The 55,821-nt window shown below is 63.4% G+C and carries 57 protein-coding genes; 28 read left to right on the top strand and 29 right to left on the bottom strand.

Going from position 1 to position 55,821, the window contains the following annotated elements; genetic code table 11:
• Positions 1–126: 126 nt before the first annotated feature.
• The 5 genes from rpmH to yihA all read left to right on the top strand — a co-directional run bounded on the left by rpmH (position 127) and on the right by yihA (position 3,953).
• Positions 127–261, top strand: a complete 135-nt coding sequence (gene rpmH / locus AC0L17_RS01580) for a 50S ribosomal protein L34 (protein WP_008833937.1) — start codon at positions 127–129, stop codon at positions 259–261.
• A 16-nt stretch (positions 262–277) separates the two neighbouring features.
• Positions 278–631: a ribonuclease P protein component gene (rnpA, locus tag AC0L17_RS01575; RefSeq protein ID WP_128175793.1), complete on the top strand. Its 354-nt coding sequence runs from the start codon at positions 278–280 to the stop codon at positions 629–631.
• Between the two features lie 13 nt (positions 632–644).
• Entirely contained in the window at positions 645–2,468 is a 1,824-nt protein-coding gene (yidC, locus tag AC0L17_RS01570; RefSeq protein ID WP_473514493.1) for a membrane protein insertase YidC, read from the top strand.
• Positions 2,469–2,658: 190 nt separating this feature from the next.
• Positions 2,659–3,297 carry a CatB-related O-acetyltransferase gene (locus tag AC0L17_RS01565; protein ID WP_473514492.1) on the top strand — a complete coding sequence of 213 codons (639 nt, stop codon included), beginning with the start codon at positions 2,659–2,661 and terminating at the stop codon, positions 3,295–3,297.
• Positions 3,294–3,953 carry a ribosome biogenesis GTP-binding protein YihA/YsxC gene (gene yihA, locus AC0L17_RS01560; RefSeq protein ID WP_473514491.1) on the top strand — a complete coding sequence of 220 codons (660 nt, stop codon included), beginning with the start codon at positions 3,294–3,296 and terminating at the stop codon, positions 3,951–3,953. Before AC0L17_RS01565 ends, yihA begins: the two co-directional genes overlap by 4 nt.
• A 123-nt stretch (positions 3,954–4,076) precedes the next feature.
• On the opposite strand, the gene AC0L17_RS01555 is transcribed toward yihA, so the two are convergent.
• The gene (locus AC0L17_RS01555) at positions 4,077–4,796 is read right to left on the bottom strand and encodes a TetR/AcrR family transcriptional regulator (RefSeq protein ID WP_091596422.1); all 720 of its coding nucleotides are present in this window, start codon (positions 4,794–4,796) and stop codon (positions 4,077–4,079) included.
• A 140-nt stretch (positions 4,797–4,936) separates the two neighbouring features.
• Between AC0L17_RS01555 and AC0L17_RS01550 the strand changes: the two genes are divergently transcribed.
• Together AC0L17_RS01550 and AC0L17_RS01545 are read left to right on the top strand one after the other, a co-directional pair.
• Entirely contained in the window at positions 4,937–6,118 is a 1,182-nt protein-coding gene (locus AC0L17_RS01550; protein WP_473514490.1) for an HlyD family secretion protein, read from the top strand.
• 82 nt (positions 6,119–6,200) lie between these two features.
• Complete coding sequence (locus AC0L17_RS01545) at positions 6,201–7,733, top strand: DHA2 family efflux MFS transporter permease subunit (RefSeq protein WP_473514606.1); 1,533 nt, start codon at positions 6,201–6,203, stop codon at positions 7,731–7,733.
• A gap of 142 nt (positions 7,734–7,875) precedes the next feature.
• On the opposite strand, the gene msrB is transcribed toward AC0L17_RS01545, so the two are convergent.
• The 4 genes from msrB to AC0L17_RS01525 all read right to left on the bottom strand — a co-directional run bounded on the left by msrB (position 7,876) and on the right by AC0L17_RS01525 (position 10,620).
• Positions 7,876–8,376, bottom strand: coding sequence for a peptide-methionine (R)-S-oxide reductase MsrB (msrB, locus tag AC0L17_RS01540; RefSeq protein WP_473514489.1), 501 nt, complete (start codon positions 8,374–8,376; stop codon positions 7,876–7,878).
• 217 nt (positions 8,377–8,593) lie between these two features.
• On the bottom strand, positions 8,594–9,151 hold the full coding sequence (locus tag AC0L17_RS01535) for a fasciclin domain-containing protein (RefSeq protein WP_091596413.1): 558 nt from the start codon (positions 9,149–9,151) through the stop codon (positions 8,594–8,596).
• A 234-nt stretch (positions 9,152–9,385) separates the two neighbouring features.
• On the bottom strand, positions 9,386–10,084 hold the full coding sequence (locus AC0L17_RS01530; protein ID WP_473514488.1) for an anti-sigma factor: 699 nt from the start codon (positions 10,082–10,084) through the stop codon (positions 9,386–9,388).
• On the bottom strand, positions 10,081–10,620 hold the full coding sequence (locus AC0L17_RS01525; RefSeq protein ID WP_128175774.1) for a sigma-70 family RNA polymerase sigma factor: 540 nt from the start codon (positions 10,618–10,620) through the stop codon (positions 10,081–10,083). Before AC0L17_RS01525 ends, AC0L17_RS01530 begins: the two co-directional genes overlap by 4 nt.
• Positions 10,621–10,836: 216 nt before the next feature.
• Between AC0L17_RS01525 and AC0L17_RS01520 the strand changes: the two genes are divergently transcribed.
• Together AC0L17_RS01520 and argB are read left to right on the top strand one after the other, a co-directional pair.
• Entirely contained in the window at positions 10,837–12,360 is a 1,524-nt protein-coding gene (locus tag AC0L17_RS01520; protein WP_023801579.1) for an amidase, read from the top strand.
• A 75-nt stretch (positions 12,361–12,435) separates the two neighbouring features.
• A complete protein-coding gene (gene argB, locus AC0L17_RS01515) occupies positions 12,436–13,329 on the top strand; it encodes an acetylglutamate kinase (protein ID WP_473514487.1) in 894 nt (297 codons plus the stop codon).
• 57 nt (positions 13,330–13,386) lie between these two features.
• On the opposite strand, the gene AC0L17_RS01510 is transcribed toward argB, so the two are convergent.
• The gene (locus AC0L17_RS01510) at positions 13,387–13,863 is read right to left on the bottom strand and encodes an Lrp/AsnC family transcriptional regulator (RefSeq protein ID WP_023801577.1); all 477 of its coding nucleotides are present in this window, start codon (positions 13,861–13,863) and stop codon (positions 13,387–13,389) included.
• Positions 13,864–13,998: 135 nt separating this feature from the next.
• Between AC0L17_RS01510 and phhA the strand changes: the two genes are divergently transcribed.
• Positions 13,999–14,835, top strand: a complete 837-nt coding sequence (phhA, locus tag AC0L17_RS01505; RefSeq protein ID WP_128175770.1) for a phenylalanine 4-monooxygenase — start codon at positions 13,999–14,001, stop codon at positions 14,833–14,835.
• Between the two features lie 117 nt (positions 14,836–14,952).
• Here phhA and AC0L17_RS01500 read toward each other — a convergent pair whose 3' ends face one another.
• Positions 14,953–15,714, bottom strand: coding sequence for a GGDEF domain-containing protein (locus AC0L17_RS01500; RefSeq protein WP_023801575.1), 762 nt, complete (start codon positions 15,712–15,714; stop codon positions 14,953–14,955).
• Positions 15,715–15,876: 162 nt separating this feature from the next.
• On the opposite strand from AC0L17_RS01500, the gene AC0L17_RS01495 reads away from it, so the two are divergent.
• Entirely contained in the window at positions 15,877–16,584 is a 708-nt protein-coding gene (locus tag AC0L17_RS01495; RefSeq protein WP_023801574.1) for a pyrimidine 5'-nucleotidase, read from the top strand.
• 36 nt (positions 16,585–16,620) lie between these two features.
• Here AC0L17_RS01495 and AC0L17_RS01490 read toward each other — a convergent pair whose 3' ends face one another.
• A complete protein-coding gene (locus tag AC0L17_RS01490; protein WP_023801573.1) occupies positions 16,621–17,460 on the bottom strand; it encodes an LOG family protein in 840 nt (279 codons plus the stop codon).
• A 143-nt stretch (positions 17,461–17,603) separates the two neighbouring features.
• Here AC0L17_RS01490 and dapD point away from each other — a divergent pair, with 143 nt between their 5' ends.
• The 6 genes from dapD (at position 17,604) to AC0L17_RS01460 (ending at position 22,948) form a co-directional block, all read left to right on the top strand.
• Positions 17,604–18,458, top strand: a complete 855-nt coding sequence (gene dapD / locus AC0L17_RS01485) for a 2,3,4,5-tetrahydropyridine-2,6-dicarboxylate N-succinyltransferase (protein ID WP_128175767.1) — start codon at positions 17,604–17,606, stop codon at positions 18,456–18,458.
• Between the two features lie 27 nt (positions 18,459–18,485).
• A complete protein-coding gene (locus tag AC0L17_RS01480; protein ID WP_027152133.1) occupies positions 18,486–18,857 on the top strand; it encodes a DUF805 domain-containing protein in 372 nt (123 codons plus the stop codon).
• A gap of 21 nt (positions 18,858–18,878) precedes the next feature.
• Positions 18,879–19,601 carry a hypothetical protein gene (locus AC0L17_RS01475; RefSeq protein WP_287284277.1) on the top strand — a complete coding sequence of 241 codons (723 nt, stop codon included), beginning with the start codon at positions 18,879–18,881 and terminating at the stop codon, positions 19,599–19,601.
• Positions 19,602–19,848: 247 nt separating this feature from the next.
• Complete coding sequence (locus tag AC0L17_RS01470; protein ID WP_473514486.1) at positions 19,849–20,856, top strand: diguanylate cyclase domain-containing protein; 1,008 nt, start codon at positions 19,849–19,851, stop codon at positions 20,854–20,856.
• A 284-nt stretch (positions 20,857–21,140) separates the two neighbouring features.
• Positions 21,141–22,340 (top strand): succinyl-diaminopimelate desuccinylase, encoded by a 1,200-nt coding sequence (dapE, locus tag AC0L17_RS01465; protein ID WP_473514485.1) that lies wholly within the window; start codon positions 21,141–21,143, stop codon positions 22,338–22,340.
• 2 nt (positions 22,341–22,342) lie between these two features.
• Positions 22,343–22,948: a hypothetical protein gene (locus AC0L17_RS01460; protein WP_023801567.1), complete on the top strand. Its 606-nt coding sequence runs from the start codon at positions 22,343–22,345 to the stop codon at positions 22,946–22,948.
• A 276-nt stretch (positions 22,949–23,224) separates the two neighbouring features.
• On the opposite strand, the gene truA is transcribed toward AC0L17_RS01460, so the two are convergent.
• The 5 genes from truA to def all read right to left on the bottom strand — a co-directional run bounded on the left by truA (position 23,225) and on the right by def (position 26,403).
• Entirely contained in the window at positions 23,225–23,986 is a 762-nt protein-coding gene (truA, locus tag AC0L17_RS01455; protein WP_473514484.1) for a tRNA pseudouridine(38-40) synthase TruA, read from the bottom strand.
• A gap of 17 nt (positions 23,987–24,003) precedes the next feature.
• Positions 24,004–24,513 (bottom strand): GNAT family N-acetyltransferase, encoded by a 510-nt coding sequence (locus AC0L17_RS01450; RefSeq protein ID WP_128184972.1) that lies wholly within the window; start codon positions 24,511–24,513, stop codon positions 24,004–24,006.
• Positions 24,510–25,445: a methionyl-tRNA formyltransferase gene (fmt, locus tag AC0L17_RS01445; protein WP_473514483.1), complete on the bottom strand. Its 936-nt coding sequence runs from the start codon at positions 25,443–25,445 to the stop codon at positions 24,510–24,512. The genes AC0L17_RS01450 and fmt overlap by 4 nt, the downstream gene beginning before the upstream one ends.
• Positions 25,446–25,457: 12 nt before the next feature.
• Positions 25,458–25,763: a plasmid stabilization protein gene (locus tag AC0L17_RS01440; protein ID WP_473514482.1), complete on the bottom strand. Its 306-nt coding sequence runs from the start codon at positions 25,761–25,763 to the stop codon at positions 25,458–25,460.
• A 94-nt stretch (positions 25,764–25,857) separates the two neighbouring features.
• Positions 25,858–26,403, bottom strand: a complete 546-nt coding sequence (gene def, locus AC0L17_RS01435) for a peptide deformylase (protein ID WP_128170220.1) — start codon at positions 26,401–26,403, stop codon at positions 25,858–25,860.
• Positions 26,404–26,508: 105 nt separating this feature from the next.
• Here def and AC0L17_RS01430 point away from each other — a divergent pair, with 105 nt between their 5' ends.
• Positions 26,509–27,765 carry a DNA recombination protein RmuC gene (locus tag AC0L17_RS01430; protein WP_473514481.1) on the top strand — a complete coding sequence of 419 codons (1,257 nt, stop codon included), beginning with the start codon at positions 26,509–26,511 and terminating at the stop codon, positions 27,763–27,765.
• Positions 27,766–27,769: 4 nt separating this feature from the next.
• On the opposite strand, the gene AC0L17_RS01425 is transcribed toward AC0L17_RS01430, so the two are convergent.
• Positions 27,770–28,174 (bottom strand): GFA family protein, encoded by a 405-nt coding sequence (locus AC0L17_RS01425; RefSeq protein WP_023801560.1) that lies wholly within the window; start codon positions 28,172–28,174, stop codon positions 27,770–27,772.
• A 99-nt stretch (positions 28,175–28,273) separates the two neighbouring features.
• Positions 28,274–29,104 carry a transglutaminase-like domain-containing protein gene (locus AC0L17_RS01420; protein ID WP_473514480.1) on the bottom strand — a complete coding sequence of 277 codons (831 nt, stop codon included), beginning with the start codon at positions 29,102–29,104 and terminating at the stop codon, positions 28,274–28,276.
• A gap of 211 nt (positions 29,105–29,315) precedes the next feature.
• Here AC0L17_RS01420 and AC0L17_RS01415 point away from each other — a divergent pair, with 211 nt between their 5' ends.
• Positions 29,316–29,441 (top strand): hypothetical protein, encoded by a 126-nt coding sequence (locus AC0L17_RS01415; protein WP_023801558.1) that lies wholly within the window; start codon positions 29,316–29,318, stop codon positions 29,439–29,441.
• A 179-nt stretch (positions 29,442–29,620) separates the two neighbouring features.
• Positions 29,621–29,935 carry a quaternary ammonium compound efflux SMR transporter SugE gene (gene sugE / locus AC0L17_RS01410; protein ID WP_091596354.1) on the top strand — a complete coding sequence of 105 codons (315 nt, stop codon included), beginning with the start codon at positions 29,621–29,623 and terminating at the stop codon, positions 29,933–29,935.
• Between the two features lie 185 nt (positions 29,936–30,120).
• On the opposite strand, the gene AC0L17_RS01405 is transcribed toward sugE, so the two are convergent.
• Positions 30,121–30,549, bottom strand: a complete 429-nt coding sequence (locus AC0L17_RS01405; protein WP_023801556.1) for a DUF6481 family protein — start codon at positions 30,547–30,549, stop codon at positions 30,121–30,123.
• Positions 30,550–30,793: 244 nt separating this feature from the next.
• Here AC0L17_RS01405 and AC0L17_RS01400 point away from each other — a divergent pair, with 244 nt between their 5' ends.
• From AC0L17_RS01400 to AC0L17_RS01390, 3 genes are all read left to right on the top strand, one after another.
• The gene (locus AC0L17_RS01400; RefSeq protein ID WP_473514605.1) at positions 30,794–31,855 is read left to right on the top strand and encodes an LLM class flavin-dependent oxidoreductase; all 1,062 of its coding nucleotides are present in this window, start codon (positions 30,794–30,796) and stop codon (positions 31,853–31,855) included.
• A 213-nt stretch (positions 31,856–32,068) separates the two neighbouring features.
• The gene (locus tag AC0L17_RS01395; RefSeq protein WP_473514479.1) at positions 32,069–33,232 is read left to right on the top strand and encodes an AI-2E family transporter; all 1,164 of its coding nucleotides are present in this window, start codon (positions 32,069–32,071) and stop codon (positions 33,230–33,232) included.
• Positions 33,233–33,393: 161 nt separating this feature from the next.
• Positions 33,394–34,395 carry an LLM class flavin-dependent oxidoreductase gene (locus AC0L17_RS01390; RefSeq protein WP_473514478.1) on the top strand — a complete coding sequence of 334 codons (1,002 nt, stop codon included), beginning with the start codon at positions 33,394–33,396 and terminating at the stop codon, positions 34,393–34,395.
• A 26-nt stretch (positions 34,396–34,421) separates the two neighbouring features.
• On the opposite strand, the gene AC0L17_RS01385 is transcribed toward AC0L17_RS01390, so the two are convergent.
• Entirely contained in the window at positions 34,422–35,453 is a 1,032-nt protein-coding gene (locus tag AC0L17_RS01385; RefSeq protein WP_473514477.1) for a LacI family DNA-binding transcriptional regulator, read from the bottom strand.
• 219 nt (positions 35,454–35,672) lie between these two features.
• On the opposite strand from AC0L17_RS01385, the gene AC0L17_RS01380 reads away from it, so the two are divergent.
• Genes AC0L17_RS01380 through AC0L17_RS01370 form a run of 3 tightly spaced genes read left to right on the top strand, consistent with a single transcriptional unit; the run spans position 35,673 to position 39,540 of the window.
• Positions 35,673–37,262, top strand: a complete 1,590-nt coding sequence (locus tag AC0L17_RS01380; RefSeq protein WP_473514604.1) for a sugar ABC transporter ATP-binding protein — start codon at positions 35,673–35,675, stop codon at positions 37,260–37,262.
• Entirely contained in the window at positions 37,259–38,575 is a 1,317-nt protein-coding gene (locus AC0L17_RS01375) for an ABC transporter permease (RefSeq protein WP_473514476.1), read from the top strand. Before AC0L17_RS01380 ends, AC0L17_RS01375 begins: the two co-directional genes overlap by 4 nt.
• The gene (locus tag AC0L17_RS01370; protein WP_091596342.1) at positions 38,572–39,540 is read left to right on the top strand and encodes a substrate-binding domain-containing protein; all 969 of its coding nucleotides are present in this window, start codon (positions 38,572–38,574) and stop codon (positions 39,538–39,540) included. Before AC0L17_RS01375 ends, AC0L17_RS01370 begins: the two co-directional genes overlap by 4 nt.
• Positions 39,541–39,678: 138 nt before the next feature.
• On the opposite strand, the gene AC0L17_RS01365 is transcribed toward AC0L17_RS01370, so the two are convergent.
• Genes AC0L17_RS01365 through AC0L17_RS01340 form a run of 6 tightly spaced genes read right to left on the bottom strand, consistent with a single transcriptional unit; the run spans position 39,679 to position 46,917 of the window.
• On the bottom strand, positions 39,679–40,140 hold the full coding sequence (locus AC0L17_RS01365; protein ID WP_473514603.1) for a MarR family winged helix-turn-helix transcriptional regulator: 462 nt from the start codon (positions 40,138–40,140) through the stop codon (positions 39,679–39,681).
• The gene (locus AC0L17_RS01360) at positions 40,137–40,721 is read right to left on the bottom strand and encodes an amino acid synthesis family protein (protein ID WP_287238346.1); all 585 of its coding nucleotides are present in this window, start codon (positions 40,719–40,721) and stop codon (positions 40,137–40,139) included. Before AC0L17_RS01360 ends, AC0L17_RS01365 begins: the two co-directional genes overlap by 4 nt.
• Positions 40,714–41,595, bottom strand: a complete 882-nt coding sequence (locus AC0L17_RS01355) for a UPF0280 family protein (RefSeq protein ID WP_473514602.1) — start codon at positions 41,593–41,595, stop codon at positions 40,714–40,716. The genes AC0L17_RS01360 and AC0L17_RS01355 overlap by 8 nt, the downstream gene beginning before the upstream one ends.
• Positions 41,596–41,597: 2 nt before the next feature.
• Positions 41,598–43,139, bottom strand: a complete 1,542-nt coding sequence (locus AC0L17_RS01350) for a 6-hydroxynicotinate reductase (RefSeq protein ID WP_473514475.1) — start codon at positions 43,137–43,139, stop codon at positions 41,598–41,600.
• Positions 43,136–45,994 (bottom strand): molybdopterin-dependent oxidoreductase, encoded by a 2,859-nt coding sequence (locus AC0L17_RS01345; RefSeq protein WP_473514474.1) that lies wholly within the window; start codon positions 45,992–45,994, stop codon positions 43,136–43,138. Before AC0L17_RS01345 ends, AC0L17_RS01350 begins: the two co-directional genes overlap by 4 nt.
• 59 nt (positions 45,995–46,053) lie before the next feature.
• Positions 46,054–46,917: an FAD binding domain-containing protein gene (locus AC0L17_RS01340; protein ID WP_473514473.1), complete on the bottom strand. Its 864-nt coding sequence runs from the start codon at positions 46,915–46,917 to the stop codon at positions 46,054–46,056.
• A gap of 307 nt (positions 46,918–47,224) precedes the next feature.
• Between AC0L17_RS01340 and pncA the strand changes: the two genes are divergently transcribed.
• On the top strand, positions 47,225–47,824 hold the full coding sequence (gene pncA, locus AC0L17_RS01335) for a bifunctional nicotinamidase/pyrazinamidase (protein ID WP_091596328.1): 600 nt from the start codon (positions 47,225–47,227) through the stop codon (positions 47,822–47,824).
• 41 nt (positions 47,825–47,865) lie between these two features.
• Positions 47,866–49,296, top strand: a complete 1,431-nt coding sequence (locus AC0L17_RS01330; RefSeq protein WP_473514472.1) for a sodium:proton antiporter — start codon at positions 47,866–47,868, stop codon at positions 49,294–49,296.
• On the opposite strand, the gene AC0L17_RS01325 is transcribed toward AC0L17_RS01330, so the two are convergent.
• The 6 genes from AC0L17_RS01325 to AC0L17_RS01300 form a co-directional block, all read right to left on the bottom strand.
• Entirely contained in the window at positions 49,297–50,016 is a 720-nt protein-coding gene (locus AC0L17_RS01325; RefSeq protein WP_473514471.1) for an ABC transporter ATP-binding protein, read from the bottom strand.
• Positions 50,013–50,738 carry an ABC transporter ATP-binding protein gene (locus AC0L17_RS01320; RefSeq protein ID WP_473514470.1) on the bottom strand — a complete coding sequence of 242 codons (726 nt, stop codon included), beginning with the start codon at positions 50,736–50,738 and terminating at the stop codon, positions 50,013–50,015. Before AC0L17_RS01320 ends, AC0L17_RS01325 begins: the two co-directional genes overlap by 4 nt.
• Positions 50,735–51,697, bottom strand: coding sequence for a branched-chain amino acid ABC transporter permease (locus AC0L17_RS01315; RefSeq protein ID WP_473514469.1), 963 nt, complete (start codon positions 51,695–51,697; stop codon positions 50,735–50,737). Before AC0L17_RS01315 ends, AC0L17_RS01320 begins: the two co-directional genes overlap by 4 nt.
• A complete protein-coding gene (locus AC0L17_RS01310; RefSeq protein ID WP_091596321.1) occupies positions 51,694–52,575 on the bottom strand; it encodes a branched-chain amino acid ABC transporter permease in 882 nt (293 codons plus the stop codon). Before AC0L17_RS01310 ends, AC0L17_RS01315 begins: the two co-directional genes overlap by 4 nt.
• Before the next feature lie 218 nt (positions 52,576–52,793).
• Positions 52,794–54,098 (bottom strand): ABC transporter substrate-binding protein, encoded by a 1,305-nt coding sequence (locus AC0L17_RS01305; protein ID WP_473514468.1) that lies wholly within the window; start codon positions 54,096–54,098, stop codon positions 52,794–52,796.
• 166 nt (positions 54,099–54,264) lie between these two features.
• The coding region (locus AC0L17_RS01300) for a hypothetical protein (RefSeq protein ID WP_473514467.1) at positions 54,265–55,821 on the bottom strand (1,557 nt) is incomplete at its 5' end.

The raw sequence follows: 55,821 nt of genomic DNA, 5'->3' as shown, positions 1-55,821 counted from the left end.
ATAAGCCCGCTCACGCTCGGGCCATTCGTCCCGGCGCGGTTTCGATCGCGCCAAAGCCGGCCGGGCAAAGCTCCTGTTACAGAGTGACAGAATCAAGAAGGGCCGCACCCCGCGGTATTAAAACAAATGAAGCGTACCTACCAACCGTCCAAACTCGTCCGCAAACGCCGGCATGGTTTTCGTGCCCGCATGGCCACCAAGGGTGGTCGTGGCGTCGTCGCAGCCCGCCGCAACCGCGGCCGCAAGCGGCTCAGCGCCTGAACGGAAGACGAGATCGTTGCCCGCAACCGGCAAGCCAGTGGGAGCACATCCCAAGCGGCTTCTGAAGCGCGCGGAATTCCTGGCCGTCCGGCGTGGCGAAAAGCGCCGCGGGCGGCTTTTTCTCGTCGAGGTTCTCGACCGCAGCGACGCAGCGGCGCCTCGCGTCGGCTACACGGTCACCAAGAAGGTCGGCAACGCAGTCGTCCGCAACCGCATCCGGCGGCGGCTGAGAGAAGCCGTGCGTACGCATGCCGCGGATGACATGAAGCCAGGCAATGACTATGTCATCGTCGGGCGCGAAGATGTGCTTGCCATTCCGTTCGGTCAGTTGAAGGCCGAACTCTCACGCCGACTGCGCGGAACACGATAGGCCAAGGCTTTCGATGGAAAACAACCGGAACTTCTTCATCACCATCGCGCTGTCGGTGCTGATCCTGTCGCTTTGGCAGTATTTTTACGTGCTGCCGCACAGCGAGGCGCAACGCGAGGCGGCCCGTATCGAAGAGCAGCGGATTGCGGAGCAGAAGAAGGCGGCCGAAGCCGCCAGTCCGGGCGGCAGCGAAACGCCGGTGCCGCAGCAAGGCGCCATTCCTAATGCACCCAATGCACCGGGAACCGACGGCACGACGCTGGCCAGCCGCGAGCAGGCGCTGGCGTCGACGAAGCGCGTCAGGATCGACACGCCGAGCCTGGAGGGCTCGATCAATCTCGCCGGCGCCCGTCTCGACGACCTCAAGCTCAAGCACTACAGGCTGACGGTCGACAAGAACTCGCCCGAGATCGAACTGCTCAACCCGGCGGCGCTGCCTACGGGCTACTATGCCGAGATCGGCTTTATCGGCAGCGACAAGACCGGCACGGTGCCGGGCCCGGAAACCGTGTGGACCGTCGACGGCAATGCGAGGCTGACCCCGGCGACCCCGGTCACGCTGACTTTCACCAACGACAAGGGCCTGACCTTCAAGCGCACCTTCTCTGTCGACGGCGACTACATGTTCACCGTGTCGGACACGGTGCAGAATTCGGGGTCGGCCGCCGTTACCCTGTCGAATTACGGCCGTGTCACCCGCTTCGACAAGCCTGCCGTTGCCAGCATCTATGTGCTGCATGAGGGGCTGATCGGCGTCACCGGCACGGAAGGCCTGCAGGAACACACATATTCGTCGATCGAGGAGGACAAGCAGTTCACGCCGAGCAAGTCGACCGATGGCTGGCTGGGCATAACCGACAAATACTGGGCGGTGACGCTGGTGCCGACCGAGAAGCAGCAGTTCCAGCCGCGTTACGCCTATTTCGAGGACGGCCGACCGCGCTACCAGGCCGACTTCCTGACCGACCCGATCACCGTCGATGCCGGCCAGTCGGCGACGGTCGAGAGCGAAATCTTCGCCGGCGCCAAGGAAGTGGCCAAGGTCAACGCCTATGCCGAAGACCGCAACATCAGGCTGTTCGACCGCTTGATCGACTGGGGATGGTTCATCTGGATCACCAAGCCGATGTTCTATCTGATCGACACGATGTACAAATTCTTCGGCAATTTCGGCCTGGCCATCCTGGCCACCACCGTCGTCGTCAAGGCCGCCTTCTATCCGCTCGCCAACAAGTCCTACGCGTCGATGGCGAACATGAAGAAGGTGCAGCCCAAGATGCTCGAGATCCGCGAGAAATACGCGGACGACAAGATGAAGCAGCAACAGGCGATGATGGAGCTCTACAAGACCGAGAAGATCAATCCGCTCGCCGGCTGCTGGCCGGTGGCGCTGCAGATCCCGGTCTTCTTTGCGCTCTACAAGGTGCTCTACATCACCATCGAGATGCGGCACGCACCGTTCTTCGGCTGGATTCAGGATCTGGCGGCGCCCGATCCGACCTCGATCTTCAACCTGTTCGGCCTCATCCCGATCGCGCTGCCGGATATGTTGATGATCGGCGTCTGGCCACTGATCATGGGCCTGACCATGTTCCTGCAGATGCGCATGAACCCGACGCCGCCGGACCCGACGCAGGCCATGATCTTCACCTGGATGCCGGTGGTCTTCACGTTCATGATGGCGGGTTTTCCGGCCGGCCTCGTCATCTACTGGGCCTGGAACAATCTGCTTTCGATCATCCAGCAAGGCGTGATCATGAAGCGGCAGGGCGCCAAGATCGAATTGTGGGACAATCTGGTCGCACTGTTCCGGAAGAAACCGTCGCCGGCGGAATAGACGGCGCTGCCTGCCGAATCCAGGAAAGCCCGGCGCGGCGGTAGACGCCGCCGCGCCCTATAAGCTCCGCTGTCGTTTCAGGAGCGCGTTCCCGTCGATGAACAGGTAAGGATGATCCGCTGCGCACGCGGTCGGTGCTGCCGGGCGGATCGCGCTATTTGACCTGCTGTTTCGTCGATGGAGCCAGACCATGATCGGACCCAACCCCAACATCAAGCACCCGATCCCGATGCATAGCCGCGTCGGCTTCCTGAAGGGGCTGGTCACGGCGCCGAACATCGAGATCGGCGACTTCACCTATTATGACGATCCGGACGGGCCGGACAAATTCGCCCAGCGATGCGTGCTTCATCACTATCCATTCATCGGCGACCGGCTGATCATCGGCAAGTTCTGCGCCATCGCCGAGGGCGCGCGCTTCATCATGAACGGCGCCAATCATGCCATGTCCGGCTTTTCGACCTATCCGTTCAACATCTTCGGTCATGGCTGGGAAGAGGGTTTCGATCCGGCGACCTGGTCGAAGGAATTGCGCGGCGACACAGTGATCGGCAATGATGTATGGATCGGCATGGAAGCGGCGATCCTGCCCGGCGTGGCGATCGGCCATGGCGCCATCGTTGCGGCAAAGTCGGTGGTGACGCATGACGTGGCGCCCTATGCGATCGTCGCCGGCAATGCGGCCAAGGTGGTTAAGATGCGTTTCGACGACAGGACCATCCGGCGGCTTTTGGCGGCGGCGTGGTGGGATTGGCCGGTGGAAAAGATCAGCCGCAACCTCAATGCCATTCGTGGCGCCGATATTTCTGTTCTGGAGGCAGCGGTTTGAACGCGTTGAACAAGTCCGTGATCGGCATCGAGCTGTTCACGCGGCCGTGGATATTCATCCGCGGCGTGCCGGCGATGAAGTTCCTGCCGCCGGAAGGACCGCCGGAGATCGCCTTTGCCGGCCGCTCGAATGTCGGCAAATCGTCGCTGATCAACGCGCTGGTCAATCAGAAGGGACTGGCGCGCACGTCCAATACGCCAGGGCGGACGCAGGAACTCAACTATTTCGTTCCGGGCGGGTTTTCCGGCGAAGGCGCCGACCTGCCGCCGATGGCGCTGGTCGACATGCCGGGCTACGGCTACGCCACTGCGCCCAAGGAAAAGGTCGACGACTGGACGAAACTCGTCTTCGACTATCTCAAGGGCCGCGTCACCCTGAAGCGCGTCTACGTGCTGATCGACGCCCGCCACGGCATCAAGGCCAAGGACGACGAAGTGCTGTCGCTGCTCGACAAGGCGGCGGTGTCCTATCAGATCGTGCTGACCAAGACCGACAAGATCAAGGCGGCCGGCGTGCCACGATTGATCGAAGAGACACTGCAGAAGATCAAGAAGCGGCCGGCCGCGTTTCCGTTCGTCCTCGCCACGTCGTCGGAAAAGAACGAGGGACTCGAGGACTTGCGCGCGGCGATCGTGCTGGCGGCCGATGGCGGCTAACGCATGTCGCGCAAAAGCATGCCCTCAGGCTTGACCCGTGGGTGTGCAGCGGTTTTGAAATGGCGACATGCAAAAACAACATCCTAAAGCGCGTCGCGTGAGCCCGGTCAAACGCGACGCGCTTTAGGACTTTGCCTCCAGCGCTATCGTCTGGGTGCTTTCTTCCGTGGCAAGCCTTTCGGTGCCGTAAGCCTTCAGGAACATGCCGACGCCCGACCTGACGATGTGGTCGATTTCATCCTGGCTCGGGGCTTTGGTGCGGTAGGCGAATATGCACTGACGGAAAAGACCCGCCAGGCACAGTTCGGTGAACTGATAGGCGGCAAGATCGACATCGTCGATCTCGAGCAGGCCGCGCTCGATGGCGGCATTGAGAAAAGCAACAACCTTGTCGTGGCCGCGTTTTGGGCCGCGTTCGTAAAAACGCGCGCCAAGTTCGGGCATCCTGTCGGACGCGCCGATCACGGTGCGCTGCGCCTGGACGACCTTGGCCGAGGTGATCTTGAGGGACAGCACCTTGCCGAACTTCACCAGCGTCTCGCGAAGATCGTCGGCGCGGTCGAGCAGATCGTACATGTTCTTGAAGATCGTGCCGCGCTCTTCCTCGATCAGCGCCTCGAACAGCTCTTCCTTGTTGGCGAAGTAGACATAGATCGTGCCCTTGGAAACGCCGGCCTCGCGGGTGATGTCGTTCATCGACGCCGCTTCGAAGCCCTTGTCGATGAAGACACGACGCGCGCCCTCGATGATCTGGTTGCGCTTGACCGGGTCCTGTCCCGCCGCCGGGCGGCCGCGACGCAGGCCATCCAGCAGATCGCACTGGTCCTTGTCGGGCTCGGTCATAACGTCACACCTCGAAAAAATTCGAACCGATCGGTTCGATCATCCTTGATATGGGCCTCTCACCGCGCTAAGTCAACGTCAGCATCGAACCGAACGGTTCAGTCTGATGCCCGGTTTCTAGCGATGCCAAGAGAGATGCCATGTCCTCGAACGCGACCCCAACCGCCGAAGTCCGCCCCTTCCCCAACGCCAAGGTTGCGCCGGCAATCGAAGCGCCGAACCCACCGACTGAACCCGCAACAAGCCCTCCGGCCGAGGCGCCGGCCAAAAAGAAACGCTCGGCACGCTCCTTTCTGTTGCCGATCCTTGCGCTTGGCTTGCTGGGCGCAGGCGCCTGGTTTGGCTATGACTACTGGACCGACGGGCGTTTCATGATCTCCACCGACGACGCCTATGTCCAGGCCGACATGGCGTTCATTTCGCCGAAAATTTCCGGCTATGTCGATCAGGTCAAGGTGACCGAGAACCAGCAGGTCAAGGCCGGCGACCCGCTGCTGGTCGTCGACAATGGCGACTACAAAATAGCGGTCGCCCAGGCCGAGGCGCAGATCGCCACCTTGAGCAAGACGCTCGATCGTATCGACGCCCAGACCGAGGCGGCGCGCGCCTCGCTCGAGCAGGCGCAGGCGCAGAAGACCGCCGACCAGGCCGCCGCCGCCAATGCGGCGCGTGTCCAAGCGCGCGCCGCCCAATTGCTCAAGACACATGTCGGCACCCAGGCCCAACTGGACGATGCCCAGACCGCGGTCGAGCAGGCCAATGCCGCCCTTGTCGGTGCCGACGCCCAGATCGCGGCGGCTGAGGCCAATATCGGTGTGCTCCAAGCGCAGCGCGCGGAGACGGCAAGCACGCTGGCGTCGCTGCAACTTGCCAGGGACAAGGCCGCACGCGACCTGTCCTTCACCGTGCTGCGCGCGCCCTATGACGGTGTCGTCGGCAACCGCTCGGTCGAGCAGGGCGACCTGATCAGCCCCGGACAGAAGCTCGCCGTCATCGTGCCGATGGACAAGCTCTATATCGTCGCCAATTTCAAGGAGACCCAGCTTGCCCGGCTGGTGCCTGGTGAAAAGGTCAGGATTTCGGTCGACGCGATCGACGGCCAGGATTTCGAAGGCACTGTCTCGTCGCTGGCGCCGGCATCCGGCGCGGTGTTCTCGCTGCTGCCGCCGGAAAACGCCACCGGCAACTTCACCAAGGTCGTGCAGCGCGTCCCGGTTCGCATCGACGTGCCGGCGGATGTGCTGAAGACAGGCAAGCTGCGCGCCGGCCTCAGCGTCGTCGTCGCCGTCGACAGCCGCACCGCACCTTCGGCGTCGAACTGAGCGGCCGCTTGGGAGCAATGCCGTGGCAACCGCAACCTCGACAGCAGGATCGCCGCCGGCGAGGCCGGCTACGCCTGATACCATTCCCACACGCCGCATCATCGCCTTCCTGGCGATGGTGTTCGGCATGTTCATGGCGATCCTCGACATCCAGATCGTTTCGGCCTCGCTGGCCGAGATTCAGGCCGGCTTGAGCGCCAGCTCCGACGAAATTCCGTGGGTGCAGACCGCCTATCTCATCGCCGAAGTCATCATGATCCCGCTGTCCGGTTTTCTCAGCCGGATGCTGTCGACGCGTGTGCTGTTCACCGTCTCCGCGGCCGGCTTCACCGCCGCGAGCGCGCTGGCGGCGACCGCCACCAACATCGACCAGATGATCGTCTACCGCGCCGTCCAGGGTTTTATCGGCGGCGGCATGATCCCAAGCGTGTTCGCTGCCGCCTTCACCATCTTCCCGCCGTCGCGCCGTGCCATGGTGTCGCCGATGATCGGCCTGGTGGCGACGCTGGCGCCGACCATCGGCCCGACTGTCGGCGGCTATATCAGCCATGCCATGTCCTGGCACTGGCTGTTCTTGATCAATGTGGTGCCCGGCATCATAGTGACCGCAGCAGCATGGTCGCTGATCGACTTCGACAAGCCCAATCTCAGCCTGTTCCGCAAGTTCGACTGGTGGGGCCTCGCCGGCATGGCGGCTTTCCTCGGCTCGCTGGAATTTGTGCTCGAGGAAGGTCCCAACAACGACTGGCTTCAGGACCAGGCCGTGTTCATCTGCGCCATCCTGATGACGGCCGGCGCGGTGCTGTTCTTCTGGCGCGCTTTCACCGCCGAGGAGCCGATCGTCGACCTGAAGGCCTTCGCCAATGTCAACTTCGCTTTCGGCTCGCTGTTCTCCTTCGTCATCGGCATCGGCCTCTACGGCCTGACCTATCTCTATCCGGTGTATCTGGGGCGCATCCGCGGCTACGACTCCCTGATGATCGGCGAGGCGCTGTTCGTCAGCGGCCTGGCGATGTTCGTCACAGCGCCGATTTCCGGCATCCTGTCGCGCAAGATGGATCCGCGGCTGATGATGATGATCGGCTTCTTCGGCTTCGCTGCCGGCACCTGGCGGATGACCTATCTGACCGCAGACTGGGATTTCTGGGAGCTTTTGGTGCCGCAGATCCTGCGCGGCGCCTCGATGATGCTGTGCATGGTGCCGATCAACAACATCGCGCTTGGAACGCTGCCGCCTGACCGGCTTAAGAATGCATCCGGTCTGTTCAACCTCACCCGCAATCTCGGTGGTGCCGTAGGCCTTGCCGTCATCAACACCGTGCTGATCGATCGCAGCGCCTTCCACTACGCAAGGCTGGCCGAGCATGTGCAATGGGGCAGCGCCGAGGCGCAGACCAGGCTGCAGAACATGACGCTCGACTTCCAGCAGAATGCCGGCCTCGACGCCTCCAAGGCGGCGATCTCCAAACTGTCCGGCATGGTCCAGCAGCAGGCTTCGCTGCTGTCCTTCATGGACGTGTTCTATTTGTTGACGGCGCTATTCGCGACGCTGGCGATCTTCACCATGGTCATCCGCAAGCCGGCCGAGCCGGCGGGCGGAGGCGGCGGACACTGATTGAGCAACTTTGCGCGCCCAAAGGACGCGGCGCTCTCATGCATGTCGCGCAAAAGTGCGCAGCGGTTTTGCGATAACGACATGCATAAGACAACAACCTAAAGCGCGTCGCGTGAGGCCGGTCAAACGCGAGCGCTTTAGGTCAGGCCGTGGCCGGCTTGAAGGTCAAGGCGACGCCGTTGATGCAATGACGCAGGCCGGTCGGCGGCGGGCCGTCGTCGAAGACATGGCCGAGATGACCGCCGCAACGGCGGCAGTGGACCTCGGTCCGGGTCATGCCCAGCGACCTGTCCACGGTCATGCCGACGGCGTTGGGAATCTCCTGCCAGAAGCTCGGCCAGCCGGTGCCGGAATCGAACTTGGTTTCGGAGGAATAGAGCGGCAGGTCGCAGCCGGCGCAGGCGAAGATGCCCTTGCGATGTTCGTTGAGCAGCGGGCTGGTGCCGGGATATTCGGTGCCTTCCTTGCGCAGCACATTGAAAGCCGCATCGGACAGGATGGCGCGCCACTCGGCCTCGGTCTTGGTGACCTCGAAGGTTTCGGCCGCGTGTGCATCCTGCGGCCGGCCGATGCGCAGCGCTGCCGCCGTGCCTGCCAACAATGCCACAGCGGCACCGCTCCAAAGAAAGTCGCGCCGGATCATCACCATTCCTCCTCTTTCCGTTTGCCAAATTCGACCGTCACATGGAAATCAAAAGCCGGTGACGGCCAGCTCCCGACAACGGGCACTCCGCACCTGCCCCACGCTTACAGCGGACGGTGCGGAGTGTACGCTTGTAGATTGCGCGGGTCACGCAAGCGGAAACCCGCGCACTCGGCATGGAGCCTCAGCCATACGTTCGCTGGCGACGGGCGCTTCGTTACATCTTCGGCAGGAGAACCTTGTCGATGACGTGGATGACGCCGTTCGACTGCTCGACATCGGCGACGGTCACATTGGCGACATTGCCGTTCTCGTCGGTCGCGGTGACCTTGCCGTTTTCGGCCTTGAGCGTCACCTCGCAGCCGCCAACCGTCTTGACCTTGTGCGCGCCACCATCGTCCATGGCCATCTTGGCAACGTCGGCGGCCATCGCCTTGGCACCGATGACGTGGCAGGTCAGGATCTTGACCAGCTTGTCCTTGTTTTCGGGCTTGAGCAATGTATCGACGGTGCCGGCCGGAAGGGCGGCAAAGGCCTCGTTGGTCGGCGCGAACACGGTGAAGGGACCGGCACTCTGCAGCGTGTCGACGAGACCGCCGGCCTTGACGGCCGCGACCAGCGTCGTGTGATCCTTCGAATTGACGGCGTTCTCGACGATGTTCCGGGTGGCATACATGGCGGCGCCGCCGACCATCGGATTTTCGGCATAGGCGGCGGTGGCGAGCGCGGAGACGGCGACCGTTCCGGCAAGCAAAAGGGTCGCGAACTTACGCATTATTTCTATCTCCTCAGTTTATTTCTTCCCCTCTTTGGGGCGCAAGGAGATACGGGGGATAAATGCCCGAGTTTCGCCCGCTCAGGAGAAAATTTTATTTTTTATAACGGCGAGCATGATTTTCATGGCAGGGCTCTTATAGCCTGCATGCTTCCCCGCTAAAGTCACCACAGGCGATAGATTTAAAATCTTCTCGAAAACCGGCAGACAGGGGTGATTTGCAGACAGGGGCGATCAGATGCTCTTCAGATCGCCCGCAGCGACCACAGGGCCGGTCGGCTGGCCGGTCGGCGAACCGCCGGTCGGTTCAAGGCTGACCGCAAGCACGGCGCCTTGCGCAAGTTTTTCCTGCACGGCCGGGGAGATGGTCATACGCGCGGTCTGGCCGGCCGGGATGACGCCCATAGAGACCGGCGCATTCTTGCCCTCGATCATCCAAAGCTCGAAATCCTTGCCGGCGGCGCGCTCGCCGGAGACATGCGACAGGCCGACCTCGCGACGCGCGGCATCATAGACGGCGAGGTATCTGACGTCGCTGCCATCGGCAGCCAGCGAGGCGATGAGCCGCGGCGGCTCAGCCGGCGGGTTGAGGTACGGCACGGCGATATAGATCGCCAACGCCGCGACGGAAGCGGCTGCAAGACCGCGCCAGAAGGCAAGGCTTGACCAGAGGCCGGCGCGAGGCTCTGCGACGAACAGCCGGCGATCCAATGCCTCCTTGACTCTGATCGGCGGCTCTGTCTCCGGATAGGCGTCGGCCATCGGCGAAAGACGCGCCTCCCAGGCATCGACAAGGTGCGCGAAAGCGGCGTCCGCGTCGATGCGGCGTGACGCAATTTCGCGTTCGTCCGCGGCCAGGACGCCAAGAACGTATTCGGCGGCAAACAGGTCGTCGCCCCCAGATTCCGGTCCGTCATCCTCTGCCAGCGTCATCTTTCAAGACACTCTCTGAGCTTCAACAGGCTGCGCCGCAGCCAGGTTCGCATCGTGTTCAGCGGCACGTCATGGCGCGCCGCCAGTTCGGCATAGCTTTCGCCGTCCAGATAAGCGCCCCGGACGGCCGCCGCCCGGTCCTTTTCCAATTCGTCGAGACAACGATAGATGCGCCCGGATTCACCGCCCGCAACAGCCGCAGCCTCCGGTCCCGGCGCCGGATCGGCGACGTCGAGCGCAGCGTCGATATAGGCGACAGGCTCTCGCCGCGCCCTTATCCGATCGATCGCGTGATTGCGCGCAATGGCCACCAGCCAGGAAATCGGGCTTAGCTCCGAGACGGCGAAACGGTCCGCCTTCGTCCATATCTTGACGAAGACCTCCTGCAGCGCCTCTTCCGCCTCTCCCCGGTCCTTCAATACACGAAGGCAGACGCCGAAAAGTTTCGCGCTGGTCTGCCGGTAGAGCAGATCGAACGCAGCCCGGTCCTTCATCGAAGTCCGGACGATCAGGTCGCTGATGTCCTGCGGCGTCATCGGCTGCCAAATTAAGCAATTGCCCAAATTAGGCAATTGCCCCAGATCATTCCACTGCAATGTATTGCGACCACGGAAGCGTTCCTGTGCACCGGGAGCGCCGTCGGCTTCCGTTGACGAGAAAGAGCCGACCTTTTTGAGCATCGGATTTTCCCAAAACCGGGTTTCCACTTTTGCATCCGATGCTCTAGCTTGCCGATAGTTGGGGGAGCAAGAATGTCGGTCGAACGGGCCCTGTGGGAACATGACGCTACCGGCCTGGCTGGCTTGGTGCGCAAAGGAGAAATCTCGCCGCAGGAGCTCGTCGACGCGGCGATTGCGCGGGCCGAGGCCACTCGCCCGGATATCAATGCCATCGCCGAGCCGCTTTACGAGGCGGCGCGGACGCGGGCGAAAACCATCGACCGCAAGCTGCCGCTGGCCGGTGTGCCCTTCGCGCTGAAGGATCTCGGCATCGCCATGAAAGGCGTGCCGACGCACGGCGGCAGCCGCATTCCGGCTTTCGTTGCCGATTTCGACTCGGTGATGACCGAACGCCATCTGGCCGCCGGCCTCGTCCCGATCGCCACCAGCACCTCGCCCGAACATGGGCTGAGGCTGATGACCGAATCCGCCGCTTTCGGCATCACCCGCAATCCCTGGAATACAGCCCATACCAGCGGCGGCTCGTCTGGAGGTGCGGCGGCGCTGGTCGCGGCCGGCGTCGTGCCGGTGGCACATGCTTCGGACGGCGGCGGCTCGATCCGCGTTCCCGCCGCCTGCACCGGGCTGGTCGGCCTGAAAACCTCGCGCGGCCGCGTGCCGCTGACGCCGCTGGTCAGCGAAAGCTGGTACGGCCTGGTCATCGACCACGCCGTTTCCCGCTCGGTCCGTGATTCGGCCCTGCTGCTCGACCTGACGCATGGGCCCGATCCGCTGTCGCCGTATGCGGCGCCGACGCCGAAAGGAACTTTCGCCGCCGCAGCAGTGCGTGACCCCGGCAAGCTGAAACTGGCGGTCTACCGAAAATCGCCGCTCGGCTTGCCGATATCGACCGAGACGCTGGCGGCGCTGGACACTGCGATAGCGTTGGCGCGCGAAGGCGGCCATACGATAGAGGAGATCGACCTGCCCTATATCGATCGCGATTTCATCGCTGATTTCGCCAGAACCGTCGCCGCGGCGGTGGCCGGCACGATGCGCGGCGAGGTCTTGCGCGTCGGCCGCTCCATTTCGGGTGATATCGAACGCACCACGCGGGTGATGAGCGCCTTCGGCGAAGTTCTTTCGGCCGGCGAGATCTATGCCAGCCTGCAGCGGCTGCATGCCACGTCGCGCCGGCTGATCATCGAGACCGCGCGGTACGATGCCGTGCTGATGCCTGTCATCGCGCATCCGCCGCTCGCCTGCGGCGCGATGGATCCAAAAGGCGCAGATGCGTTCCTGGAAGAAATGCTCGACAGGCTGCGGCTTGCCCGCCTGCTGAAATTCAAGCCGCTGTTCGGCCAGTTGATGGACAAGAGCCTGTGGTTCACCCACTGGCCGGCAATCCAGAACGTCAGCGGCCAGCCGTCGATCGCGCTGCCTGTTCATGTCACCGATGCCGGCCTGCCGCTCGGCATCCAGGCCGCTGGCCGCCCCGGCGACGAGGAAACCTTGTTGTCCCTCGCCGCGCAAATGGAAAAGATTTCGGGATGGCTGACGCGGCGGGCGCCACTGCAGGTGCCCGGTATGAAAGCAGGCCGATTTCACCTGACGTGACAGCAAAGCCGTTTGCCCCCTGCTCCAATTCCCGCTAAGACGCCGCCGTTCATGCCAAGCTGGGAACCAAGCCGAATGACGGACCTCGCCGCCACCGCCGAAATGCAGGCCGCGCTGCTTTCGAGGGCGCTGCCCTATATGCAGCGCTACGAGAACAAGACGGTCGTGGTGAAGTATGGCGGCCACGCCATGGGCGACATCGCGCTCGGCAAGGCCTTTGCCCGCGACATCGCGCTGCTCAAACAATCCGGCGTCAACCCGATCGTCGTGCATGGCGGCGGCCCGCAGATCGGCGCCATGCTGAGCAAGATGGGCATCGAATCGAAGTTCGAGGGCGGATTGCGCGTCACCGACCAGAAGACGGTCGAGATCGTCGAGATGGTGCTGGCCGGCTCGATCAACAAGGAGATCGTCGCGCTGATCAATGCCGAGGGCGAATGGGCCATCGGCCTGTGCGGCAAGGACGGCAACATGGTTTTCGCCGAAAAGGCGCGCAAGACCATGGTCGACCCGGACTCCAACATCGAGCGTGTGCTCGATCTCGGCTTCGTCGGTGAGCCGGTCGAGGTCGACCGCACCCTGCTCGACCTTCTGGCGCGGTCCGAAATGATCCCGGTGCTGGCGCCGGTGGCGCCGGGCCGTGACGGCCACACCTACAACATCAATGCCGACACCTTCGCCGGCGCCATCGCCGGCGCCTGCCAGGCGACACGCCTTCTGTTCCTCACCGACGTGCCCGGCGTGCTCGACAGGAACAAGAAGCTCATCGACGAACTGACCGTCGCCGAGGCCAAGGCCTTGATCAAGGACGGCACGGTGTCGGGCGGCATGATCCCCAAGGTCGAGACCTGCATCGAGGCGATCGAGCGTGGCGTCGAAGGCGTCGTCATCCTCAATGGCAAGACGCCGCATTCGGTGCTGCTCGAACTGTTTACCGAACACGGCGCCGGCACACTGATCGTGCGGTAAGCGCAGGCTGCAACTTTTTGGAGTATCAACCTAAGGTTGAGCAGGCGCCAGGCGAACTTATCGCCTGAGGTGTCCAAGCGGCACGTGGCCCGGCCCCTTGATGTTCTGCAGCACGAGCTGCGTGTGGACGTCGCGCACGCCGTCGAGCCGCATCAGCCGGTGCATGACAAAGGCGTTGAGCTCATCGACCGACGGCACCATCACATGCAGCAGGAAATCGTAGTCGCCGGTCATCGTCCAGCACGACGACACCTCGTCCATGCGCTGTACGGCGGCGATGAAGGTTTCGGGCGACCCGTCGCTGTGGGTCACCAGGCGCACCTGAATGAACACTTCGACCATCAGGCCAATGGCGCGGCGGCTGAGCACAGCGGCAAAGCGCTTGATGATGCCGGCGCTCTGAAGAGCCTCGAAGCGGCGCGCGCATGGCGTCGTCGAAAGCCCGATTTCCTGGGCCAGTTCGGACACAGGCTTGCGCCCATCGCGCTGCAAGATATCGAGCATCTTGATCTCAAAATCGTCAAACTGAGGCACTTTCACTCTCCTGCAGCTCTGCTGTGGTGGCTTTTACCTCAAATCGCCTGTTCGAGCCATCATCAAAGCGGATTTGCCTCACCGGATCCGGCTAAACTTTCAAGATGTTAGTCGTGATTTCCAAGGAGAACAGCCATGACGATGAACGTTGCCGATTACGCCCGCGAATGCGCGGCGCAAGGCCTTCGCGGCGACTATTCGGTCTGCCGTGCTGATTTCACCGTGGAGCAGAGCTACAACTACACAGCTGACGAGCAGGCGGTGTGGCGTACTTTGTGCGACCGCCAGACGAAGCTAACCAAAAAGCTGGCACACCGGTCCTATCTCGACGGCGTCGCCACGCTGGGCCTGCTCGACAGGATTCCGGATTTCGGTGTGGTCAGCGAGAAGCTGCGCAAGCTTACCGGTTGGGAAATCGTCGCCGTGCCGGGCCTCATTCCCGCACCGGCCTTCTTCGTCCACCTGGCCGCCCGGCGCTTTCCGGTGACCAACTGGCTGCGGACGAAACAAGAGCTCGACTACATCGTCGAGCCGGATATGTTCCACGACTTCTTCGGCCATGTGCCGGTGCTGACCCAGCCGGTCTTTGCCGATTTCATGCAGATGTATGGCGAGAAGGCCGAGCATCTGATCGCGCTCGGCGGCGACGAGATGATCAGCCGCCTCTATTGGTACACCGTCGAGTACGGGCTGATCCAGGAGGCCGGCCAACCGTTGAAGGCTTTCGGCGCCGGGCTGATGTCGTCCTTTGCCGAACTTCAATTCGCGGTTGAAAGCAAGGACGCGCATCATGTTCCCTTCGATCTGGAAACGGTAATGCGCACCAGCTATGAGATCGATAAGTTCCAGCGCGCCTATTTCGTGCTGCCGTCCTTCGACGTTTTGCGCGATGCCTTCCACAACGTCGCCGACATGGCAGCGATCATCGGACGCCACAAGGGCAAGCCGGCGCTCGACCCGGCGAAACTTTAGAGGCTGGCCCGGCTCGGACGCTCGCAGCCGATCGGCGCGGGCGTTATTGGTGGCGCGCTGTGATGGCGATCCATCGGCAGGCCGGGTGAGCCGGCTTCTTGACGCCTGATGGCGTGCTCAGGCCGCTTCGGAAACGTCCCTGTCCAGGATGGTCAGATTGCGGCCGCGATCCTTGGCCTGGTAAAGGCGGCGGTCGGCGACACGCATCAGATCCGATACGCCGGCATCCTCGCCGCAGGTGACACCGCCGATGCTGACGGTGAGGGGTATGACCCGCTCATCGACGGGACGGAAGCGGATCAGCTCGACTTCACGGCGAATGCGTTCAGCGACGCGTTTGGCTTCCTGTTCGGTGGCGCCGACCAGAAACGCACCGAATTCCTCGCCGCCGATGCGGCCGATCACGTCGCCGCTGCGCACGCCGCGCTCGATCGCGCTTGCAATCAGGAGCAGCGCATCGTCGCCGGTCAGATGGCCGTAGCTGTCGTTGATGAGTTTGAAGTGATCGGCGTCGATGATCAGCAACGCACCGCGATCGGATTTACGCCGGGTGGCCTCGAGGGCGGCGAAGAAGCTCTCGCGGTTGAGCATGCCGGTCATGTCGTCGCGGCTTGCCTTCTCCGACAGGCGCCGATGCGCAGCGGCGAGCTGGGCATGAGCGCGGGCAAGGTCGCGATGAGCGCCTTTCAACCTCTCGCCCTGCCAGAACGTGTAGGCGCTGGCGATCCAGGCGAGCACCAGCGGGCAGACCGTGGACGTCAGCCAGATCGTGCGGTTGATCGGAAAGCCCATTGCCGGAACGACGATCAGCGTCAACAACAGCGAGACTGCGAGGGAGGCGAAAGCGACGGCGGCAGACTTCAGAAATATGCGGCTCATCGCTGGTTCCCCCTGGACCGTCTGTGTGCCAGCAAGCCCTGAATGGCACCTTTCGGCGATGCCTAAAATTTGAACCATCGCGCGTTTTTCGCCACCCATGACGCGCATAAGTTGTGGATAAAGCCTCTGCCAAAAGCATTGTTTCGTGCCATAAGGGGTTGCATGACCACGCTCCCGGATCCCGCCCGCTTTGCCCATGTCACCGACTGGGTGTTCGACCTCGACAACACCCTCTATCCGCACCATTCGAACCTGTTCTCGCAGATCGATGTAAAGATGACCGCCTATGTCGGAGAACTGCTGACGCTGCCACGCGACGATGCCCGCAAGCTGCAGAAGGAACTCTACCGGGAATATGGCACGACGCTGAACGGTCTGATGGCGCGCCACGGCATCGATCCCGACGACTTTCTCGAGAAGGTCCATGACATCGACTATTCCTGGCTGGTTCCCGATCCCGTTCTCGGCACCGCCATCCGCCAGCTTCCCGGCCGCAAGTTCATCTTCACCAATGGCGACCGCAGGCATGCCGAACGCACCGCGCGCCAACTCGGCATCCTCGATCATTTCGACGACATCTTCGATATCGTCGCTGCCGGGCTGAACCCCAAGCCGGCCCGCCAGACCTACGAGAAGTTCGCGGAACTCCACGCGGTCACCGGCCACAATGCGGTGATGTTCGAGGATCTGGCCCGCAACCTGTCCGTGCCGAAATCGCTGGGCATGACCACCGTGCTGGTTGTGCCGCGCAACTTCGAGCCGACCTTCTCGGAAATCTGGGAACGCGACCCGGGCCACGAGGACGATGTGGATTTCGTCACCGACGATCTTGCCGAATTCCTCACCGCGATCGTCGACATCACCGCTTGAGCCGTTGCTTCGTAAAGCCGGATCGAAGCCCGCGGCCTAAAGCTGATAGAAGCGGCTGATGATCCCCCAGGCTTCGTCGGCGGTGTCGACGAAATCGATGATGTCCTGGTCGCCAGGGGTGATCGTGCCTTGCTCGGCGAGGAAATCGAGATCGATCGCCCGTTTCCAGAAAGCCTTGCCGAACAGGATCACCGGCACGCGCTCCATGCGGCCGGTCTGGATCAGGGTCAGCGTCTCGAAGAATTCGTCCATCGTGCCGAAGCCGCCGGGAAACACCGCGACAGCCTTGGCGCGCATGACGAAATGCATCTTGCGGACCGCGAAATAGTGGAAGTTGAAACAGAGCTCCGGCGTCACATAGGCATTCGGCGCCTGCTCGTGCGGCAACACGATGTTGAGGCCGATCGACGGGGCGCCGACATCGTCGGCGCCGCGGTTGCCGGCTTCCATCACGCCGGGTCCCCCGCCTGTCACCACGACGAATTCGCGATAATAGGAGGTGGCCGACTGCTGCGAGCAGAGCCGGGCGAATTTTCGCGCTTCCTCGTAATATTTGCTGTTTTTCTCGAGGTTTTCCTTCTGCGTCTCGTTCTTGGCCGCCCAGGCTTCACCGCCGGGCTCGGGTATGCGCGCCCCGCCGAACAGGATGACGGTCGAGCCGATGCCGCGCTCGGCCAGGATCATCTCCGGCTTCAACAGTTCGAGCTGCAGCCTGACCGCGCGCAATTCGCGCCGTGTCATGAAGTCGGGATCGTTCCATGCCAACCGGTAGGTCTCGGCACGCGTCTGCGGCGTGTCCGGCACGCTTTTCGACCGCTCCAGATCCTCGTCCGAATGCGGCAACGGCGTCCACCCCGCCTTTTCCATAGGAGTCATATTACCTACCCGTCCAATTATTCACTTGCGCCGTCTCGCGACGCAGGCGCGATTGACCCTCACCAAGCCTTCACATAGGGTCCGGCGACTTTCAAAACAGGTTAAGGTGCGGCCCCTTAACAGCTTGGTAATGGAGCGAATTCATGTCAAAGCCCGATCTGGCGAGCCTCGAAAAGACCATCGAAACCGCCTTCGAGGAACGCGAGACGATTTCGACGGCAACCCGCGGCGCAGCGCGCGACGCCATCCAGGCGGCGCTCGACCTGCTCGACCGGGGTGTTGTCCGCGTTGCCGAGCGCCAGGCCGACGGCAAATGGCATGTCAACCAGTGGCTGAAGAAAGCTGTGCTGCTGTCGTTCCGACTCAACCCGATGGAGATCATCAAGGGTGGTCCGGGCCAGGCCGTGTGGTGGGACAAGGTACCGTCGAAATTCGACGGCTGGAGCGCCATCGACTTCGAGAAGGCAGGTTTCCGTGCCGTGCCGTCATCGATCGTGCGCCGCTCCGCCTACGTCGCGCCAGGTGCCGTGCTGATGCCGTCCTTCGTCAATGTCGGCGCCTATGTCGACAGCGGCACCATGGTCGACACATGGGCCTCGGTCGGCTCCTGTGCCCAGATCGGCAAGAATGTGCATCTATCAGGCGGCGTCGGCATCGGCGGCGTGCTGGAGCCGATGCAGGCCGGCCCGACCATCATCGAGGACAACTGCTTCATCGGCGCACGCTCCGAAGTGGTTGAAGGGTGCGTCGTGCGCGAAGGCTCGGTACTCGGCATGGGCGTCTTCATCGGCCAGTCGACCAAGATCGTCGACCGTGCCACCGGCGAGGTTTTCTACGGCGAAGTGCCAGCCAATTCAGTGGTGGTGGCGGGCACGATGCCGGGCAAGAACGTGCCAGGCGAAAACTGGGGTCCCAGCCTCTACTGCGCCGTCATCGTCAAGCGGGTCGATGCCAGGACCCGTTCCAAAACCTCGATCAATGAACTGCTTCGCGATTGATCTTTTCAAAAAAACGGACCTACCCGCTTGCTCGACAGACCTCGATTTCTATGGCTTTTCTTCAGCCTTTCCGGGCGAGTGAACCCCAGCGCCTATGTTTTGGCGGGTCTTTTGCCGCTCCTCACTCAGCTTTTCCTGCTCTACCAGTTCTCGCGAACGCCGTTGGGCACTGCTGCAAGTCAGTACTGGGCGCTCGCCTGGTGGATCGCTGTGGTCGTCTCGACATGGTCGACCTTTGCGCTAACGGCGAAGCGGTTCCATGATTTCGGCAAGCCTACCTACTACGCATTGATCTCTCTCATCGTCGGCGCCATTCTCCTTGTCATTCTGGCCTTTTTCAAAAGTGATCCCGGACCCAACCGCTACGGCAAACGCACCAATGCGCCGGCCGAATCCTGAGCGCCGGGCGGGTCTCTAGCCATGCGCTACCGCACGCTGGATGCGAAACTGATCATCGAAACTGCCGAGCGACTGGAAAAACGCGTCGCCGAGCGGTTTCCCGATACCGGCTTGCGTGGCGTCGCTATAGAACTTGTGTCGCTGTCGCGTGATCTGGCCAAGGCGGCGAAGGCGCTGGAAGCGCCGATCTGGTGGCTGCGCGGCGTCGTCATCGTCACCATTGCCGCCGGCGCTCTGATGTTCCTGTTCGTCGGCACCATCCTGCCGCTCGGCCGCATCTCGGGAGCCCACGACGCCATCCAGTCGGTGCAAGGCATCGAATCCTTGATCAACATGATCATCCTCGCGATGCTCGGCTTCCTGGCCTTGATCCGGACCGAGGAGCGCATCAAGCGCAAGCAGGTGTTTCGCAAGCTTCATGGCTTGCGATCGCTGATCCATGTCATCGACATGCATCAGCTAACCAAGGATCCGGCAGCGCTTTCAACCGATTTCAAGCCGACATCGCATTCACCGGCACGCATAACCGACCGTGCCGACCTCGCGCGCTACCTCGACTATTGCTCCGAAATGCTGTCGATCACCGGCAAGATCGCCGCACTGTTCGCGCAATCGGTCAACGACGATGTGGTCGTCGATGGCGTCAACGACATCGAGTCCCTGGGCTCCAATCTGTCGCGAAAGATCTGGCAAAAGATCACGCTGATCGACGGTCCATTGCGGTCGGCTCGTCCAGGTACCTAAGCTAATCTTAATCACCTTGGTCCAGCATGCCCCGTGAACACTGTGTCGACCGGCACGGAGCACTCAACTGGCACACGACGAACCGCTGGCCAACCCGAAAACGCGCGGAAAGCGAAGCGCCGGCGCGCGGCTGTTCGCCTGGTTTTCCTCGCCGATCAGAGCGGAACCGGAAGCTGTCCGCGCGCGGCTTCTCGACACCACTTTCGAGCGCAAATTCGCTGTCCTGTTCGGCACCATCAGTGTCCTGGTGCTGGCAGTCGGCGCCGCGGTCGTTACCGGCGACCGGTGGCCCTACGCCTGGATGGCGGCCGACCTCATCCTGTTTGCCGTCCGCTTCCTGCTGATGCGGGAATGTGAGCGGACCCGCAAGCGCGGGGGAACGGGGCCGCTGGCAGGCCTCATGACCGCCGGTGGGTCATGGTCGTTGATTTTCGGCCTCGGCTGCTATGGCTGCGTCGTCAGCGGGGATATGGCGCTTGCCGTGCTGGCTGCCTTGAACGTCGCAGGCGTCGTCGGCGTGGTGTCGTCACGCAACGCAGCGACCCCGCGCTATGCCATATTCGTCATGCTGGCCGTAAGCCTGCCTTTCCTGGTTGGCGCGCTGTTATCTCCGGCGCCCGGAATGTCGATCGTCGGGTTTCAAGTGCCTTTCTATGTGGCCGGCGTCATCATCGTGCTGCTTCAAAATCATGCGATCAACGCCCGCATGATCCGCGCCGAACTGGACAATCGCGATCTGGCGATCAAGGACGCGCTCACCGGCCTGCCAAACCGCATCTTCCTTCAGGAGAAACTGCGCGGCATGTGCAGCGAGCTTGCGATGCCGGCAGCAAACGGCGGCAGGCCGTTTGCCGTTCTCAGCATGGACCTCGACGGCTTCAAACACGTCAATGACCGCTTCGGCCACGCGGTCGGCGACATGCTGCTGCGCAAGGTAGCCGAACGATTGAAGCGCGCTTTCCGACCGGGGGATGTGGTCTTTCGCATCGGCGGTGACGAATTCGTGATCCTGCTGCCCGACACATCCGAGATCGAAGCGACCATGCTGGCAAAGCGCGCCATTGAGAAGATTTCGGTACCTTTCGACCTTGGCGTGGGCACCGCAATACGCATCGGGTTGAGCATTGGAAGTGCCTTCGCGCCTGCCGACGGCGGCGAGCCGGAACTTCTTCTCACCTGCTCCGATCACGCGCTCTATGAAGCCAAACGCACCGGAAAGGGCCGTTACCGGGCGCACGTGCGGGCCGCGAACTGACCACAGCGATTATTGGGCCTTTGTCGCTCAGTCCATGCAATATCCCGTATCCCGCCTAAGTGCGTCGCGTCTGAAGCGACTCCTACGACGCACTTTTAAGCCTTTGTTTATGCGCATTTGCCCAAAACCGCTGCGCCCGCACGGGTCAAGCCCGAGGCCATGCCTTTTGGGCGACATGCATCAGGCCTGCGACAATACGCCATGAAAACCATAGTGTCGGCGGGATGGCTGGCCCTTATGTCTGGCCGTGACAGGCCTTGCGCTTTCGACTAACGATTTTGCCCATGACGTTGCCGACCGATCCCGCTGGAAATCTCGCCGCCCTCATCCGCTGCCCCTCCGTGACACCCATCGAGGGCGGGGCACTGAGCACGCTGGAAACAATGCTGAAACCACTCGGCTTTTCCGTCGAGCGCCCGGTGTTCTCGGAGGACGGCACGCCCGATATCGAAAATCTCTATGCGCGGCGCTCCGGCAACGGTCCGCACCTGATGTTCGCCGGGCATACCGACGTGGTGCCGGTCGGCGACGAGACCTCATGGACGCATCCGCCTTTCGCTGCCGAGATCGCCAAGGGTGAGATGTTCGGTCGCGGTGCCGTCGACATGAAGGGGGGCATCGCCTGTTTCATCGCCGCCGTGGCGCGCCATCTCGATTCGAAAGGCGGCCTGAAGGGCTCTGTCTCGCTGCTGATCACCGGCGACGAAGAAGGGCCGGCCATCAACGGCACGACAAAGCTGCTCGAATGGGCGGTCGCCAAGGGCGAAAAATGGGATGCGTCGATCGTCGGCGAGCCGACCAATCCCGATGCGCTGGGCGACATGATCAAGATCGGCCGGCGCGGCTCTTTGTCCGGCAGCATCATCGTCAACGGCCGCCAAGGCCACGCCGCCTACCCGCAGCTTGCCGACAATCCGGTGCGCGGCCTGATGACGCTGGTCGACGCCTTGCTGCAGCCAGTCTTCGACAAGGGCACCAAGGACTTCCAGCCGACCAATCTGGAGGTGACCTCGATCGACGTCGGCAATCCGGCCACCAATGTTATTCCGGCAAAGGCGACTGCCACCTTCAACATCCGCTTCAACGACACATGGACCGCCGAGACCATCCAGGCGGAAATCCACAACCGTCTCGACAAGGCGGCGAAGCGAAAGAAATACCGGGCCGGCAAGACGATGCCGGTCGATTACGAACTCGCCTGGCGCGACCGGCCGAGCCACGTCTTCCTCACCCGCGACGAGCGGCTGGTCGAAGCACTGAGCGGTTCGGTCAAGGCGGTGATCGGCAGGAAGCCGGCGCTTTCCACCTCCGGCGGCACCTCCGATGCACGCTTCATCAAGGATTATTGTCCGGTGGTCGAGTTCGGGCTGGTCGGCAAGACCATGCACATGGTCGATGAACGCGTTGCACTTGCCGACCTCGAGACGCTGACGCAGATCTATCAGCGCTTCATCGAAGACTGGTTCGAGCAAGGCGCATCGTAATCATGCTTTCGTCGGATGAAACCTATGCTTCGCTCAACGGCGCCTGGCGACTGATGCTCGGCAAGGCCGATGGGCTGCGCCAGTTCGACCTTTCGGCCGACGGTTTCTGGAATTCCTTCTTCGCCATCGTCGTCGCGGCACCGGCGCTGATCGTCGGTTGGGTCGGCCTCGCCAACGAGATCGGCGATCCGAATGCATTCGCCGGACGCTTCAGCATGCTGATCCGTCTGGCGACAGTCGACATCGGCGTCTGGGTGTTGCCGCTTGTCGGCCTTGCCCTCGTCGCGCCGCGCGCCGGCATCGGCGGGCGCTTCGTCCACTATGTCGTCGCCAGCAACTGGGCGTCGGCGATCATCGCCTGGATGATGCTGCCAGCGGCGTTGATCAGGCTTTTCCTGCCGTCCACCAACGAGTTCGCCGTACTGGCGTCGCTGCTTTTGTTCGCGCTGTCGATGATCCTGACCTGGCGGATGACAAACGTCGCCATCGGCAGGGGCGCGGCTGTCGGCAGCGCTGTCTTCGCCGGAATGTTCGTGGCGTCGCTGGTCGTTCTGTTCGTGCTGCAGGCGCTGCTCGGCATCGTTGCGCCGAGCGGAACCGGCACTTGAAGCATCCAACTGAATTTGTCCGAATCCCCGGTGTGGTTTCGCTTGCTGACGTTGGCGCCGCCCCTCACCTGCCTGCCGGCATCCTCTCCCCGATAGTGACGGGGAGAGGGCAGCTCTCATCAACGATTTTGCCAACCACAGACGTTGCAAGAAGGATGCTGCGGCTGCGGCCAGCCTCTTCTCCCCGCACTATACGGGGAGAAGTGCCCAGCGGAGGCGATGAGGGGCAGCGCCAACTCCCACAATTGGTTAAAGACGACGAGGACTGATTTTTACTCAGTCGTGTGCCGCCTGCGGGTAGTCCACACCGATGAGAAAAAGTCCGTCGGGCGGCGCCACCTGGCCACAGGCTGCACGGTCGCGCGCGTCGAGCGCCGCTTTCAGGTCGGCAATTGTCCAGCCGCCTTCGCCGACGCGCTTCAGCGAGCCGACCATCGAGCGCACCTGATTGTGCAGGAACGAGCGCGCCGAGGCTCGCACTTCGATCATGTCACCCAGCCGACTGACATCCAGCCGGTCGAGCGTCCGGACCGGGCTGTCGGCCTGGCACTGGGTCGAGCGGAACGTGGTGAAATCATGCCGCCCCAGCAGCACCTTTGCCGCATCGTGCATGGCCTCGGCATCGAGCCGCTTCGGCACCCACCAGATCTTGCCCTTGTCGAGCGCCGCCGGCGCGCGCCGGTTGACGATACGGTAGAGATAGTGGCGGCCGATCGCCGAGAAACGCGCATCGAAGCTATCCGGCACCACAGCCGCCTTGAGGATGGCGATGCGCGCCTTGGCCGTTTGCAGGTGGGCGTTGACGGCATCGCGCACCTTGTCATCAGGCCACGCCCTGACGAGATCGACATGCGCCACCTGACCGGTCGCATGGACGCCGGCATCGGTGCGGCCGGCGCCGCGCAGCGAGACCTGTTCGCCGCAGAATTTCTCGATCGCCTGTTCGATCGCCTGCTGCACCGAAGGCTGGTCTGCCTGGCGCTGCCAGCCGGCATAGAGGCTGCCGTCATATTCGATGTCGAGGCGAAAACGCGGCATTCCCAAGAAGGATGAAGTTAGGCGGCGAGCGCGGTGCCGAAAGCCGAAGCGTAGACCAGCTTGCCGGTCTCAGGCGCTTCGCCCCAGACCAGCGCCTGCAGCGCTTCGCCCTGGAACTCGCTTTCGAATTTTTCGGCGCGCGCGTGACTGTAGCCGAAGCGGCCATAATATGCGGGATCGCCAAGCACCACCGCCAGCACCTCGCCGGCATCCTTCAGGCGGATATGCGCCTCGCGGACTAGCGCACCGCCGATGCCGGTGCCATGGAATGACGGCTCGACCGCCAGAGGCGCCAGCGCCACCGCCGGAAAGCTCTTGCCGCCGTTCTGTACGTAAAGCCGCGAAAACAGAATATGGCCGACCACCTGTCCATCTTCTTCCGCCACCAGTTCGACGACGGCATCGCCGCCGCTGACCAGCGCGTCGACCAGGCCGGCCTCCGCCTGCTGGCCGAATGCGTGTTCCTCGACCAGGCGGATCGCCTCGCGGTCCCGCGGCGTTGCCGCGCGTATCGACATCATGCTCATGAGAATTTCGTTCCTTTTTCGAGCTTGGCCCCGCGCAGAAACTCCTGCGCGGCAATGGGCCTTCCGCCCGCACGTTGAACTTCGACCAACCTGATCGCGCCTGACCCGCAGGCGACCGTCAGCCGGTCGTCGAGAATTCCTCCCGGCTCGCCGGCGCCTTGCGAAAGCGTCGAGCGAAGCAGTTTCAGCCGCTCCGGGCGGCCGGCAATTTCGATCTCGCACCATGCGCCGGGAAAGGGCGACAGGCCGCGAATATGATTGTGGACTTCGCCAGCAGGCCGCGTCCAGTCCACGCGCGTCTCCGCTTTATCGATCTTTTTGGCATAGGTCACCCCCTCCGTCGCCTGTGCGGTAAAAGTCAGGGCATCCCGTTCCAGACGAGCCAGCGCTCCCGCCATCAGCGCGGCGCCAATGTGCATCAGCCGATCATGCAGTTCGCCGGCCGTCATATTGGGGCCGATGGCGCATTTTTCGGCCATCGCCACCGGGCCGGTGTCTAGGCCCTCTTCCATCCGCATCACCATCATGCCTGCCTCGGTATCGCCGGCCATGATGGCGCGCTGGATAGGGGCGGCGCCGCGCCAGCGTGGCAACAGCGACGCGTGACCATTGAGGCAGCCGAGCCGCGGCGCCTCGAGAATGGGTTTGGGCAACAGCAATCCATAGGCGACGACGACGGCGACATCGGCCCGCAAGGCGCGGAACGCCTGCTGCTCGGTCTCGTTCTTCAGCGACACCGGCGTCCGCAGTTCGAGGCCCAGCCGCTCGGCATCGCGCTGCACCGGCGACGGCGTCAGTTCCAGCCCGCGGCGACCGGCGGCGCGCGGCGGCTGAGTGTAGACGGCTCCAATCTCATGTCCAGCATCCGCGACCGCCCGCAGCGTCGGCACCGAGAATTCGGGCGTACCCATGAAGATGACGCGCAAGGGCATTTTGTTCGGCCGTTAAGTCGGCTCAGTCGAAGTCGCGAACTTTGCGGGTCGGCGACCGAAGTCGCGTTTCCTTTCTGCTTCGATTTCGTTCATGATCTTGGCGAATTCATCGCCAATTGCGTTTTCAGCAGCGAATGCCGCGCGAATCGCGTCCCATGCCGAAAGACCCGGCTCCAGCCTTGCTTGCCTTTCGGCGACCATGCCTTCGCGCAGAAGAGCTATCGCCTTGCCCGACAGGCTCTGGCCGCTCTTACGCGCCGCCTGCTCGATTTCCCGCTTCAAGGGTTCGGGAATATTTCTGGTCAGCATGTCGCTCATCGGCGTCTCCATTTCCTGATCTGGAACAGGGTAGAGGGGCGCTGTCCCGCCAACATCTTCGAAAGGTTCAGCATCAAACTGCGCGAGTATCGCCCTATCCCACTAACTTGCCCGGCGCCTTGCTGCCTGATGGTTTGTCCCTGGCGAGCTTCTTGAACTTCTTCACCACCATGTCGCGCTTCAGCTTCGAGATGTGGTCGATGAACAGAACGCCGTTGAGATGGTCGATTTCGTGCTGCAGGCAAGTCGCCATCAGCCCTTCGGCCTCGATCTCCTGCAGCTTGCCGTCGCGATCGAGATATTTCACCCGCACGGCGGCAGGGCGCTCGACCTCGGCATAGTAATCCGGGATCGACAGGCACCCCTCCTCGTAGACCGAGCGCTGATCGGCGCTCTCAAGAATCTCGGGATTGATGAAGACATGCGGCGCCGGCGGCTCGTCTTCCTTGGCGAGGTCGATCACCAGCATGCGCAGCGGTTCGCCGATCTGGATCGCCGCCAGACCAATGCCCGGCGCGTCATACATCGTGTCCAGCATATCGTCGGCCAGTTTGCGCAAGGCGCCGTCGACGCGCTCGACCGGTTTCGAAACCTGGCGCAGGACGGGATCGGGAAGGATGATGAGCGGCTTGATCGACATGGCGTCTCACCTAAGACCTCGCACGAAAAGCGTCAACCGGGGCATTTGCAGCGGCGTTCACGTTTTGATCTGTGTCGTCAGGCCGAATCATCTATGCTGTCCGATATGAACGACCTGACCACCATCCTGTCCGAACCGATCGCCCGGCTCGGCGCCACCACGATCACGCTCGGCCACGCGCTGGCATTCGGCGCGGTCCTGTTCCTGGGCCTGTTCGTGGCGCTCGTCGTCGCGCTCTGGCGCTCGGCCAAGGCGCGTGCGGTGGCTGCCGCGGAAGCCGCCGACCACGCCCGCGACGCCGAGGCGCGGATGGCCGGCATCCTGGCAAGCCAGGCCGAGATGCAGGGCCGCATGGGCGCCATCGCCGAAGTGTTCGGGGCGCGGCAGGCCGAACTCACGCAGTCGATCGGCCAGCGTCTCGACGCGATGACCGGCCGTCTCGGCCAGACCATGACCGAGCAGACGAAATCGACGCATGAAAGCCTCGCCAAACTGCAGGAGCGGCTGGCGGTCATCGATACAGCGCAAGGCAACATCCAGTCGCTCGCCAGCCAGGTCGTGCAACTTCAGGCAATCCTCTCCAACAAGCAGACGCGCGGCGCCTTCGGCCAGTCGCGCATGGAGGCGATCGTCGCCGATGGCCTGCCGCACGGCGCCTATGAATTCCAGGCGACCCTGTCGAACGGCAACCGGCCCGACTGCCTGGTGAAGATGCCGAACGGAGCGCCTGCACTTGCCATCGACGCCAAGTTTCCGCTGGAAGCGTGGAATGCCATCCGTGCCGCCGAAGGCGCCGATTTGCAGAAGGTCGCCGCACAGGCGTTCCGGCGCGATATCGAGGTGCATGTCCGCGATATTTCCGACAAATACCTGATCCAGGGCGAGACGCAGGACACCGCCTTCATGTTCGTGCCGTCGGAATCGGTATTCGCCGAGATCCACGAGAATTTCGAGGGGATTGTCCACAAGGCGCACCGCGCCCGCATCGTCATCGTCTCGCCGTCGCTGCTGATGCTGTCGATCCAGGTCATCCAGGCGATCCTCAAGGACGCCCGCATGCGCGAGCAGGCGCATCTGATCCAGGGCGAAGTCATCCGGCTGATGGAGGATGTCTCGCGCCTCGACGAGCGGGTGCGCAAGCTGCAGAGCCATTTCGGCCAGTCGGCCAAGGATATCGACGATATCCTCGTCTCGACGTCGAAGGTGACCAAGCGCGGCCAAAAGATCGAGGCGCTGGAGTTCGGCGCGCAGCCGACGGAGGGCGACGCCGGATCGGGCAGCGCGAAGACCGAAGCGGGTGCGCGCGTCGCCGATTCCAAGACCGGCCAACTGCGGCTAAGGGTCGTCGAAGGCGACGACTGAGAGGCTACTGCTCCTCGACGATCATCGTGCCTTCGAACTCCGGCAGCCAAGGCAGCGCCGAGCGGTGCCAGATCTGTTTTCTCGGGATCAGTTGTTCGCGCTGCCGCGCCGTGCCGACCCTGATGCCGTAGACTTTCGGCCCGTCGCCGACCGACGTGGCATAGAGGTGCGTACCGCACTCGCCGCAAAAGGCCTGGGCGCGCCTGGCGCCGCTCGCTGCGGTCTTGATGTAGATCTTCGGCGTGCCCTTGGTGATCCGGTAGTGCTCCTCCGGCGCCGGCACGGTCACCCGAAACGCTGTTCCGGTCAGCTGCTGGCAATCGATGCAGTGACAAATACTGGTGTTGTCCGGATCGACCTCCGCCTCGTAAGTGATGGCGCCGCAATGGCACCCGCCGTCGATTTTCATCTTCGCTCCTCCCTTCAGCCGAGCCTCGATGCGTTGGAGCTTAACGGCGCACCGGCCGAAGCTCCACCGGCAATCACAACGCGCGAACCGTCCGGTGGTTCAAGACTGCGGCGCCGACGCCTGTTCGATGACTTCTTCCGTCCAGACCTTGAAACCGGCCAGCATACCCGGCCCGAAGATATGGGTCAGCGGCACATCGGCCGCGTCGCGGCCGGAGGCGATCAGGATGCGGCCGATGCGCGGCGCATTGTTGCGCGGATCGAAGGCATGCCAGCGGCCGCCGAGATAGACCTCCATCCAGGCGGCGAAGTCCATGTCCGACCACGGTTTCGGCAAACCGATGTCGCTGATGTAGCCGGTGCAATAGCGCGTCGGGATGTTCAAGGCGCGGCAGAAGGCGACGGCGAGATGGGCAAAGTCGCGGCAGACCCCGCTTTGCTCACGATAGGCCTCTGCTGCCGTGCGCGTCGGCCGCGCGTTGCCGTAGTTGAAGATGATGTGGTTGTGGACGAAATCGCAGACCGCCTGCACGCGTGGAATACCGAGCGGTGAGTGGCCGAACAGCCGCCACGCCTCGTTCGCCAGCACGTCGCTCTCGCAATAGCGGCTCGGCAGCAGGAACAGCAGCGTCTCCGACGGCAGGTCGCGCACCTCGTGCTGCCACGCCACCAGATCGCTCATCTCGAAACTCCCGGAATCGCGGATCACCGCGTCCGTGCCGAAGGTGAAGCGACCGGGCGGGGCGACAAGGCGGTTGCACCAATTGCCGAAACTGTCGCGGTAGCTCTCGATCGGCACCGGTGGGTTCGAAGTCAGGAAATCCGGCCGCACGAGATCGGACGCGCGGGAATAGTGAACGTTGAGCATCGCGATCAGCGGCGTTTCCTGCGGAAAGTCGAAGCTCATCTCGCAGCCGATATGGATTCGCATTGTCGTCCTGACCGTCCTGCCGGATCACCACCCGGCGAAGGCACGGGCCGTTGCTGCAGTGCAAAAAAGATCATCGCACGGACCAGCGCGGTTTACGAGCGAATTAGAAACGGTTGACAGCCGACGACTGGCGCCGGCGCCAGATTATGCCTCTTGCGGTCGGGCGTTTCTCTTGGTTCATTTCGCTTGCCACAATTGGAGGAAACGAATCATGGCTAAAGGTGCGATGAAGGCGGGCAAGGAAGCCCGCAAGCCGAAGAAGGACGCGAAGAAACCTGCCGCTGCCCCGACCCTGAAAGCGCCGCCCGTCAAGGCGACCAAACTCAAGGACAAGTAAGCCTCGGCGTTTCGGCGCAGTCATGACCGACGGCATTCCAGGACCATCGACATTCAGCGACTGGTCCTGAAGTGCTGTCGGCGCTGCTGTTGATTGGGCATTTCTAAATCAATGCCGCGAAGACGACTTCGCGCTTTCCGAAAAGACCGGGACGACCCGCAGTCCAATGGAGCGTTCCGATGTCGTGGATTCTTCTCTTCTTCGCTGGCCTGTTCGAGATCGGCTGGGCGATCGGCCTCAAATACACTGACGGTTTTTCGAAGCCGCTTCCGACCGTCCTGACGGTTGCCTCGATGGTCGTCAGTCTCGCCTTGCTCGGACTGGCGCTGAAGACGCTGCCGGTCGGCACGGCTTACGCGGTGTGGACCGGCATCGGCACCGTCGGCACGGCGCTGCTTGGCATCTGGCTGCTCGGCGAGCCTGCGACCGCGATCAGGCTGGCCTGCATCGCACTCATCGTCTGCGGCATCATGGGATTGAAACTCGCGGCGTAAAGCGCGTGCGTCTGAAGGGACTCATGCGACGCGCTTTACGCTCTTTTTTATGCATGTCCTCGTCCCAAAACCGCTGCGCACTTTTGGGCGACATGCATTAGTTTTGCTGCAAGGCAGCAGCACAAACGCCTTCAGGGCCGCTGCAAGGCGGCCCTGAATTTGATTGGTAAATCGCGCTTGGAGCGCTAGCGAGCGGAAAAGCCCGGAGGCGTCCTGCCGGTGCGCTGCTTGCGCGCCGCATAGCGCGCGTCGCGCTTGGCTTTGCGCTCGGCCTCGTCGGCAAGCAAACGAGCGATGCGCTCGTTCTCTTCGGCTTCCCGGATCTTAGCTTCCGCCTGCGCCGCTTCTTCCGCAGCAATCCGCGCGGCTTCGGCAGCAGCTTCGCGCTCAGCCTTTTCGGCCGCTTCGCGCGCCAGCTTCTCCTGCTTCAGCCTGGCCTTTTCGGCCTCGCGTATCGCACGGGCTTCGAGGATCGCCTTGCGTTCGGCCTGTCGTGCCAGCACCGCTGGATCGTCTGCTGCCGGCTTTGCCTTGAAGCGCTCGAGAAGCGCCTTCTTTGCCTCGTTTGCGGCATTGCGCCGCTCGAAAACGTCTTTTTCCCTATAGATAGCCAAGTCCACTTCCCTGGAGTCAATTTGCGAGGCTTACATACGCGTGAAAACCCAGAGTTCAAGCGCCAAAACGGTATGCCAGCCATGAAATTCTGAGCTGTTGCAGCCGGGAGACGCATTTTCGGCTGAATTCGGCTGAAACGGACATGCACTGTTCACCATCCGACCCTCTGGCGGCGCGGCGGACTGGTCGCTACCTGTAGCGCGAAAAACAAAACACCAGAACAAAACACCAGGATGACAGATGATGGAACTCGGTCTCTACACCTTCGCCGACGTCAGCCCGGAATCAGGCCCAGGCACCATCGGTGCGCATGAGCGGCTGCGCAACCTGATCGAGGAGATCGAGCTGGCCGACCAGGTCGGCCTCGACGTGTTTGGGTTGGGCGAGCATCACCGTCCCGATTATGCGGCTTCAGCGCCGATCGTAGCCCTGGCCGCAGCCGCCGAACGCACCCGGCGCATAAAGCTGACCAGCGCGGTCACTGTGCTATCCTCCGACGACCCGGTCCGTGTCTTCCAGCAGTTTGCAACGCTCGACCTTCTATCCAGCGGCCGGGCCGAGATCATGGCTGGGCGCGGCTCGTTCATCGAATCCTTTCCGCTGTTCGGCTACAATCTTGAGGACTATGACGAGCTCTTTGCCGAAAAGCTCGATCTGCTGCTTGCCGTCCGCGATCATGTCAAGGTGAGCTGGTCGGGCAGGCTGCGCGCTCCGATCAACGATCGCGGCGTCTACCCCCGCCCGCTCCAGGACAGATTGCCGATCTGGATCGCGATCGGCGGCACGCCGCAATCCGCCGCGCGGGCCGGTGCGCTCGGCCTGCCGCTGGCGTTGGCCATCATCGGCGGCGAGCCGGCGCGGTTCGCGCCGCTGTTCGATATTTACAGGGAAGCGGCCAAGCGGGCTGGCAACGATCCGGCTGATCTGGCCACCAGCCTCAACGTGCACGGCTTCATTGCCGCGACCACCGACCAGGCGGCCGACGATTTTTATGGGCCGCAGGCCGAGGTGATGAACCGCATCGGCCGCGAGCGCGGCTGGGGTCCGACGTCGAGAGCACATTTCGACCAGTCGCGCGGCCCGAACGGCGCGCTGTTCGTCGGCAACCCCGAACAGGTGGCCGAAAAGATCATTGCCCAGCACAGGATATTCGGCAACGACCGCTTCCTGCTGCAAATGGCGATCGGCACCATGGCGCACGCCAAGATCATGAAGGCGATCGAACTCTACGGCACCAAGGTGGCACCGATCGTGCGCAAGGAAACGGCGAAGGCGATCCCCGCCGTTGCCGCGCCGGCCGCCTGACTCGCCGGCCAGGTAGGGCCTAAGTCATCGTCAGCGCCGGCTAACGCATCGGCCGAAAATCGGAATCGATTTTCGGGCCGATGGTAAATTCAAAGCGTTAGAGCGTACTTCGAGCGTCCAGGTGGACGCACGTCGCTCCAACGGAACCTTGAAGCCGCAAAGGCGTTTCCGCCAACAGCGTACACCAATCGCAGTGTGCCGCCGAGGGCCAGAATGAAAGCCGAACCCGCCGCTTCGGGCGCTGCCGAGAGCCCCGATCCGCGCGTCGAGGCGCGTGCGGACATGCACCTGATACGTTCGCTGCTCGTCGGCATCTTCATCCTTATGGCGATCTACGCGCTCTCCTTCGCCCGTGCCTTCTTCATGCCGGTCATCCTGGCTTTCCTGCTGGCGCTGACGCTGACGCCGATCGTCCGCTTCCTGCGCAAACACGGCATGCCCGATGTGATATCGGCGACACTGCTGGTGGTGCTGTCGGTCAGCATCCTTGCCGTGGCCGGCTATCTGCTCAGCGGCCCGGTCATCGACCTCATCAACAACACCTCGGTGATTGGCCAGCAGCTGACCGAACGTCTCGCGCAACTGCGGCGTCCTTTCGAAAGGATCATGGAGATTTCGCGGCAGATAGAGGGACTGACGCAGACCTCCCAAGGGCCGGGCGTCCAGAGGGTAGCCATGGCGCAATCGGGCATCCTCTCGCAAGCCGCCGGCAATTTGCTGTCGGCGGGCACCAGCCTCATCATCGTCTTCGTCCTGTCGCTGTTCCTGCTCGCCTCCGGCACGATGTTTTATGAGAAGATCGTCGAATCCTTCCCCAGTCTCAGCGAAAAGAAGCGGGCACTGCGCGTCGTCTACGACGTCGAGCGTGAAATCTCGCACTATCTGCTTACCGTCGCCGTCATCAATACATGCCTGGGCGTGATCATCGGACTCGGCCTCTGGGCACTCGGCATGCCCAACCCGCAGGTCTGGGGCGCAGCAGCGGCTCTGCTCAATTTCCTGCCCTATATCGGGGCGCTGATTACCATCACGCTGGTCACGATCATCGCGCTGATCAGCTTCGACAGCATCTCCTACGCGCTGCTGGCGCCGGCCTTCGTGCTGTTGTGCGATACCGTCGAAGGCCAATTCGTGACGCCGACGGTGGTCGGCCGCCGCCTAGAGATCAATGCCGTGGCGATCCTCATCGCCATTGCCTTCTGGTCCTGGCTGTGGGGTCTCGTCGGCGCGCTGATGGCGGTGCCGCTGCTGGTCGTCATCAAGGTGTTCTGCGACCATTTCGACGGCCTCAGCCATGTCGGCAATTTCCTGGCGGCGCAACATACGGCGGTTGAGGACGAAGAGATTTCAGAAACCGACACGGCTGCGGGCGTATGATCCGAGAAGCGGGATAAGCTGCGGCAGGGAACCGTGGATTGTAAATTCCAGAGCGCCCCTTTTTGCTTGGGTGGACTCATGGGCGTCAGTTCAATTTTTTGAATTTGCGGCCATCGCGGTCGGTTCCTACATCCCTCCCGTCCACAGGATCCCCGCCGCCCATGACCGCTCTTTCCGTTCTCGACCTGTCGCCGATCGTCGAAGACAGCAACGCTTCGCAATCGCTCGCCAATTCGCTCGATCTCGCCCGCCATGCCGAGCGGCTGGGATACAGGCGCTATTGGCTGGCCGAGCATCACAACATGCCGGGCATCGCCAGCGCCGCCACCTCCGTCGTCATTGCCCATGTCGCCGGCGGCACCACAACGATACGCGTCGGCGCCGGCGGCATCATGCTGCCCAACCATTCGCCGCTGGTCATCGCCGAGCAGTTCGGCACGCTCAACGCATTGCATCCGGGCCGCATCGACCTCGGCCTCGGGCGGGCGCCGGGCACCGACATGGGCACGGCGCGCGCGCTGCGCCGCAACCTCGAGGCCGGCGCCGACAGTTTTCCGCAGGATGTCGTCGAGCTGATGGGCTATTTCCAGCCGGCCGAAGACGGTCAGCGTATCCGCGCCGTGCCCGGCGAGGGCGAGCAGGTGCCGATCTGGATTCTGGGCTCGAGCCTCTATGGTGCGCAGCTCGCCGCCATGCTCGGCCTGCCCTACGCCTTCGCCTCGCATTTCGCGCCGGCCGAACTCGACCACGCACTGGAGATCTATCGCTCGCGCTTCCAGCCGTCGAAACAGCTCGACAAGCCCTATGTGATGCTCGGCCTCAACGTGTTCGCTGCACCCTCCGACGCCGAGGCGCGGCTGTTGTTCACCTCGCTGCAGCAGGCCTTCGTCAATCTGCGCACAGGCCGGCCCGGCCGCTTGCCGCCGCCGGTCGACGGATATGAGCGCGACCTCGACCCGATGGCCAAAACCATGCTCGACCAGGCGCTGTCCTGCGCCGTCGTCGGCGCCCCGGAAACGGTCAGGCAAGGCATCGAAGCGTTCGTGCAGCGCACAGGCGCCGACGAGTTGATGGTTACCGCGCAGATTTTCGACCACGCAGCGCGGGTGCGATCCTTCGAGATTCTGGCCAACATCCACAAATCGCTGTCAGAAGCGGCCTGACTTTTTTGCGACGCTGCGAAGGCGCGTTAGGCGCTGACGCTTTGTGCGATCGCCCCCAGCGGCGCGCCAAGGGGCCGGCATGAATTGCGGATCATCAGGCGTCCCTTGAGCGTCAGCTTGCGCGGCGGCGCGTCCCTGTTTCCGGCTAGGCGGTCGAGCAGCAGATTGGCCGCCTGCTCACCGATCGCCTTGACCGGTTGTGCGACCGTGGTCAGTTGCGGCTGGAACACGTCCGACCACGGAAAATCGTCGAAGCAGGCAACCGAAATGTCCTCGGGGCAAGACAGCCCGATATCGCGGATCGCCTTCATGGTGCCGATCACCATCGGGTTGTTGGCCGAGAAGACCGCGCTCGGGCGGTCGTGCAGCGAAAGCAGCTGCATCGTCGCGTTGTAGCCGTCGACTTCATGGAAATTGCCGAAGCGGACAAGCTCGCTCTCGACCGGCAGGCCTGCAGCCTGGAGCGCCTCGCGATATCCCGTCATGCGGTCATGCATGGGCGAGATGTCGAACGATCCGGAGATGTAGCCGATCCGCCGGTGGCCGAGATCGATCAGATAGGTGATGGCGTCGAACACCGCGCGCTGGTTGTCGAGAACGACGGTGTCGGTATCGACGCCTTCGCAAACGCGGTCGAGCAGCACCACCGGCACGTTGGCGTCGTCGACAATTCTCTTCAGGATCGCGCCGTCGCCGACGCGCGCAACAATCAGTCCGTCGACCATTCTGTCGAGCAGCAGCCTGATCTGGTCATCCTGCGTGTTCAGGTCCTCGTCCGTGCAGCACAGCATGACCGCATAGCCGGCGCGGTCGAATGCCTGCTGGATGACCGAAACGACATCGGTGAAGAACGGATTGGTGATGTGGGGAACGGTAAGCCCGATGGTGCGGGTCGTGCCCATCTTCAAGCTGCGGGCGATCGCGTTGCGCTTGTAGCCGATGTCGCGGATCGCCTGTTCGATGCGCTGGCTGAGCTCGGGACTGACGGTCGCGGTGCCGTTGATCAGCGCCGAGACGGTGGCGACCGAAACACGCGCCGCTTCAGCCACGTGCAGCATGGTCGGGGCCGTGGACTTTCGCTGCTTTTTTCGCCCTGACGCCATCATTTTCGAAACGTTTCATCGCCCTCTGGCTGCAATACCTACGGAATCTTGCAGATTTGCGCAAGAATTGAAATGCATCAATCCCGCCTCATCAGATAGCGACTTGACATGTTCGAAACGTTTAGATTAGCGTTTGAAATGTTCGACGACGACGGAAGGGAGGCCGTTCTTGTCATGGAGCATGGCAATTCCATCACGTCCGGAGATGATGCGGCCGCCGCCGGCCGCTCGGCTGTCGTTCTGAGCGCCGAGCACATTTCCAAGACCTTCGGTGGCATCGCCGCACTTGTCGATGTCGGCTTCGAGCTGCGGCGCGGCGAGATCCATGCGCTGATGGGGGAAAACGGCGCCGGCAAGTCGACGCTGATGAAAATCCTCTCCGGCATCTATACGGATTACGACGGGACGGTGAATGTCGATGCCCATCCGGTTCGTTTCGCCGGGGTGCGCGACGCCGAGCATGCCGGCATTGCCATCATCCACCAGGAGCTCAATCTCGTCCCCGAGCTCAGCGTTGCCGATAATATCTTCCTGGGGCGCGAGAAGCTGATCGCCGGACTTATCGTCGACCGCATGGCAAGCAGCCATGCCGCCAGCGCCCTGCTGCAGAGGCTCGGCATCGAGCTCAACCAGGAGGCGCGGGTCGGCAGCCTGCGTGTCGGCGAGCAGCAGCTGGTCGAGATCGCCAAGGCATTGTCGATGTCGGCGCGCATCCTGATCATGGACGAGCCGACTTCGGCGCTTTCGCCGGCCGAATGCCAAAGGCTGTTCCGGATCATCCGCCAGCTCGCCGACAACGGCGTGGCGATCGTCTACATCTCGCACCGCATCGACGAGGTCATGCATCTGGCCAGCCGAGTCACCGTGTTTCGCGATGGACGCCGCGTGCTGACCGAGGCGATGGCAAAGCTCGACGAAGATACCATCATATCGGCGATGGTCGGGCGCAACCTGCTTGCCTCTTCCCAGGAAGAGCGTGGTCCCAGCGGCAAGGTCGTTCTCTCCGTAGGCGGCCTATCGCTGTCGAAACCAGACCGCCACGGCTGGCGCACCGCGCTCGACGGCGTCGCCTTCGATCTTGCCGAAGGCGAAATTCTGGGGATAGGCGGACTGCTCGGCTCGGGACGCACCGAAATCCTGGAGACCATCTTCGGCTCCAGCGGCGGCCGCGCCGGCGGCGAAATCCGGCTCGACGGCGAGCCGGTGGAAATCCGTTCGCCACGCGACGCCCGCCGGCTCGGCATCGCCCTGGTGACGGAGGACCGCAAGACGCAGGGCCTGCATCTTCAGGCGTCGATCACCGACAATGTCGCGCTGCCGCTGGTCGGCACGCTGGCGCGGTTCGGGCTTCGCTCGCGGGCCGCCGAGCAAGGCCTGGCGCGGCAGGCGGTCAAGGCGCTCGGCATTCGCTGCGGGACCATCGAGCAGCCGGCCGGCACCCTGTCCGGCGGCAACCAGCAGAAGGTCGTCATCGGCAAGTGGCTGGCGACGCGGCCGCGGGTGCTGCTGCTGGACGAGCCGACACGCGGCATCGATGTCGGCGCCAAGCGGGAGATCTACGACCTGATCTTCAAGCTGGCGCGAGACGGGCTCGCCATCGCCGTCATCAGCTCGGAATTGCCGGAGCTGCTGCTTCTTTCCGATCGCATCCTGGTCATGGCCGATGGTCGCCAGACGGGGATCCTGTCGCGCGCGCAAGCCAGCGAGGAGGCCATCATGCGGCTCGCGGCGCCGCGCCGGACCATGACGAGACCCGCAGCATGAGCATCTTGAACATCCTGTCCCGGACGAAGCTCTATTGGGGCCTGATCGCCATCTTCCTGATCGGCGTGCTGGGCTCGCCGATCAGCTCCAAGGGCAACAACATCTTCCTGTCCTACGGCAATCTGCTCGATGTGCTGCGTCAGGTGTCGACCACCGGCCTGATCGCCACCGGCATGACGGCGGTGATCATCACCGGCGGCATCGATCTTTCCGTCGGCTCGCTGATGGCGATCTGCACCGTGGTCTGCGCCATGCTGCTGACGGTTCCGGGCGTCACGCCGGCGGTGGTGCTGGGGGTGCCGACAGTTGCCGTGGTCGCCCTTTGCCTCGGTATCCTGGTCACCCGCTTCATCTTCCTGAACATCGAAAAATCGCGCGCCGGCCCGCAGGCCACCCACGCCATCAGGCTGGATAGCGTTCGTGGGCTGGTCACGCCCGGCATTGTCGGGGTGATCCTCTGCAGTCTCGTGCTGTGGTTCCTGCTGCCGCAGGTCGGCTCGAAATTCGGCGTGGTCGGCGTGTTGCTGGTGGCGCCTTGCGTCGGCTTGCTGTTCGGCGCGCTCAACGGCTTCATCATCGTCGCCGGGCGGCTGCAGCCTTTCATCGTCACACTGGCGATGATGGTGACGGCGCTCGGCATCGCCCGGCTGACCGCCGGCCAGAACAATGCGGTGCTGCCGGTCTACACCGGGTCGAACGCCACCGCCGATTTCGAGATGCTACGCTCGCTGGTGTTCGGCGTGATCCCGATGCCGGGCCTGTTCTTCCTCGGAGCGATCCTGATCTACGGCGCAGTGCTGCGCTTCACCCCGTTCGGCCGCTATGTCTACGCCATCGGCGGCAACGAAGAGGCGGCGCGGCTGTCCGGCATTGCCGCCGGCCGCGTCAAGATCGCCACCTACGCCGTGTCCGGGCTGCTGGCCGGCGTGGCGGCAGTGCTCTATGTCGCGCAATACAGGCAAGGCAAGCCGGATGCCGGCGCCGGGCTGGAGCTCGATGCCATCGCCGCCGTGGTCATCGGCGGCACCAGCCTGATGGGCGGACGCGGCAGCCTGATCGGCACATTCTGCGGCGTGCTGATCTTCGGGCTGCTCTCGAACATCCTGCAATTGCACAACATCAATTCGAACCTTCAGCTCGTGCTGAAGGGGATGATCATCATCGGCACCGTGCTCGTGCAGGAGCGCAATGCCTTTGATCTTCTCTACTATCTGCGCCTGCCTGGTGGAAAAACGGCGCACAAGGAAACGACCGCAGCAAAGCGGCCGTCAAAAGAGACCCCGTCTCTAAATCTTGGAGGAAACAAGAAATGAAACGACGTGAATTGCTGAAGCTTGCCGCTGTCGCCGCGGCGCTGCTGACCACGACCGCCCTTCTGACCAGCGGCAACGCCTACGCGCAGGACAAGAAGTGGAAGATCGGCTTCTCGCAAGTGACGACCATCGAGCCGTGGCGCGCCCAGTTCAACAAGGACATCCTGGCCGAAGCCGCCAAGCATCCGGAAGTCGAGCTGATCGTCACCGACGGCGAGGACAAGACGGAAAAGCAGGTCGCCGATGTCGAGAACCTGATCCGCCAGGAAGTCGATGCGCTGCTGGTGTCACCGAAGGAATCCGCCGGGTTGACCGGTGTCGTGCAGCAGGCGATCGACGCCAAGATCCCGGTCTTCGTCCTCGACCGCAATGTCGAGACCAAGGACTACACGCAGTTCGTCGGCGGCGACAACAAGCTGATCGGCCGGGCTGCCGGTGAATACGCCGTCGAATTGCTCGGCGGCAAGGGCAAGGCATCAGGCAATGTCGTCGAGATCTGGGGCGGCATGGGCACCCAGCCGGCACATGACCGCCATGACGGCTTCCATGAATTCACCGACAAGGAGCCGGGCATAAAATATTTGCTCGACCAACAGTCGGGCGACTGGAAGCAGGACCAGGCCTACAACATCATGGCCACGGCACTGCGCAACAACGAGAAGATCGACCTCGTCTATGGTCACAACGATCCGATGGCCTACGGCGCCTATCTTGCCGCCAAGGATGTCGGGCGCGAGAAGGACATCAAGTTCATCGGCATCGACGGCCTGCCCAATGAAGGCGTGCAGCTTGTTGCCAATGGCGAGCTGACGGCGACGTTCACCTATGTGACGCCGGGCGCCGAAGGGCTGCGGCAGGCGATCAAGTTCCTGAACGGCGAGAAGGTCGAAAAGACCATCACGCTGCCGACGCAGAAGATCACCAAGGAAAATGCCGCCCAAATCCTGAAGGAGCACGGGCTCTGAGGCGTGTCGCCGGTGAGGGCGCTTGAGGGACGCGGCATGGCGCTGCCCCTCATCCGCCTGCCGGCACCTTCTCCCCGTATAGTGACGGGGAGAAGGTGACTGCCGCAGGGCCGGCACCCTTTTTGACCAAGGCCGCGCTCACGCCAGCTTGGCCAAAAGCCTCATGAAAATCGCCGTCTCCTTGGATGAAAGCGGCGCCAGCGTTTCCTCGGTGATCTCGCGGGCGATCGGGATCAGCCGCTCGACGGCCTTGCGGCCTTCCGCGGTCAGATTGACCAGCAGGCGCCTTTTGTCGACCTCATGCTTGGAAAGCTCGACCAGGCCGCGCGCCTTGAGCCGGTCGATGACACCTTTTACCGTCGCCGCATCCATGGCGATCAGGCTGCCAAGCTGGTTCTGCGAGGTCTCGCCGACATCGTGCAACTTGGCCAGCGCGGCGAATTGCGGCGGCGTCAGGTCGGCGATGTGCGCGGCGAAGATCGAGACATGGCGCTGGTGCGCCTTGCGCAGGATGAACCCGACCTGCTCCTGCAAGCGGTAATCGTTCTCGTCAGGCTCCTCTGCCTCGACCAGCTTGAGCTTGACGTCTTCGGCGCTCACCGCAGTCCGTCCCATGCCTTGATGTCCTTTGCCGCGAGACCGCCCATGCGGTCGTGCACGCGCGGGCCGCAGGTCATGGCGAGGCAGAACAGGATCTCGTCGGGACGAGGCCCGTCGCTGATGCCGACCTCCATGGCATCGAAATGACTACGCACATAGGCGGCGTTGATATGGCCGAGCGGCACGTCGAGCCGCGCGCCGAAGGCGCCGACCTTCTTTGCCGACGGCACGATCGCCTTGGCGTCACCGAGCCGCTCGCGCATGGCATAGCCGCCAGGCACATGCCACAGCGCGCCATGCTCCAGTTCGCCAGCGATACCGACGATGGCGCCCTTGCCGTAGCCGTCGATCTGTTTCAAGTCGCCGCCCAATGCGGCGATCAGCTTGTCGGAGAGCAGCAGCCCGAGCGGCTTCAGATCGTCCATGGCGCTCTGCAGGTCTTCCACGTAGCGGCCGGCGAATGGGTTGTTGACCACCGCCATGGCGGCGGCGCGGCGGCGCGGCACCTTCGCCACCGGCCCGCCCTCATGAAATATCTCCTCGGTCAGCACCGCAATCTTGCGGATCGCAAACTCAGGCATTGGCAATTTCCTTCCTTGATTTCTCGTTGGGCGCAACGAGCGCCATGGGGCCGGCGATCCGTGCCTGACCGGCAAGGAACAAGACTGAAGCGGCAATCAGGCCATGTCGCCGAAAATCTTCGGCCACGGCGAGGCCGTGGTCCAGCGCGACGGCGATTTCGCCTGATGAGAGCGCGCCGACCGCCTGGGTGACCAGGCGATCGCCAAGGTCGCTGTCGGGCGCCAGATCGCGCGCCGGCATGCGCTCGATGGCGCCATGACCGGGCAGGTCGACGGCGTTGGCGATCAGGGTCGCGGCGGCATCGGCTTCAGCACCGGTCCGCGCCAGTACGGTAACAGCGTCGGCGATGCCGAGCGAAAAGGAACGGCCGCGCCAGCCGCTGGTCGCGATGCCGCGGATCCCGTCTTCGGCGCGGATCGTGATCCGGTCCGCCAGTCCATGACCTGTCCCGGCAATGGCAAGCGTCATGGACCGGCCATTGCCGAGATGGATCGCGCTGTCGCCGCCATTGTTGACGTAGGCGCGATCGAGCCGGCGACCGGCCAGCAGCGCGCCAAGCATTTCGTCGGCTACCGAACCGGCGACCGCAGCCATCGGCGTGATGAATTGTTTCGCCAGCGGAACAACCGCCGCTTCCATGCGTCGCGCCGTCGGGCCAGCGAAAGCACGTGGTCGCGACGAGGCCGGGCGGCGCAGTTCCGGCAGTTCGTCGACGAGCTCCTGCAGGATTGTTTGAAACCGCGCCACCGCCTGGCCATAGGCGGCGCGGCGTTCGTCCCCATCGCCAAATGCCTCGACGATCAGGTCGATCGGGCCATGATTGAGATGCAGCCGCCTGCCGTCCTCAAGCCAATGCGCCTGCGGGCCGTTCATCATTACTTTGCCCCGTCTGCCGCTGCGCGCCGCAACTGCGCCAGCGGCGGCCATGGATTGCTGGCCGGCGCGCCCGTGCCGCGGCGCGGGTTGAGATACTCGCCGCCTTTGGCGAGAATGTCGTCAACGCTGCGGATCTCGGCTTCGTAGCCGCCGAGCCTGATATAATCGTCGCGGCGCAGGGTGAACTCGATCGGCGCCACCAGCGCCGGCGTCGGCACATAGCCGAAGGCGCCTTCCGGCACGCGGGTGACGTCGACCATCAGCGTGATGCCGCCGCCCGGCCAGACATAGACCGGCGCGCCGCCGACCGTCACATACGTCGTCAGGCCCTGCACCGAGCGGGTCAGATTGACCGGGTTCTCTGTGACGCCGGCGCGCAGCGAGCCGCCGGCGCCGCCGACGAACAGCACGGTGCACAGCGCCGGCTCGCAATTGTCCTCGATCAGGCCGACGGATTTCTGCAGCCTCTCGGGGAACGGTTTCTGCACCGGCTTCAATGCGTCGTCGAGCTCGTAATAGGCGAACTGCTCGCCGGTGGTCGAGACCATCAGCAGCGACAGGCCGGGATGTGCGCCCTTCTTCGCATTCCACTCACCAAGGATCGACAGCGGGTCGGAAATGCTGGTGCCGCCCCAGCCGAGGCCGGGCTCCGACACCTTGAAATAACGGCCCGGCGTCGAACGGCGGCCGATGATTTTTATGCCGGTATCCTGCCAGCCGAGCACCTTGCCTGCCTGATGCTCGGAAACGACGCCGGTGATGTGGTCGTCGACCACCACCACCTCGTCGACCAGGCCGCGCCACTGGGTGGCGAACATGCCGATGGTGGCAGAGCCGCAGCCGACGCGCATCCGCTGCTCGAGCTTGCCGTCGATGACCGGCGGCTTGCCGGCTTCGACGATGACCACAGCGCCGCCGTCGACGGTGAGCTCGACAGGCTTGCGGCTGCACAGATTGAGCAGCGCATCGCAGGTGGCACGACCTTCGGCTTTCGAGCCGCCGGTCAGATGATGCACGCCGCCCAGCGACAGCATCTGCGAGCCATATTCGCCTGTCGTGACATGGCCGATCGCCTCGCCCGCCGCGCGGACCGTCGCCGTTTCGGGGCCGATATGACGGTCGGTGTCGATCTTCACCTTGACGCCGCAGTAGGAGAAGATGCCCTCGGTGACGACGGTGACGAGATCGACGCTTTCGACCTCCTGGCTGACGATGAAAGGCGCCGGCTTGTAGTCGGGATAGGTGGTGCCGGCGCCGATCGCGGTGACGAAGCGGCGGCCGGTGTTGACCAGCTCGCCGTCCCATTCTTCGCCCTCGGCGACAAACGGCACGACCGCGCCGCCGGCCTCGGTCGCGTGGTCGAGGATGGTCAGCGGATCCATCCGCACGATCCTGCCGCCGACATTGCCGTAGCGGTCGCAGGCGCCGGTGCGGCCGTCTGCTATGTAGCACATGACCGGGCAGGCATCGCAGCGGATCTTTTCCGCCACCTGCTTCTCGCCGGGATCATGCGTCTCGAAGCGTTCGGCAAGCTCGCTCATCGGCGTGCCTCCTTGTCGCGTATCGCGGCGCGGATACGGCTCGGCGTCGCCGGAATTTTGCTGACCAGGACACCCGTGGCATGGCGGATGGCATTGAGGATCGCCGGTGCCGTCGGGATCAGCACATGCTCGCCCAGGCCCTTGGCGCCAAAGGGTCCTTCCGGATCCGGAACTTCGATCAGGATGGTCTCGATCGGCGGCACGTCGCCGATCGTCGGGATCAGGTAGTCGTGCAGATTCTCGGTGCGGCCCGGGATGTATTCCTCCATCAGCGCCATGCCGATGCCTTGCGCGATGCCGCCCTCGATCTGGCCTTCGGCGAGCAGCGGATTGATCGCCTTGCCGACATCATGCGCGGCGGTGATCTTGATCAGCTTGACCGTGCCGAGCTTGAGGTCGACCTCCAGTTCGGCGATCTGCGCGCCGTAGCCATAGACGGCGTAAGGCTTGCCCTGGCCCCTGGCGTCGAGCGGCAGGGTCGGCGGGTCATAGCTTTCCTCAGCGCGAAAGACCAAGCCGTCGGCATCGGCCTTCAGCGTGGACAAATCGATATGCCGTGTCGCTTCGCCCTCGCGGATGACCAGGCTTGCGCCATCGAGCGCGATCGCCGCTTTTTCCGACACATTGGCGAAGCGCAGCATCGTCTCGCGCAAGGCGCGACCGGCTTTTTCGGCGGCCTTGCCGGTCACGAAGGTCTGGCGCGAGGCCGACGTCTTACCGGCGTCCGGCGTGATCGCCGTGTCGGCGCTTTTCAAGCGGAATTTTTCGAGCGGCAGGCCGACCGCGTCGGCACAGATCTGCGCAATGACCGTGTTCGAACCTTGCCCGATATCGACCGCGCCCTGATGCAGGACGACATCGCCTTCAGCCGAGATGCCGACCCTGATGGTCGACGGATTGGGCAGCGAGGTGTTGCCGCAGCCGTACCAGCAGGAGGCGACACCGACGCCGCGTTTCCTGCTGTCATTGGCACTGTTGAACGCATCGGCATCGACAAGCGCACGCATCCAATGCGGCCGCAGCGCTTCGAGGCAGTCGGCGATGCCGACGCCCGATTGCAGCCTCTGGCCGGTAACCGTTTCGGAGCCGTTCCGAAGGCAGTTTTTCACACGAAAATCGAGCCGATCCAGCCCAAGCTTTGCGGCAAGTTCGTCATAGAGCGTCTCCTGCATGATCGTCGCCTGCGGCACGCCGAAACCGCGGAAGGCACCGGAGATTGGGCCATTCGTGTGGATGGCGCGGCCTTCGGCCCGATAATTCGGCGTCGCATAGGGACCGGAGGCATGCACCGGCACGCGGTTGGCGACGGTCGGTCCCCAACTCGCATAGGCGCCGGTGTTGAAATCGCCTGCGAAGACCATGCCGGTGACGCGACCATCGGCATCGGCGCCGATCATCGCCGTCATCTCGGCGGGATGACGCTTGGTGGTCGAGATCATCGATTCATGACGGGTATAGGCGAGCGCTGCCGGCCGCCCGGTCTTCATCGCGACCAGACCGATCAGCGGCTGTAACGAAACGTCAAGCTTGGAGCCGAAGCCGCCGCCGGTGGCGGTCGGCACGATCCGCACCTTGTCGACGGCAAGGCCAAGCACTTTTGCGACGTCGTCGCGGTCCATATAGGGCGCCTGCGTGCAGGCGACGACGACCAGCGTGTCGCCGTCCATGTAGGCATAGCCGGCCTCGGGCTCGATATAGGCGTGTTCGACATAGGACGTGTCGATGGCGCCGGAAACAGTGAACGTAGCGCCGGCAAGGGCGGCGTCGGGGTCACCGCGCTCGACAAAGCCTGATGTGAGCAGGTTTGCCGGCCGGTTCTCGTGGATCAGCCGCACGCCGCCGGCCTGCGCCTCGCAAGGCTGCAGGACATGCGGCAACTCGGTCCATCGAACAGGAAAATCCGCAAGGTCGAGATCGAGGATGGCCTCGCGCTCGCCGGCAACCAGCGCCACCGCCTCGCCGCGAAAGCGCGAAAAAATTTCGGCCAGCGCCGGCTGGTCGGCAAAAGGCGCGATGACGCCGAAGCAGTTCCTTCCCGGAATGTCGGCAGCGGTGAAGACGCCGACGATGCCGGGATGGACTTTCACCCAGGCGTCGAGATCGCCGAAGGCGAAGCGGGCGTGATGATGCGGCGAGCGAACCACCAGCACCGCCAGCGCTTCGGCCGGGAAGGAATCGCCGCCGAATTTTTCGCCGCCGGTGACTTTCGGCAGGCCGTCGAGGCGAATTGGAGAGGAGCCGACGGCGTGGCCTGAGATTGGCATTCTGCGGTCAAGATCGAGAGAAGGGGTCGCCAGCGCAGAAACTTGTCCTTTCTCCCCGTCATTAAACGGGGAGAAGGTGCCGGCAGGCGGATGAGGGGCAGCGCCGTCGGTCAAAAATTCGCTCGCGAACCGTCCCGCATCCATCACCGCAGCTATGATCTTGCGATAGCCGGTGCAGCGGCAGAGGACGCCGCCCAGGGCATCCAGGGTTTCGGCCTCGGTTGGATTGGGGTTGCTGTCCAGAAGCGCTGTCGCCGCGATGAGCAGGCCGGGTGTGCAGATGCCGCATTGCGCCGCGCCATGGTCGAGGAACGAGGCCTGCAGCGCCGACAATCTGCCGTTGGCGAGACCCTCGACCGTGGTCACCACGGTGCCAGCGGCAGAAGCCGCAGACATCAGGCAGGCGCAGACAGGTTCGCCGTCGACAAGCACCGTGCAGGCGCCGCAGTCGCCGGCGTCGCAGCCGACCTTGGTGCCGGTCAGCCGCAATTCGTCACGCAGCACCGAAGAGAGACGGCGAACCGGCGGCACGCAGACAGAGACGGCGGCGCCGTTGACCTCGAAGGCGATGTCGGCGCGCTCCATGCTCATGCCAGGCTGAGCTCCGCTCATGCCAGGCTGAGTTTTGGTCATGCCAGGTTGAGCTTGGCTCATGCCGCCGCTACCTTCTCGACCGACGCGTGACCCGCGGCACCGAGAACGGCGCGGGCGACAATCTCGCGCGCGGCGTCCAGCCGGTATTCGGCGCTGCCGCGCACGTCGTCGATCGGCGAAAGCTCGTCCATCGGTGCGGACTGGATCGCAGCGACGAGAGCGTCGTTGACCGGGACGCCGCGCAAAGCTGCTTCGACACTTGCAAGACGGCTGGCGACCGCCGAACAGGAGCCGACGGCGACGGCGGCGTTGGCGACGATGCCATCCTCAATGGTCAAGCGAGCCGCCGCCATGGCTATCGAAATGACGAGATAGCGGCGCGCGCCGAGCTTTTCGAAAACCGACGTGCCGGTGGCCGCTTCTTTCGGCACGCGGATGGCGGTGACCATTTCGCCCGGCTGCAGTTCCGTGCGGCGGTTCCCCAGGATGAATTTATCCAGCGGCAGATGGCGGACCATCGCCACCGCGCGCAGTTCGACCTCGGCGTCGAGGACGAGCAGCGCCGGCACGCCGTCGGCCGCCGGGGAGGCGTTGCAGAGATTGCCCGCGATGGAGGCGACGTTCTGGATCTGGACGGAGCCGACTTCCCGCGCCGCCTGCTTCAGCGCGTCGAAGGCCGCCGGCAGCGGATGACGGACAAGATCGGTCCAGGTCGTGCGCGCGCCGATGAGCCAATGGCTGTCGGTCTCAGCAATACCGCGCAGCGTCGCCAGGCCGTTGATGTCGAGGACATTGTCGCGGAAAGGCTTGGCTCCTTGTGCCGGGTAAAAATCGGTGCCGCCGGCAAGGATGCGCCACGAAGCCTCGCCAAGCAAAGCGAGCGCCTCGTCTATGGTGGTGGGTTTCGCGTAACGGATCACGCTTGCCTTCCCAAAATGGGCCTTCCCAAAAAAGGGTTGCCGACGGAACTTGCCGGCATTCGGGCCGGTCAAATTCATTCGTATGCAAATGATATCAAGCCGGCAGGAATTGTCAAAGCCAGAGTTTCGAGCCGCTATCCGCATCGGCGCGACGGCACGCATTTGTTATGCTGTTGGAGTTGACGCAGCCGGCCATCTGGTCAAGTTTCTGCATCCGTTGCGTCAGCGGCATTTTCGGCGGGTTCGAACACCGGATTCCACGTTTCGGCAGACTTCATGCCTCCGGGACAAACAAGAGGGAGGCTCCATGGCCGACGAAGCGCTTGTCATCATCGACCTGCAGAACGATTTCTGTCCGGGCGGCGCGCTGGCGGTGGCCGGCGGCGACGAGATCGTGCCGCTGGTCAACGACCTGATCCGCCGGACCGAACATGTCGTGCTGACGCAGGACTGGCATCCCGCCGGACATTCGAGTTTTGCCTCCAATCATCCCGGCAAGCAGCCGTTCGAAACGATCGAGATGCCCTACGGCCCGCAGACGCTGTGGCCCGACCACTGCATCCAGGGCAGCCTGGGTTCGGATTTCCATTCGGGCCTTGCCTGGACCAGGGCCGAACTGGTGATCCGCAAGGGTTTCCGCCCGGAGATCGACAGCTATTCGGCTTTCTTCGAGAACGACCATGCGACGCCGACCGGCCTTGCCGGCTATCTCAAGGAGCGCGGCATCGACACGCTGACCCTGGTCGGCTTGGCGACCGATTATTGCGTCGCCTTCTCGGCGCTCGACGCGGTCAAGCACGGCTTTCACACGACAGTGCGGCTCGACGCCTGCCGCGGCATCGATCTCAATGGCTCACTCGAGACGATGCTGAACCGAATGCGCGATGCCGGCGTGACGCTGGCTTGAACATCACCAATCGCATTCGACACAATTCCAGAGGGGGCATTATGCGGTTTGCGGCGGCTTTGACGGCGGGCGCTGTGGTGGCAGTCGCAACCCTGTTTCCGGGAACAGTGCTTGCAGCCGAGGCCCACGAACTGCCCGGCGAAACAATGTCGCTGTGGTGGGCGCTGCCCTTTGCCGGCCTGCTTCTGTCGATCGCCACCGGGCCATTGCTCTTCCACCATGTCTGGGAGCATCACTACGGCAAGATCACCTTGTTCTGGGCGGCGCTTGCGGTCGTGCCGCTGGCGCTGGCGTTCGGCATGGCTTCGGCAGCAGAGGCGGTGCTGCATGCGCTGCTCACAGAATACATGTCGTTCATCATTCTTCTGTTTGCGCTGTTCACCATTTCGGGCGGCATCCTCGTCGCCGGCAACATCCACGGCACGCCGCTGGTGAATTCCGGACTGCTGCTGATCGGGGCGATGCTCGCCTCGGTCATCGGCACGACCGGCGCCTCGATGATCCTGATCAGGCCGATCCTGCGCGCCAACGACAACCGGCCGTTCAACGCCCATGTCGTCATCTTCTTCATTTTCCTGGTGTCCAACATCGGCGGCTCGCTGACGCCGCTCGGCGATCCGCCGCTGTTCGTCGGCTTCCTGCGCGGCGTCGATTTCTTCTGGACCGCTGCCAATCTCTATCAGGAGACATTGTTCGTCGGCGGCCTGGTGCTGGCCGTCTTCCTGGCCATGGACATCATCCTGCATCACCGCGAGGCCGGCGCACCGAAAATCAAGGATCCAACACCGGACACCAAGGTGCGCATCCGAGGCCTGGCCAACCTCCCGCTGCTGGCCGGGGTGATCGGCGCGATCCTGCTTTCCGCGACCTGGAAGCCGGGCGTGGCGTTCTCCGTCCAGGGCGTGAGCCTTGAATTGCAGAACCTGGTGCGCGACGCCATCATCCTGGCCCTCGCCTTGCTTTCGCTCGCTGTCTCAAACAAGAGCCACAGGCGGGCGAACAACTTCCACTGGGAGCCGATATCAGAGGTGGCAAAACTGTTCGCCGGCATCTTCATCTGCATCGTTCCGGTCATCGCCATTCTCAGGGCCGGTGCCGACGGCGCGCTGGCGCCGCTGGTCTCGCTGGTCAGTTCGCCGACGGGCGAGCCCAACGACCTGGCCTATTTCTGGATGACCGGAGCGCTGTCTTCCTTCCTCGACAATGCGCCGACCTATCTGGTGTTCTTTGAGCTCGCCGGCGGCGATCCGCAGCATCTGATGACCACCTTCGCCTCGACGCTGGCGGCGATCTCGGCCGGCGCGGTGTTCATGGGCGCCAACACCTATATCGGCAATGCGCCAAATTTCATGGTTTACGCCATTGCCAGGCATCGCGGCGTAAAAATGCCGGGCTTCTTCGGCTACATGGCATGGTCGGGCGCGGTGCTGATCCCGATTTTTTTGATCGCGGGTTTCCTGTTCTTTCGCTGATCAGCCGACGCCGACATAGCGGCGGACCGCCGATGGATCGGCGCGGAGCTCCTCGACATCGACGGTCTCGCGGTTGCGGCCGTTTTCGATGAACGAGACCCGGTCGGCGACGGACAGCACGGCATCGACGCGCTGCTCGACCAGGATCGTCGAGACGCCAAGGTCGCGCAGCTTCGCTACCGTCTCGCGAATTTTTGCGATCATCGACGGCATCAGCCCTTCGGTCGGCTCGTCGAGCAGAAGCACCTGCGGCTCGAGACACAGGGCCCGAGCCATGGCCAGCATCTGCTGCTCGCCGCCCGACAGCGTGCCGGAGCGTTGTCTCAGCCGCTGGCGCAGCAGCGGGAAGAGGTCGAGCACGTTTTCGCGCGTCGCCTTGCCCTTGCCGCGGGCCATCAGGCCGATCTCGATGTTTTCGGCCACCGTCATCTCGGCGAACAGCCGCCGGCCCTGCGGCACATAGGCGACGCCGGCCTTCGGCACGTCGTGCGCCGGCAAGCCGGTCAACTCCGTGCCGTCGAGCCTGATCGAGCCGGCGCGTGAAGGAACGAGGCCCATGATCGCCTTCAGCGTCGTCGTCTTGCCGGCGCCGTTGCGGCCGAACAGGCAAAGCACCTCGCCCTTGTTCAGCACGAGGTCAAGGCCGTAGAGCACCTGGACCTCGCCGTAGAAGCAGTCGAGCCCGGAGATGGTCAGTGCTTCAGCCCGTGGTTGCGTCATGGGGTCGTCCCCAAATAGGCGTCCTGCACTTGCGTATTGGCGCGGACCTGCTCGGGAGTGCCTTCGGCCAGGATCTTGCCGGCGTTGAAGACGGTGATGCGGTCGGCAAGCTGCATGACCACCGGCATGTTGTGCTCGATCAGCAGCACGGTGGCGCTTTTGGCGATCTCGCGCACCAGCCCGATGAAATTGTCGATCTCGCTGTCGGCCAGCCCCTGCGTCGGCTCGTCGAGGATCAGCAGGCGCGGTTTCAGCGCCAGCCCCATCGCCACTTCGAGCAGGCGCTGATGGCCATAGGACAATTGCCCGGCCGGCATATGGGCGCGGTCGGCAAGGCCGGTGCGCTCCAGCGCCGCCATGACGCCGGCATGGACAGCACCTTTCGAGCGGCCGTCGGTCAGCGTGCGCTGCACCGGCAGCGCGACATTGTCGTAGGCGGTGAGGTTGGCGAAGACGCTGGTGATCTGGAAGGTGTAGGCGATGCCAAGGCGGACCCTGGCGTAGGCCGGCAGGTTGGTAATGTCGGCGCCGTCGAAGACGATCATGCCCGATGACGGCTGGATGCGGCCGCTGATCAGGCTGACGAAGGTGGTCTTGCCGGCGCCATTGGGGCCGATGACGGCGCGGATCTCGCCCGGCATGACGGCGAAATCGACACCATCGACAGCGCGCAGGCCGCCGAAATTGCGGGACAGGCCTTTGGTCGTCAGCAGCGGCATCATGGCAGCCATCCGAGCCAGCGCTGACGGATGGTGCCGAGAATGCCCCTGGGAAAGAACAGCACCAGCGCGATGAGGGCGATGCCGACGATCAGCAGATAGGCCGAGGTGTAGCCGCTGGTGACGTCGACGACATAGTACATGAACAGAGTGCCGATCAGCGGACCGAGCGTGGTCGCAGCACCGCCGAGCAGCACCCAGAGCAACGGCAGGATGGAATATTGCACCGAGGCGAAGGTCGAGCCGACATAACCGAACAGCAGCGCGTAGGCGGCGCCCGATGCCGCGCAGATGGTGCCGGAGACGACGACCGCGGCAAGCTTGTTGGAAAAAATGTCGTAGCCAAGCATTTTGGTCCGCTCCTCGTTTTCGCGGATGGCGACCAGCACACGGCCATACCTGGAGCGGACGATGCCGAGCGTCACCAGCAGCACGATCGAGAACAGGATCAGCGCGCTCATGTAGCGCACGGTCGGATTGGTGAGGCCGAGCGAGGTGTCGCCCAAAACAAGCACACGCGCCGACTGCGGCACCACCAGGCCCTGATCGCCGCCGGTCCAGGCCGCGAGATAGAGGATTATCAGATAGAACACCTGCGCGAACATCATGGTGACGATCATGAAGGCGACGCCGGAAGTGCGCAGCGCCAGCACCCCGATCACCAGCGCGAGAAGCGCGCCGCAGGCAAGGCCGGCGGCGAAGGCGGCCGGCACGCTCCAGCCGAGGTGGATGACGGCAAGGCCTGCGCCATAGAGCCCCGCCGAAAAGAACATGGCGTGGCCGAGGCTGAGCAACCCGACATAGCCGAACAGCAGGTTGTAGCCCATGGCGAAAACCGCCAGCACCATGATGCGGGCGAGCAGCCCGTGGTGATATTCCGGCAGGACGAAGCTTAGGGCGAACAGCAGGACGATGACGCCCAGATGCAACGCATAGGCCTTTGACGGTGAAGCCTCCTTCATCGCGATGCCGTCCCGAACAGGCCTTGCGGCCGGAACACCAGCACCATGGCCACCAGCAGCGTGGCGATGATCTTGGCCAGCGTCGGCGAGAAGAACACCGAGATGATGCCGTCCGACAGGCCGATGAGCACGGCGGCGACCACGGTTCCGCGCAGCGAGCCGAGGCCGCCGATGATGACGACGATGAAGGACAGCAGCAGCGGGTCCTGTCCCATCAGGTAATGCGCCTGGCTGATCGGCACGATCAGCACCGCGGCCACCGCCGCAAGCATGGCGCCGAGCGCGAAAACGCCGGCATAGACGCGGTCGACCGGAATGCCAAAGGCCTGCGCCGTTTCGCTGTCATATTGCGTGGCGCGCATGACGAGGCCGATTCTCGTACGTGTCAGCACGAACCAGGTCGCCACCAGCAGAAGCGCGGATGCGGCGATGATCGACAGCTTGTAGCCGGAGTAGCCGAACCACGGCAAAAGGATGCGGTAGCTGAAGGGCGGCTCCACTGGCCGTGCCTCCGGACCATAAAAGGTCAGCGCCAGTTGCTGGATGATGTAGAGCATGCCGATGGTGGCGACGATGGTGGCTTCCGGATTGTAATTCAGCCGGCGCAGCACCAGCCGTTCGGAGACCAGCGCGATCAGGCCAACGATCAGCGGCGCCAGCACCAGGGCTGCGAGGAAGCCGAGCGCCGGATGGCCTGATATCGCCGTGGAGATCGCCCAGGCAAGCACCGCGCCGAGCATGAAGAACTCGCCATGGGCGACATTGACGACGCGCATGACGCCGAACACCAGCGACAGGCCAAGCGCCGTCAGCGCCAGCACGGCGGAGGTGACGAGGCCTTCGAGGGCGGCGAGAAGAAGATGAGGTCCGAAGTGCATCGGTCAAGCACCAGCGGATGCGCGAAGCACCCCCCTCTGGCCTGCCGGCCATCTCCCCCTCAAGGGGGGAGATTGGCAGTTGCTGCGAAGGCGGCCATCTACCAACCTTGGCGATTGGCGAAAGCGGTGATGCCAGCAAATCTCCCCCCTTGAGGGGGAGATGTCCGGTAGGACAGAGGGGGGTACCTCGGCTCCCACGCTTACCGACAAAGCCAAGTTCACAGCGGCTGCGTCGTGTAATCCCCTTCCGGCTCGTAGAGGCCGTCCTCGATCTTGGTCTTGTGGACGACGTTCAGCCGGCCGCCTTCGACCTTTGAGATGTTCTGGATGCCAAAACACTGGTGGATCTTGCCGTTGAAGGTCTTCGGCCCTTGCGGATGCTCGGGGCCCTCGGCGAACTCGGTCAAGGCCTCGGTCGCCTCGACCAGCTTGGCACGGTCTTCCGGGCCCTTGTAGCCGGCATCCTCCATCACCTTCTTGACGACATAGAGCGTTTCCCAGCAGCCGAACATGTGCGCGGCGGTGGAGACGTCCTTCGGATCGCCGACGGCAGCGCCATTGTCGTCGATGCCGACGGCGGCGCGATAGGCCTTCTGCGCGGCGGAATCATCTGGCTGCGCGTAGCGCGGCGAGCCTTCCCAGAAATGGCTGCCGTCGAGGAATTCGAGGCCGGGGCTGTTGATGTCGGTGGCTTCGAGCGAATCGATGAAGCCGAACAGCTGCGGCCGGCTGGAGCCGTAGAACTCGCCGAGTTCCTTGACGAAGGTAAGCACCGCAGGGCCGACCATGACGTGGTAGATCACCTCGGTCTCGGCCGGGATCTGCGGAAAATATTTGGTGAAGGACGATTCCGTCGGCGGGATGGCGATCTGGGCGATGACCTCGGCGCCCTGCGCCTTCAGCGCCGGCGGCAGGTAGTCGCGATGGTCGTAGCCGAAGGCGAAATCGGGGAAAATCTGCGTCACCTTCTTGCCGGCATTCGCCGCGATCCACGGCGCCATCGCCTGGATCTGGCTCTTCACGTCGGTGATGCCGGGCTGGAAGACGTAGCGGTTGAGCTTGGTCGAGGCGACGTGGTGGCCTTCGCTGACGACAAAATAGGGCATCTTGGCCTCACCGGCGGCGGGCGCCGAGCCGATGACGACATGCGAAAACAGCGTGCCGTAGACGATGTCGGTCTTGTGCTGGGTGGCGAACTTACCGACCACTTCGGCGCCGCGGCCGGGATCGGTGCCGTCATCCTCGATGATCACCTCGACCGGCCGGCCGTTGATGCCGCCGGCTTCGTTGATCGCCTTGACCGCGGCTGCGGTGGTCCGCTCGTACCAGCGGCCGTAGGCGGCGCCGATGCCGGTGCGGTGGCACTGGAAGCCGATCTTTATCGGCGCCGAGCTTTGCGCCTGGCTGTAGCGCACGAACCCAGGCGCGACGGCAAGGCCGGCGCCCGCGGCCAACCCCTTGAGCGCGGTGCGGCGGGTGAGACCGGTTTTGGAGAGATCGAAAAACCCATTCTTGTCAGTCACGGCAGTTCCCCTTGTTTTTGAGTTTGACCAATGGCTGTAGCGAGACGGGCCACTCCTGGTGAGAGCGCCGAAATTGCATGTGTACAAACTAAATCATCAAAGCCCTGACGTGGCAAGCGAGCTTTCCCCCGGGGACTGATCGACGTCATCGAAGCCGGGTTTTGTCTCACCCGACCGAAGGCGTGGCAAGCAACCACAGGCCGAAGACCGTATAGGCGATCATCAGCACGGTGAGCGGAAACTGGCTGAGCGCGGCACCCGCGGGACGCGGATGCAATCGCCAGGCGAGGCCATGCGCGACGAGCACGGCGAGCATGTGGCCAATGATGATGACGCCGGCCTGGAAATTCCACAGCCACCATGCCGAGCCGGCGCCGGCAGCGACGCCGGCTTCGATCGGCATGTCGGCGGTGCCGAACAGGTTCCAGCCCAGCGTGAACGGGTCGGAAAGCGCAGCCAGCGCATATTGGCCATCGACAAGCAGCGCCGTCAGATAGTGCGCAACATGATAGGCGAGCGCGATCGGCACGATCGACCAGACCAGCAGCCCTGCGGCCTGACTGAGGGAATGCGGGCTGCCGGCAAGATGCTGGCCAAGGACAATGGCAATGATGAACGCGGCTGCAAGCAAGACGAACGTCAAAACGAGCCCGAAGCTGCCGATGCCGATCACCGCCGTGCGGCCCGGGACTTCCAGCGGATTGATGCCGAACAGGCCGAGCCAGAAGAAGGTTTTGGACAGGCCGTCGAACGACACCGACGACAGCGCCAGCAGCAGGAAAGCAATGCCGCTGAGCGACAGCGGCGCGGCATTGCTGAGCTTGGCGCCCGGCCAGCACAGACTGAGCCGACCGCCTTCATTGCGCTCGACTTCTTTGCGCCCGCCTTCATTGCGCCCGCCTTCATTGCGCTTGCCTTCGTCGCGCTCAAGCAGGGCGAAGCGCGCAACCATGGCGAGGAAGACGGTCAGGAACTCACCGCGCCGGGTCCAGTCGCGGTAGCCGAACACCAGCATGGCGGCAAAACTCAGCAGCCAATAAAGGCCGGCGGCCCAGGCGAGCCGCGCCGGGTCGTCGGGCGCCGGGTCGATCAACTCGAACCAGGCGAAGGCGAAGAACAGCACGAAAGCCGGCCAGCAGCCGAGCCACGCAGGCGGTCGCCATGTCTTGCGATTGACGACCTTGCGATTGACGACCTTGCGATTGCCGAACAGGCGCGAAATGACACGCCAGGGCCCGTACCACGGGTCGAGCCATGACCAGAGATTGCCGAACAGCCCCTGCAGCAGAACCAGGCCAACCCAGAGCAGCGTCCAGATCGCCAGCGGCAGCGGGTTGGAGAGCGGATCACGGCTGCCGAACAGGCCGGCCGCAATCAGCATTACAAAGCCGGCAAAGGATATCAAGCTGACGACCGCCCGCGCGCCGTCGCCGAATGCGAACAGCGGCAGGCGCCGCCGCCAGAAGCGGGCAGGAAAGTCTGAGGGCAGCAGCGCCAGGACAAGAAAACTGGCTGCGACCGCGAACGCGCCGCCGGCGACGTAGTAGCCGGTGGGCAGAAGCAGGACGTGGCCGCGGTCGGAGGCATGGGCGAAGGCTGGGGTGGGTGATGCGATGAAAGCCGAACAGATGGAAGCTCCCGTCCAGAAAGAATATGCTCGCCCGCAGTGATCCTTCGCACCCCCCTCTGTCCTGCCGGACATCTCCCCCGCAAGGGGGGAGAT

It is taken from the genome of Mesorhizobium sp. WSM4829 (genome assembly GCF_055811475.1).
The sequence above is the reverse complement of the archived record's forward strand: the minus strand, read 5'-3'. Positions and strand labels throughout refer to the sequence as shown.

Bases quoted from the DNA above. Each gene is read 5' to 3' on its own strand.
- rpmH (WP_008833937.1), top strand. From the start codon at position 127: ATGAAGCGTACCTACCAACCGTCCAAACTCGTCCGCAAACGCCGGCAT.
- yidC (WP_473514493.1), top strand. From the start codon at position 645: ATGGAAAACAACCGGAACTTCTTCATCACCATCGCGCTGTCGGTGCTG.
- AC0L17_RS01565 (WP_473514492.1), top strand. From the start codon at position 2,659: ATGATCGGACCCAACCCCAACATCAAGCACCCGATCCCGATGCATAGC.
- AC0L17_RS01555 (WP_091596422.1), bottom strand. From the start codon at position 4,796: ATGACCGAGCCCGACAAGGACCAGTGCGATCTGCTGGATGGCCTGCGT.
- AC0L17_RS01550 (WP_473514490.1), top strand. From the start codon at position 4,937: ATGTCCTCGAACGCGACCCCAACCGCCGAAGTCCGCCCCTTCCCCAAC.
- msrB (WP_473514489.1), bottom strand. From the start codon at position 8,376: ATGATCCGGCGCGACTTTCTTTGGAGCGGTGCCGCTGTGGCATTGTTG.
- AC0L17_RS01535 (WP_091596413.1), bottom strand. From the start codon at position 9,151: ATGCGTAAGTTCGCGACCCTTTTGCTTGCCGGAACGGTCGCCGTCTCC.
- AC0L17_RS01530 (WP_473514488.1), bottom strand. From the start codon at position 10,084: ATGACGCTGGCAGAGGATGACGGACCGGAATCTGGGGGCGACGACCTG.
- AC0L17_RS01525 (WP_128175774.1), bottom strand. From the start codon at position 10,620: ATGACGCCGCAGGACATCAGCGACCTGATCGTCCGGACTTCGATGAAG.
- AC0L17_RS01520 (WP_023801579.1), top strand. From the start codon at position 10,837: ATGTCGGTCGAACGGGCCCTGTGGGAACATGACGCTACCGGCCTGGCT.
- argB (WP_473514487.1), top strand. From the start codon at position 12,436: ATGACGGACCTCGCCGCCACCGCCGAAATGCAGGCCGCGCTGCTTTCG.
- phhA (WP_128175770.1), top strand. From the start codon at position 13,999: ATGACGATGAACGTTGCCGATTACGCCCGCGAATGCGCGGCGCAAGGC.
- AC0L17_RS01500 (WP_023801575.1), bottom strand. From the start codon at position 15,714: ATGAGCCGCATATTTCTGAAGTCTGCCGCCGTCGCTTTCGCCTCCCTC.
- AC0L17_RS01495 (WP_023801574.1), top strand. From the start codon at position 15,877: ATGACCACGCTCCCGGATCCCGCCCGCTTTGCCCATGTCACCGACTGG.
- AC0L17_RS01490 (WP_023801573.1), bottom strand. From the start codon at position 17,460: ATGACTCCTATGGAAAAGGCGGGGTGGACGCCGTTGCCGCATTCGGAC.
- dapD (WP_128175767.1), top strand. From the start codon at position 17,604: ATGTCAAAGCCCGATCTGGCGAGCCTCGAAAAGACCATCGAAACCGCC.
- AC0L17_RS01475 (WP_287284277.1), top strand. From the start codon at position 18,879: ATGCGCTACCGCACGCTGGATGCGAAACTGATCATCGAAACTGCCGAG.
- dapE (WP_473514485.1), top strand. From the start codon at position 21,141: ATGACGTTGCCGACCGATCCCGCTGGAAATCTCGCCGCCCTCATCCGC.
- AC0L17_RS01460 (WP_023801567.1), top strand. From the start codon at position 22,343: ATGCTTTCGTCGGATGAAACCTATGCTTCGCTCAACGGCGCCTGGCGA.
- truA (WP_473514484.1), bottom strand. From the start codon at position 23,986: ATGCCGCGTTTTCGCCTCGACATCGAATATGACGGCAGCCTCTATGCC.
- AC0L17_RS01450 (WP_128184972.1), bottom strand. From the start codon at position 24,513: ATGAGCATGATGTCGATACGCGCGGCAACGCCGCGGGACCGCGAGGCG.
- fmt (WP_473514483.1), bottom strand. From the start codon at position 25,445: ATGCCCTTGCGCGTCATCTTCATGGGTACGCCCGAATTCTCGGTGCCG.
- AC0L17_RS01440 (WP_473514482.1), bottom strand. From the start codon at position 25,763: ATGAGCGACATGCTGACCAGAAATATTCCCGAACCCTTGAAGCGGGAA.
- def (WP_128170220.1), bottom strand. From the start codon at position 26,403: ATGTCGATCAAGCCGCTCATCATCCTTCCCGATCCCGTCCTGCGCCAG.
- AC0L17_RS01430 (WP_473514481.1), top strand. From the start codon at position 26,509: ATGAACGACCTGACCACCATCCTGTCCGAACCGATCGCCCGGCTCGGC.
- AC0L17_RS01425 (WP_023801560.1), bottom strand. From the start codon at position 28,174: ATGAAAATCGACGGCGGGTGCCATTGCGGCGCCATCACTTACGAGGCG.
- AC0L17_RS01420 (WP_473514480.1), bottom strand. From the start codon at position 29,104: ATGCGAATCCATATCGGCTGCGAGATGAGCTTCGACTTTCCGCAGGAA.
- AC0L17_RS01415 (WP_023801558.1), top strand. From the start codon at position 29,316: ATGGCTAAAGGTGCGATGAAGGCGGGCAAGGAAGCCCGCAAGCCGAAG.
- sugE (WP_091596354.1), top strand. From the start codon at position 29,621: ATGTCGTGGATTCTTCTCTTCTTCGCTGGCCTGTTCGAGATCGGCTGG.
- AC0L17_RS01400 (WP_473514605.1), top strand. From the start codon at position 30,794: ATGGAACTCGGTCTCTACACCTTCGCCGACGTCAGCCCGGAATCAGGC.
- AC0L17_RS01395 (WP_473514479.1), top strand. From the start codon at position 32,069: ATGAAAGCCGAACCCGCCGCTTCGGGCGCTGCCGAGAGCCCCGATCCG.
- AC0L17_RS01390 (WP_473514478.1), top strand. From the start codon at position 33,394: ATGACCGCTCTTTCCGTTCTCGACCTGTCGCCGATCGTCGAAGACAGC.
- AC0L17_RS01385 (WP_473514477.1), bottom strand. From the start codon at position 35,453: ATGCTGCACGTGGCTGAAGCGGCGCGTGTTTCGGTCGCCACCGTCTCG.
- AC0L17_RS01380 (WP_473514604.1), top strand. From the start codon at position 35,673: ATGGAGCATGGCAATTCCATCACGTCCGGAGATGATGCGGCCGCCGCC.
- AC0L17_RS01375 (WP_473514476.1), top strand. From the start codon at position 37,259: ATGAGCATCTTGAACATCCTGTCCCGGACGAAGCTCTATTGGGGCCTG.
- AC0L17_RS01370 (WP_091596342.1), top strand. From the start codon at position 38,572: ATGAAACGACGTGAATTGCTGAAGCTTGCCGCTGTCGCCGCGGCGCTG.
- AC0L17_RS01360 (WP_287238346.1), bottom strand. From the start codon at position 40,721: ATGCCTGAGTTTGCGATCCGCAAGATTGCGGTGCTGACCGAGGAGATA.
- AC0L17_RS01355 (WP_473514602.1), bottom strand. From the start codon at position 41,595: ATGAACGGCCCGCAGGCGCATTGGCTTGAGGACGGCAGGCGGCTGCAT.
- AC0L17_RS01350 (WP_473514475.1), bottom strand. From the start codon at position 43,139: ATGAGCGAGCTTGCCGAACGCTTCGAGACGCATGATCCCGGCGAGAAG.
- AC0L17_RS01345 (WP_473514474.1), bottom strand. From the start codon at position 45,994: ATGAGCATGGAGCGCGCCGACATCGCCTTCGAGGTCAACGGCGCCGCC.
- pncA (WP_091596328.1), top strand. From the start codon at position 47,225: ATGGCCGACGAAGCGCTTGTCATCATCGACCTGCAGAACGATTTCTGT.
- AC0L17_RS01330 (WP_473514472.1), top strand. From the start codon at position 47,866: ATGCGGTTTGCGGCGGCTTTGACGGCGGGCGCTGTGGTGGCAGTCGCA.
- AC0L17_RS01325 (WP_473514471.1), bottom strand. From the start codon at position 50,016: ATGACGCAACCACGGGCTGAAGCACTGACCATCTCCGGGCTCGACTGC.
- AC0L17_RS01320 (WP_473514470.1), bottom strand. From the start codon at position 50,738: ATGATGCCGCTGCTGACGACCAAAGGCCTGTCCCGCAATTTCGGCGGC.
- AC0L17_RS01315 (WP_473514469.1), bottom strand. From the start codon at position 51,697: ATGAAGGAGGCTTCACCGTCAAAGGCCTATGCGTTGCATCTGGGCGTC.
- AC0L17_RS01310 (WP_091596321.1), bottom strand. From the start codon at position 52,575: ATGCACTTCGGACCTCATCTTCTTCTCGCCGCCCTCGAAGGCCTCGTC.